Here is a 56,572-nt window from a genome sequence, read left to right as displayed (position 1 = left end):
CAACGACTTCCCCCTGACGGTCACCAACAACCTCACCGAGACGGTCAAGGTGAAGGTGACCTTCACCTCGGCCAACCCGCAGCGCATCGGGATCCCCGACACCTCGGTGGTGACGATCCGGCCCAAGGAGTCCCAGACCATCAGATTCGCCCCGAGGGCCAGCTCGAACGGGATCGTCGAGATGACCGCCCAGCTGACCACCCCGTCGGGCCGCGAACTCGGCCCGTCGACCACCTTCGTGATCCGGGCCACCCGGATGGACGACATCGGGTGGATCATCATCATCGTCTCGGGTGCGGTGGTCCTGGGGGCGACCCTGCTGAGGGTCCGCCAGGTGCGCCGTCGCAATGGCGGTACGGGCGACGGGATCACCGGGAAGGCCGGTGCGGCCACCGGGGAGGCCGGGGTCACCGGGGAGGCCGACGACGGCGCCGACCGCGACCCGAGCTGAGCCCGTCCTCCTGCCTTTCGGTGAGCCTGATTCCGTTGTCGGCCGGGTCACGGCAGACTTGGAACAGGCATGGCCGCGAACCGTTCACGGTCGGATCTCGCGGGTGGAGCTCGGATCGGGAGGTGATGGTGGACAGCGCGTTCGACGACTGGCAGCATCCGGGCGCACCGTCCATCGAGTCCGAGTACCCCGACGACGAGGCTGAGGAGACCCGGTCGAACCTGTGGTCGGAGCGCCCGTCCCCGGCCGATGAGGACGTCCTGCCCCCGATCCCGGCCGGCACCGAGCTGGGCGGACGCTTCCGGTTGGAGCAGAAGCTCGGCCAGCCGTTGGGCACCCTCACCTGGCGGGCCTTCGACCTCGTCCTCCACCGTCCCGTGCTGGTGCACATCATGGCTGCCGACGGACGTCACACCCTCGAGGTGCTGTCGGCGGCCAGACGGGCCGCGATCGCCACCGATTCCCGGTTCCTGCGGGTTCTGGACGCCGTGGAGGCGGGGCCGGAGGACCCGGGCAGCTTCGTGGTGTGCGAGTACGCTCCCGGCCGCTCCATCGAGGAGCTGCTCGCCTCAGGGCCGCTGTCGGCTCTGGAGGCCGCCTGGATCGTCCGGGAACTGGCCGACGCCCTGGCCCCTCTGCACGCCCAGGGCATTTTCCACGAGCGGCTCAATCCCGACAACATCATCGTCACCTCGACCGGCAATGTGAAGATCGTCGGCCTGCTCATCGAGGGGGCGCTGCATCCGTGGACCTCCGACCGGGCCCTCACATGGTCGGAGCGCGAGGCCCGCGACGTCACCGATATGGGACGGCTGCTGTACGCCTGCCTGGTGTCCCGCTGGCCTGCCGGGACCCTGCACCGGCCCGCGCCGACCGCCACCCGCACCCGTTGGGGCCTGGACCCCGCGCCGCTGGACCGACACGGATGGTTGACGCCACGGCAGGTGCGCTCCGGCGTGTCCCCCGCTCTGGACACGCTGTGCGATCAGATCCTCTCGGAGGTGCCCCGACACGACGAGGTGCCGGTCCGCACGGCCAACGAGGTGGCCCAGGCCCTGAGCCGGGTACTGGGCAGCGCCGACGCGGCCGCCGATCTCGAACGGCGGCTGCGCTACCCGGTGGGCACCGGCGGCGAGGGCTCCGGCCCGGACCCGGCCGCACGGCAGTTCCGGAGCGACGACGAGACCCCGACGGTCCTGGGAGCCGACGATCCCACCCGGCAGTTGTCCGCGGACGACTACGACACCGTCCAGTTCGACACGACCGATGCGACCCTCGACGACTCCGCCCTGGACGACGGCACCGGCACCCCGGGCCGCCCCCTCGGCGTCGACGAGGAAGGCTACTGGAGCCCCGAGGCGGCAGCCGGGGAGTGGGCCCATGTGGCGGCCCCCGACCCGCAGCGGTCGCGACGTCGCCGCAACCCCTCGCGCATCGATCTCAGCTCCTGGGCGGCCCGTCGAGGAGCGACCGGGCGCGCGTCCGCGGCTCCCGGCCCGGAGCCCGCCGCCCGCGGGTCGCAGGCCGTGTCGTCTGTGCCCCACAATCTCAGTCAGCCCCGGCCGGCGCCGCGGCGCTGGCTGTTCGGGCTGGCGGCCCTGGTCGTCCTCACCCTGCTGGTGAGCCTCATCGTGGTGGGCGTGAGAAGGAATTCCGACCAGGGGTCCTCCGGTTCGCGGGAACCCGCCACCACTCGTACCGTCGCCATCTCGAGCGTCGACGATTTCGATCCGGAGGGTGACGGCGGCAATGACGAGGAGAACCCGAACCAGGTCGCGCTGGCCTGGGACGGCAAGGAGGGCACCGCGTGGAAGACGCTGGTGTACCTGGGCTCACCGCAACTCGGACAGCTCAAGCCGGGGGTGGGGCTGGTAGTCGATCTGGGCGAGCGACACAGATTCACGAGCGTGCAGGTGACTGTCGACGGCGGGGCCACGGATGTGGGTCTGTGGGTGCCGGCGTCGGCCTCGGCCAGGCAGGCGCCGATGAACGCGATCAAGAGCTGGAGCCGGATCGCAGGGCGCACGGGGGCGACGGCGACGGTGACCCTCAAGCCGTCCTCGGCGACGACGAGCCGCTATCTGCTGGTCTATCTCACGAAACTGCCGAAGGTCTCGCAGGGCCGGTACCAGGGTGGGATCGCCGAGATCCGGGTGACGTCGTGACCCTCTCCGTCCGGTGGCGCGAGGACGCGACCCTCCCTGTTCCACGCGCACCGATTCTGGTAGACACTGGGGAGACATGAATCCGCCGAATGATCCGCGTCCGGAGCTGTCCGACGCCGCCTTGCTGAAGTCCCACGTCGAGGGAGACCCGACGGCCTTCGGCGAGCTCTTCACGCGGCATCGGGACCGCCTGTGGGCGGTGGCTCTTCGCACCATGCGCAATCGGGAGGACGCCGCCGATGCCCTGCAGGACGCCATGGTGTCGGCCTTCCGCCGGGCCTCCTCCTTCCGCGGGGACTCGGCGGTGACGAGCTGGCTTCACCGCATCGTCGTCAACGCGTGCCTCGACCAGATCCGGCGCAGCAAGGTGCGCCGGGCCGAGGCCCTGCCGGAGAACATCGACCACGATCCGAAGATGGTGACCGACGAGGACCCGGCCAGGGACCTGGAGGCCGCTGATCTGGCCGGCGCCGTCGAGGAGGCGCTGGGCCGTATCAACGCCGACCAGCGGGCCGCCCTGGTGCTGGTGGACATGGAGGGGCTCAGCGTGGAGGAGGCGGCTGCGCAGCTGGGGGTGCCCAAGGGCACCGTCAAGAGCCGCTGCGCCCGGGGACGGACCCGTCTGGCCGTACTGCTGGAGCCTCTGCGGGGTGCGGCATGAGCTCCATGACGCCGTCACCCGGCAGCCGGACCCCTCTGGCCCGTCCCGCCCATGGAACCGTTCCGGCCCCGACCGCGTCCCATCAGAAGTGCCCGCCCGCACTCAACCCCGTCAGGAGGACCCCATGAGATTCGACCAGATCCCCTCCGACACCGGATGGGTGAGCGAACTGCTCGCCTCCCAACCCTCCCCCTCCGCCCCCGACGACGTCGTCGAATCGGTGCTGGGAGCCATCGCCGATGAGCAGGAGGTCCGCGAGGCGGCGACCCGGGCGAAGGGCCGAGATCCCCTGGGTGAGCTCCTCAACCGCACCAGCACCGGTACCTTCGGAGCCAACGTACCGAGCCATTACACCAGGAAGGGCCTGGGCATCAGCCGATCATCCGCCGCTCACAAATAACGGCCAGGACCCGGACGAAGGCCCCGCCTTCCGGAGCCTTTCCGTCACATTCCCCGCCACCGGTGTCCTGTGTGGATGCTATGCGCCTCTTCCTCCTGCGTTGGCCCTCCTGCACGGGGATGAACGTGGAGTTACTGGCGAAAAGTCAATACACAGCTTTGTGTGGGCACGGGGACCGCGACCCATGTCGAATCCGCACGCAGACCCCCGCCACGAGGCGGTACAGGGAAACACAGGCCAGGGCCCGCCGACCCCACCCGTTCGATGCTCCTATGGGTGTCAAGAGGTTTGTTGGGGGTTTTCAAGTTCTGTGAGCCAGTGCGTGTACTGGTGGTAGAGGTCGGGGGCGAAGGTCTTGCCACGTTCGAGCCGGGAGAGTGTCGCGTTCGACACTCGCATGTGGTCGGCGGCCTGGAGCTGGGTGATGTTCAGGGCCTTGCGCCGGGGACCCAGGTCTGTGACGTCGACCGGTGGTCGGGGGTGGACGATCAGGTGGTGCATCTCGCGGGCGACGGCTCGTTTGAGACACCGGTTGATCTCGGTCTTGGTCTTGCCCTCCCTGATGCGGCGGGTCTGGTAGCCGATGGTCCGGTGGTCGTTGGACAACCGGTTCTCCACGATCATCTGGAGGGCCCAGTTGGCCTGACGGTCCCCGGACTTGTTGAGTCGGTGACGGGTGGTCCTGCCTGAGGACGCCGGGACCGGGTTGGTGCCGCACAGGGCGGCGAACCCGGCCTCGGTGGTGATGCGTTCGGGGTTGTCCCCGGCGGTGATCAGCAGTTGCGCGGCGGTGACGGGACCCACTCCCCGGGCCTGGAGCAGCCCCGGGTTGATCTGGGTCACCAGGCGTTTCAGGTCGTCCTCGGCGGCCTGGCTCTGGTCGGCCAGGAACTGGGACCGGCGCGCCAGGCGGGTCAGGGTGGTCCGGGTGGCCCGGGCGACCTCGTCCTCGCCGGCACGCTGGCGTGCCGCCGCCAGGGCTCGCACCAGCGGCTCGCCGGACATGCCGCGGTAGCGGGCCCGCATCTCCTCGGGGGCGGTGACCAGCACGGAGCCGATCTGGGCGCCGGCGGCGGTGTGGGCCTTGACCGCCGAGCGGTAGGCCATCATGGTGACCCTCAGGGCCTCCACCGGCCCGTCGCCGGCCTTGGGGACGACCGGAGCGACCTGGGACAGGGCGGTGCGGGCGGCGGCATAGGCATCGATCTTGTCGGACTTGCCTTTCATCCGTCGCAGTCGCCTGGCGGGGCGCAGGACCTCCTGGACGGTGATCCCGTCCTTCTGGAGGTGGCGGGTCAGCCCGGCCCCGTAGGAGCCGGTGCCCTCGACCCCGACTCGTAGAAGGGGCCCGAGACTGGTGATCCAGGCCTCCAGGGCCCGGTAGCCGGACTCGGTGGTCTGGAACTCGACCGCGCCCAGTTCCTGACCCGTGACGCTGATGACTGCGGCGTAGTGGGTCTCGGAATGGGTGTCGACCCCGGCGACGACCGGTAGTGGTTGGACTGGAACGTCGGCGCTCATGGCTGGCAGCCTCCCTGTGAGATGTCACAATGGGAAGCGTCGGCCGGGCAGGCAGACAGCACACCGAGGAGACCTTGGTGTCGGTCATGCTCCTATCAAGTCATGCCCGGCCGGCCCACGCTTCATACCCGCCGCCGGGTGGACACATCGTTCGAAGGACAGGCCCCAAGGGGCCGTCAGGGGAGTCAAGAGTCACACCCGGCAACAGGCCACTTACATTCTCGGTGGGGAGGCAGCGAGCCCTGGCGAGCGTGGAGGGGTCGTGGCCCGCGGCACTGATCCGACCCGCACGGAGTTGCGAGACCGGGGTTCCGAAGGGGTCGACCCCTTAGCTCTGGTAACTCAGTCCTTCACGTCCTTGTCGACCCAGTCGAAGGTCTTGGTGACGGCCTTCTGCCAGTTGCGGTAGAGACGGTCGTTCTCCTCACGATCGCCCTTGGGCTCCCAGCGCTTGTCCTCGGCCCAGTTGTCGATGACGTCCTGCTCGCCCGACCAGAACCCGACGGCGATGCCGGCGGCGTAGGCGGCACCCAGGGCGGTGGTCTCGGCCACCACCGGACGGATGACCGGCACACCGACCTGGTCGGCCTGGAACTGCATCAGGGTGTTGTTGGCGGTCATGCCGCCGTCCACCTTGAGCTCGGTGATCGGGACGCCGGAGTCGGCGTTCATGGCGCCGACGACGTCGCGGGTCTGGAAGGCCGTGGCCTCGATGACCGCACGGGCCAGGTGGCCGCGGTTGACGTAGCGGGTCAGGCCGACGAGGGCGCCGCGGGCCTCGTTGCGCCAGTACGGCGCGAAGAGGCCGGAGAAGGCGGGGACGATGTACGCGCCGCCGTTGTCCTCGACGGTGTTGGCCAGCTCCTCGATCTCCGGGGCGGAGTCGATCATCCGCAGGTTGTCGCGCAGCCACTGGACCAGGGATCCGGCGACGGCCACAGAGCCCTCGAGGGCGTAGACGGTCTTCTGATCGCCGAGCTTGTAGCAGACGGTGGTGAGCAGGCCGTTCTTGGAGAAGACGGGCTCGGTGCCGGTGTTCATGAGCACGAAGCAGCCGGTGCCGTAGGTGTTCTTGACGTTGCCGGACTCGAAGCAGGCCTGGCCGAAGGTCGCGGCCTGCTGGTCACCGAGGATGCCGGCGATCGGGGTGTCGATCAGCAGACTGTTCTTCGCGCCGTAGCCGTAGATCTCGGAGGAGGACTTGATCTCGGGCAGCATCGACGTCGGGATGCCGAAGTCCTTGCAGATGTCCTCGCGCCAGGTGAGCTCGCGGACGTCCATCAGCAGGGTGCGGGAGGCATTCGTGACATCGGTGACGTGGACTCCGCCGTTGACGCCACCGGTGAGGTTCCACACGACCCAGGAGTCGGCGGTGCCGAAGAGCAGGTCGCCGGCCTCGGCGCGCTCGCGCGCTCCGTCGACGTTGTCGAGGATCCACTTGATCTTGGGGGCCGAGGGGTAGTTCGAGATGTTCTCGCCGGTGATCTGGCGGTAGCGCTCGGTGCCCAGAGTATCGCCGCCGGCGATCTCGTCGACGATCGCTCCGGTGCGGCCGTCCTGCCAGACGATGGCGTTGTAGACCGGCTCGCCGGTGTTCTTGTCCCACACCACGGTGGTCTCGCGCTGGTTGGTGACGCCGACCGCGGCGAGCTGGTGGCGGTTGATCCCGGCCTTCACCAAGGCCTGGCCGACGACCTCGTTGACTGCTGTCATGATCTCGACCGGGTTGTGCTCGACCCATCCGGCGCGGGGCAGGATCTGCTCGAACTCCTGCTGGCCGATGGCCACGACGTGGCCGGAGTGGTCGAAGACGATGGCCCTGGCGGAGGTGGTCCCCTCGTCAATGGCCAGGATGTACTGCTGCTCGCTCATGGGTGAAGCCTTTCTGTGTCGATTCTCGGGCGCCGCGACGCCCGGGGGTCGATCGGGCGCCGGAGTGGCTCCCGGGGGCGGTCCGGGTGCTTCATGCGCCCGGCGTGTGCGGCTTATGCGTGGTCCTGGGAGCCCTGCTCGGCTCCCGACCAGTTGTCCGGATCCGGTGGGTCGGCCCGCATCACCGCGTCCGACCCGTCGTACCCGTTCTTCAGTTGTCGACATATTCAGTTGTCGGCAGGGGTCGCCGTCACCGCAGCCCCCGCCCCATCATGCCCTACCGGTGCGAATCGCCGCCGAACTGCGACGGACGGCGTCACCGGTTGTCATCACCAGAAGATGATGTACGTGAGACCGGCGAGGACGCCGCCGATCATCGGGCCGACGATCGGCACCCAGGCGTAGCCCCAGTCGGATCCCCCCTTGCCCTTGATGGGCAGGACGGCGTGGGCGAGGCGGGGTGCGAGGTCTCGGGCGGGGTTGATGGCGTATCCGGTGGGTCCACCGAGGGAGGCGCCGATCGCGACGATCAGCAGGGCGACGCCGAGCGGACCGATCGTGGTGCCCTCCGTGTAGCCGGAGATGATGACCCAGATCACCAGCACCCAGGTGCCGATGACCTCGGTGAGGGTGTTCCAGAACGGGTTGCGGATCTCGGGGCCGGTGGCGAAGGTGCCCAGCTTGAGGGCGGGGTCGCAGTCCTCGTCGTAGTGCTGCTTGTAGGCCAGCCAGGCGATCACGGCACCGACGAAGGCGCCGGCGAACTGAGCGACGATGTAGGTGGCCATGTTCGCGGCGGTGGCCGGGATGCCGGGGGCCAGCTCCTTACCGGAGACCCACAGGCCGATGGTGACGGCGGGATTCAGATGCCCGCCGGTCTTGTAGGCTCCATACACACCGAACATGACGCCGAAACCCCAGCCCCAGTTGATCTGGAGGGATCCGGGAGCGTTGTCATGGCCCTTTGTCTTTGGAAGAAGGTTGTTGGCCACGACGCCCACACCAAGAATGATGAGGATCATCGTGCCGAGGAACTCCGACCCGAAGATTGTGGCGATGGGTACCGCTAACGGACTGATCATTGTCACTCCTGATTCTGTGGTGTCAGGCGTTGACACCACTCCTGTGAACTGCGAGGCTCCCACTTCGTGCATGCCCGCGAGGCACCCACGCCAGGACGCGGGAGGCAGTCCGCTCGGTCGAACCTCGGCCGAGCAGCCCCTAGTCAAACATCGAATGAACACGTCGAAGCTCGCTCTGCACTAACGTGCAGGCAGGAGGTAGAGAGAATGAACGAGTGGGCGGACGATGTCTGGACGGCCGCGTCCATGTACTACCTGCAGGGCGAGACGATGGACGTCATCGCCAAGCACCTGGGTACCTCGCGGTCGACCGTCTCGCGGCTGCTCAAGCAGGCCCGGGAGACCGGCCTGGTGAGGATCAGCCTCGCCCAGCCGACAGGTGCCCGCAACGGGGCCGGGACGTCGCTCTCGCGGATGTTCGGGGTGCGCACCACAGTGGTCCCGGTGCGCTCGGGCACCACGGCCGTGCACCGGCTCGACCAGGTGGCGCGGATCGCCGGGCAGCTGACCACCGATCTGGTGGAGGACCGCACCTCGATCGGGATCGCCTGGGGCACCACCCTGGACGCGGTGGCCCAGCACGTCATCCCGAAGGATGTCCGCGGGGTGAAGGTGGTCCAGATGAACGGGGCGGCGAATCCGGCGACCTCGGGGATCCCCTATGTGGGAAACCTGATGGCCCGGTTGGGGCAGGCCTTCCAGGCGGAGGTGGTCCACTTCCCGGTCCCGGCCTTCTTCGACAACCCGGAGACCAAGGCCGCGATGTGGCGCGAACGCGCCGTCCAGTCGGTCCTCAAGGAGCAGCGCACCCTGGACGTGGCGATCTTCGGCATCGGGGCCCTTCAGGGGCCGGTGCCCTCCCACGTGTACTCGTCGGGTTATCTGGATGACGCCGAGATGGCCGAGCTGGCGGCCAGCGGGGTGGCCGGCGACGTCAACACCGTCTTCCTCAAGGCCGACGGGTCATATGCCGACATCCCCTTCAACGAGAGGGCGACCGGAATGAGTCCCCACCAGCTGCGGAAGGTGCCGCGCCGGGTCTGCGTGGTGGCCGGGAAGGCCAAGGCGAGAGTGCTGCTGGCCGCGCTGCGGGCACGGGTGGCCACGGACCTGGTGGTCGATGACGAGACCGCCCGAGCTGTGCTCGACCTCATGTGAGCCCCGTCACCACCACCCCGCCCCGCAACGTCTTCCGCCCCGGCTCCGCCACCACCCTTCAACATCTTCCGCCCCGCCCCGCGACCTCCTCCGCCGCGTCACCACCACCCCGCCCCGACATTTTTTCGTCCCAGATCCCTTGAAGAGGCGCCGGTGCGCCGGTTTCAGCGGTTCTGGAACGAAAAAGTGTCACCGAAGTTATCCACAAGCGTCCGTCGACGTTTTCCACAGGGTCGAACTCAGCCGACAAATCAAGGGGCCGACAGCGATAACTGAGGTATGGAACTACTTGAGCTGCTGGAACGCGCCCCCGTCCTCCGGATCCCTCCCTCCGGGCCCCTGGCCCGCCAGGCGGCACGAGCCGCGGTGGACGGGCTCGTCCTGCGTCCATTGCCCCGCATCGTCATGTCACCGGGCGTCCAGGCGGACCCCAGCGCCTGGGTCCTGGCGAACTGGCTCTGGAGACCGTCCTCGGTCGTCACCGGCAGAGCGGCGCTGCGCCTCCAAGGGCTACCCGATCTTGCGGCTCCGGTCGTCGACGCGCTCCTCCCGTACGAGCTCCGGGACCGTGGCCGGCTCCGGTTCCACAACTGCCGGCTGCCCGGCGAGTTGAAGCTCGACACCGAGCACGGCTCGATGGCGAGCACAGCGGCATCGGCGTTGTTCCTCGGCAGCCGGGGGGACTGGGCGCCGATCTGTGATGCAATACGCGAGGACAAGGTGACCCCCGAGGCGATGACACGGGCCCGAGAGCTTCTGCGGCACCACCCCGACGCGCGGCTCATGGACAAGACGCTGCGATACATCTCCGAGAGTCCGTGGTCGGTAGCGGAACTCGAGCTCCACGAGCTGCTCCGGATCGCTGGCATCAAGGGATGGAAAGGTAATCTCCCGGTGTTCCTGCCGGTGCTCGAGGACGGCGTCCAGACAATCAGGAAGCGACATCCCGATGCCGCCTTCGAGGCCGAGAAGCTGGGAGTCGAAGTGGCCAGCGAGCAGTACCACAACAATGCCCGAGCATTCGCTGAGGACGCCCGCCGAACCCGCTGGTTCGCGGCGGCGGGGTGGACTCTCCTGCCTGTCACTCCCAAGCAGCTGCGCCGGAACCCGAACGACTTCCCGCACGACCTGTGCTGCCGCCTGTACCGTCCGCACCGCCCCAGCGCCCTGCCGTTGGTGGTGTATCAGGCGTATGCACCCTTCTGGAGGTGCACAAACTCCTTCCGGAACCTCTGATTCGGCATCGCCACCGTCGATTCAGGGGGTCCGGAACGAAAAAAATCGTCACGTCACTCCTGTGCGGCGGCCAGGGTGGCGCTCACCTTCTGCTCCGATCCGTCGCGCACCAGGGTGAGGGTCACCTTCTCCCCCACCTGGCGGGATCGCACCAGGCCCACGAGCCCCTCCCCGGAGGTGACGGTGGTCGAGTTCATCTTGATGACGACGTCGCCCTCCTTCATCCCTGCCTTGTCGGCGGGCGACCCGGACTGCAACGACCGGACGCCGGCCCCGCTCACCTGCACACCGTCGAGGGTGGCGGTCGCATCCTGGGTGGTGAGTCCCAGGAAGGCGTGCTTGGCCTTGCCGGTGGAGATGAGCTGGCCGGTGATGTTCTTGACCAGGTTGGCCGGGATCGCGAAGCCGATGCCGATGCTTCCCGACTGCGACGAGGAGGAGCCGGACGACAGGCTGGCGATGGACGAGTTGATGCCGATGAGCGCACCGCTGGCGTTCACCAGGGCACCGCCGGAGTTGCCAGGGTTGATCGGGGCGCTGGTCTGGATGGCATTGGTCACCACGACATCGGAGCCGGACTCGTCCTGCTGCTCGCTGGAGGAGGTGGAGACCGGGCGATTGAGGGCACTGATGATGCCCGTGGTGACCGATCCGGACAGCCCCAGCGGATTGCCGATCGCCATCACCGGGGCCCCCACCGACAGCTTGTCGCTGTCGGCGAAGCTGATCGGCTTGAGGTCTTTGGGAGGAGAGCTGAGCCTGATCACGGCCAGATCGCTGGAGGCGTCGGTGCCCACGACGGTGGCGGTGTAGGTCTTGTCGCCGAGGGAGACCTGGATGTCGCCCCCCGCGGCGGATGAGACCACGTGGTTGTTGGTGACGATGTTGCCCTTGGCGTCCAGCACGACCCCCGAGCCGGCGGCCTTTCCACTGCCCGAGGTGATGCTGATGGAGACCACGGAGTCGGAGACGGCCGAGGCGGTGGCCGTCCAGTCCGGGGCCGAGGAATTGCCCTGCACCACCTTGGTGACGGTCGCAGACGGCGACGCCGCAGCCGAGTCATGCCCGCTGCCGGCGTTGACCGCCCATCCCGACAGGCCGCCCGCTCCGGCGGCGAGCACCGCGACCAGCGCCACGGCACCGGCCTTGAGGCCCTTGGTCCTGCGTGGCGTGGCCTGTTGAACGGGAGCCTGTCCGGACGGCTGCCCCATTGTGCCCTGACCCATGGCGCCCTGACCCATGGCGCTCTGTCCCACCGTGCCCTGGCCCACTGGTCCCTGACCGGGCTGCGGCTGGGCCTGATAGCCCGGATAAGGGCCATAACTCTGCTGGGAGTAGGAAGCCGACCCCCAGCCCTGCGGGTTCGGCCGCCGGGGCTGCGAGGGGTACTGCGGAGGGACCGGCTGGGTCTGCTGGGATTGGGACGGCTGCTGGGGCCAGGAGTTGCCGGATGAGAACCCGGATCGGCTGTTCGAGGCCGCCCACGGGCTCCCCTGCGACGCCGACCCGTCAGCGGCCGGGTTCCCCGGCGAGGAGTGCCCCGGCTCCCCCTGCCGGCTGCCCTGCTGGCCGTACTGCGAGGCCGAGGGCTGCGGGGCCGAGGGCTGCGGGCCCGAGGATCGGGACTGCTCAGGGCCGAGGTTGTCCCACCAGCTCGACGACGACGTCGATCCGTTCGTCTCCCCGGACCCGGAATGTCCGCCGGGGAGGTTCGTGTTCTCATCCATGGGCGTGATCGTCTCTCCTCGGCATATCTGTGTCCTGTGGATCACTGGGAGCGCGACTGTGAATTCTCCGCGGCTCACCTACTGGTGCGAACGTCCTTGCCCGCCGGGGTCTTCCCATCCCGGCGTCTCCCATGGTGCCTTACGGTCCGAAAAGGCCTCAGTGCTCTGCACATCCTGCCAGTCCATCGGGCGGGTCGCCGGATCCTGGTCGGGGACACCCCACGGCTGCCCGCTCCCGCCCTGCTGATACCCGCCCGGAGGCCGGTTGTCCGAGGCGGGCGGCTGGAAGAACTGCTCCTGATCCTGCGCCGGGGGCTGCGGATAGTACTGCTGCGGCGACTCCAGGTATTGCGTCCCCTGCGGGCCCTGCTGCGGCTCCTGCCCGTACTGCTGAGGCGGATACTGCGGCTGTTCGCCGTACTGCTGAGGCGGCTGCTGCCCGTATGTGTACTGACCGTACTGGTCGGCTCCGGCCCATTGCTGCTGGCCGGCTGCGGCGGCCGCAGTCGCCCTGGCGCGACGGCGTCGGCCGATGACCACTCCGATCACCGCCCCGATGATCGCGGCGGCACTCACCCCGATGATCGCCCAGATCCACCAGGCCAGGCCGCCGAACCCCTCGGCCAGAGTGCCGGTGGCCGAGATGCCTCCGCTGGACGACAGGTCGCTCGGGTCGCTCCAGGTGACTGTGGAGTCTTTGACGACGCCGGTGCCGGTGTGGCTGAGCACCTTGCCGGGGAAGGTCACCGACAGCTTCATGGAGTCCAGTGAGTCCGTGGAGCCGGTCGGCGAGCTCACCGATGAGGTGGTGAATTTCACCGTCACCTTGTCCCCGTCGCGCACCACGATGCCCTCGTCATCCAGCTTCTGCAGGGTCGACGTCGCAGTGGCCCGGCAGCCGATCATCCCGTCGCGCTGATAGCTCTCGGTGGTCACCGCGGTGTAGTACTTCGCATCATCGAGGGAGTCGCACAGGTCGTCCTTGGTGATGAGGCCCGCCGTCTCCGAGCTCTTCATGGAGAAATCGGTGACGATCGTGACCTCGTCTGCCGATTTGATGGTGACGGCCATCTCCGCATTGCCGCAGGCCGAGAGCACCAGCAGGAGCGGCGCCAGGAGGACGGCCGCGGCGGCACGCCACCGCGGACGCCGGGTACGGGACGGTGCGCACAGGCTGTCGACGGTGGAGTCCATGACAGGAGGCTATCGAGTAGACGGGCCGTCGCGCCCGGTGATCCGCGAGAGCGCCGCAGGTCTCTCGACTCGATGGAGCCCGGCGAGGCCCCGGATCCACAGCGGGCGCATACGCTGGGAGCGGCGCCGAAGGCGCCCCGTCCCGTGCGCGGCCCCGACGGCGCCCGCGCATCGTCACCCCCGCCAGGAGTTCCGATGACGATTCCGACTCGACCCCTCGTCATGCCCGCCCCGGGACTGGGGCGGATAAGCCTGGCGCCGGGGGCGGTCTCGGCGGACCCGGGGCGCCAACCCGATGCGAAGCCGTCGCCTCACCCGGAGCCCGAGGACGGGATCTATGACGTCATCGTGATCGGTGCGGGCCCGGCGGGCTGCGCCGCCGCGACCTTCACCGCCCGGGCAGGGCTGTCCACCCTGGTGCTGGCCCGGGCGACCGACCCCGACGAGGTCCTGCTGGGAAGCCACGAGATCGATTACCTGCCGGCGATCGAGGAGCCGATCACGGCGTCACAGGCTTGGGAGCGGATGCGACGCCAGGCCGAACGCGTCGGTGCGCGGTTCCGTGACGCCGAGGCGGTCTCGACGATGCTGGAAGGGCGCGTCAAGGAGATCCGCGAAGAGAAGACGCATCGTTGCCGTGCCGTGATTCTCGCCATGGGGTGCGGCTACCGGGTGGTGGAGTCGGGTGGGCTGGTGCAGACGGTCGACCACGCCCCGCGCGCGGAACTGGTGGCGGGACAGGTCCGGCTCGATGAGTTGGGTTACGTCGTGTGCGAGCCGCCGAGCACCACGACCAGTCTGGCCGGCGTCTTCGCCTGCGGGGACCTGGCCGATCCCGACCATCAGCAGGCCGTGGTCGCGGCCGGCTCGGGCTACCGGGCGGGCCTGGACGCTCAGAGGTACCTGGCGGGCTGAGTTCCCCGGCTCCTGACGTTGCCCCGACAGACCGACTTCGGCCTGCGAACCCCTGCGGGTCCGGGGTTCAGCCCTCGCCCCAGCTCGCACGAGCGTCGAGCACCTGGCCCGCGTGGGCCTCGGCCCAGCCCCTCAGGGCCTGGATGGGCGCGATGAGAGACCGGCCCAGGTCGGTGAGCTCGTAGTCCACCCGGGCGGGCACCGAGGCCGTGACCGAACGGGTGACCAGGCCGTCGCGCTCCATCGATCGCAGGGTCTGGGTGAGCACCTTCGCGGTGACCCCGCCCACCTCGTCGCGCAGCTGCCCGAACCGCCGCGACCCGTCGGACAGCACGGTGACGATGAGCGGGGTCCACCGGTCGGTGAGATGGCGCAGCACGGTCCTGGACGGGCACGCCGGATCCATCACGTCGAAGGCCGGGGCGGGGTTCATGGGGCGACATCCAATCCGAGAAGAGCGATTCCAGAAATCTGCGCGGTTACCTTGAGGTACTTGGTTTCCAGAGTATACCATTGTTCCCAGTTGGTCATCATGCAGTCGTCACGGGGCGTCCTAGGGCGCACCGCACAGAGAGGAGAACCCATGAACATCACCGTCGTCGGAGCCACCGGCATGGTCGGTTCGAAGGTCGTCGCCGAGGCCGTGAAGCGCGGCCACCAGGTGACGGCGGTCACCCGCTCGGGCAAGGAGGTCGAGGGCGCGGTGAAGTCGGTCACCGCCGATCTCACCGACACCGACACCATCGTCGGCCTCATCAACTCCTCCGACGCCACCGTCATCGCGGTCCCGACCGACCGCACCGGGGGCTCCCCGCAGCCGGTCATCGACGCCCACAAGGCCATCATCGCGGCCGCCCCGACCAAGCGGATCTTCGTGGTCGGCGGCGCCGGATCTCTCATCGTCGGCGGCATCCAGCTCAAGGACACCCCGGACTTCCCGCCCGAGTTCAAGGCGGAGCCCACGGCCTTCGCCCAGGTGCTGGACGACTACCGCGCCTCGAAGGGCCTGGACTGGACGATGATCTCCCCGGCCCCCACCATCGCCCCCGGAGATGCGGCCGAGAGCTACCAGGTCGCCGACGACTCCCCCGCCGGGGAGTATGTGAGCAATGGCACCTTCGCCGTCGCCATCCTCGACGAGCTCGAGAAGCCGGCCCACCGCGAGGCCCGGTTCACCGTGGCCGAGCGCTGACGAGTTCGGCCATACGCCCCTGAGAACGGCCACAGGACGGCCGCCGCATGGAATATCCACACGGCGGCCGTCCTGTGGCCGTTTCCAGGAGCCACTGCCCAGCCCGGCTCAGCCCATCTCAGCGAGAACTCCCACTGGACAAGCACACCCTGGTATCAGGCGACCTGGCCCACCACCTTCGCAGCACTGGTGCGTCTGGCCCTGTTGACCGCCAGCAGGCTCGCCACCCCGCCGATCACCAGCCACAGGAGGATGGTGACGAAAGATCCGAAGGTGGGCGAGCTGCCGGACAGGATCGCGGTGACCCCCTCCATGGCGGGTTTCAACGGCGAGATGCTGTGCACCGTACTGATCGGCTTCGGTACGGCGCTCACCAGTCCGACGGCCGCTGCCACGATGAAGAAGAGCAGCGAGATGAACCGTCCCCCGGCGTGCAGCCAGGCCGCCAGGGCGTGGTTGACCAGCATGCACATGGCTCCGACCAGCAGCAGCATGCCGAACAGGCCGATGCCGCGGCCCACCGACAGGTCGGTGGCGAGAGCGGCGATCACGGTGAGTCCCAGGGCGCTGATACCGGTGACCAGGGCGCCGGTCGACATCGAGGTCCACAGCAGGGAGAGTGAGGACTTCGAGGAGGTCAGCACCCGCGACGGCACGGTGCGGGCCACCAGCCACATGGCCAGGGCGCCGAGCCACAGGCCGAGGATGACGATGAGCCCGACCACCCAGGCGGAGGTGCCCATCGGGTTGGTGTCCGCATTCACCGGGGTGGAGACGACGTCGGAGAGCTTCTCCCGGTCGGCCGCCGAGTAGGTCGGCACCTGCTTGGAGCCCTTCTGGAGCTCGGTGGAGAAGGTGTTGACGCCCTTCGCGTACTTCGAGGCGCCCTGGGACAGCTTCACCTGCCCGTCGTAGAACTTGTCGACGCCGGTGGCGCTCTGGTGGACGCCGTCGGCGAAGGTCCCGACCCCGGAGACGTACTGGGAGATCCCGGAGGTCAGGGTGGGCATCTGAGTGTTGAGGGTGTGGACGCCGGCGGTGTACTGCGACACCCCGTTGGTGTACTGGGAGACGCCGCTGCTCAGCTGCGGCACCTGTCTGGCCACCTGGGACACGCCGTTGGTGTACTGGGAGACTCCGTTGGTGTACTTGGACACCCCGCTCGACAGCTGCGATGACGCCCCGGCCACCTGATGAACCCCGCTCTGGAGCTGCTTCATCTGTTCGGGAAGCTGCTTCAGCTGCTTGGTGAGCGCATCGACGGCCTGGCCCACGGCTTTCGCATACGCCTGGGCACCCGTATTCGTCTGCTTCGCCGCATCCATCAACGACACACCCGAATCCGGGTCCTTCTGTTCGAGTCCCTGGGCCGCTGCGGCGGCACCAGCCTTCACGCCGACGCCGACGGCCCTCTGCTGCTCCGGCGTGGCGCATTCCGCGGGCGCCTGCTTGCAGGTCTGCTGGACGATCTGCTGCACCTGAGTATCCGGAAGAGCTGCCATGTTCTTCTGGTACGTCTGCAGACCGGCATACACGCCCTGGGTTCCCTGGGCCACGCCGTCTGCGCCCGTCTTCAGCTTCTGAAGTCCGCTGAGGTCCATGTCCGATCCGGAACCGGAGGATGAGCTCTGAAGCTGCTTGTCCAGCTTGTTCAGCCCGGTCGACAGCTGCGACACGCCGCTGTTCAACTGCTTACCGCTGGAGGCCAGCTTGTCGCCGCTGGTGCCGAGTTGCGTCATCCCGGTCGACAGCTGGGAGACCCCGCTGCTCAGCTGCTTGCCGCTCTTGCTCAGCTTCTGGCCATTGACGTCCAGCGCGTTGATCCCGGTGGCGAGCTGCTTCACCCCGACGACCATCTGGTTCCCGCTGGTGGCCAGCTGAGAACCTCCCTTGTCGAGCTGGCCCATGCCGGTGTTCAGCTGCTTGGCGCCGTTGGTGGACTGCTTGATCCCGCTGTTGAGGCTCGCCGCACCGTTGTCGAGCTGTTTGGCCCCCTTCGCCAGCGACACCATCGAGTTCGCCGACTTGTTGAAGCCGATGTAGATGTTGTCGAGATACTGGCTGTTGAGGGTCTTGTTGGTCTCCCGCTCCGCGGCCTGAGCGGTCATCGTGGCGATCGTGGTGTCGGTCACCGGGGCGGAATCCGACGTCCTCACATTGATCACCGCCGAATTCGCCTTGTCGGCCTTGTTCGCCGAGTACGACGTCGCGTCCTTGGAGAAGTCCTTCGGGATGGTGACCACGGCCGCGTACTCGCCGCTCTTCAATCCGTCGGAGGCCTTGTCGGAATCCGACAGCTCCCAGGAGATGGTGCGCCCGTCGGTGGTCTGCGTGTCGGACTTGATGAGCCCGCCCGACAGCTGGCGGCCCAGCGGCACCTGCTGCCCGTTGAGCTTGACCCCGGCGTCCTCGTTGACGATGGCGGCCTTCACCTGCCCGAGCCGGTCGGTCATCTTCCAGGTGGTTCCGATCAGCCCGGCGGCCACCAGCAGCGGCACCAGGATGAGAGCGATCACCGAGGGGATGCTCAGGGTGATGGTCGAGTGCGACCGCTCGGCGCGCGGCATTGTGAAGCGGGACATCAGCGCGTTCCTTCGGTGGAGGGGTCAACAGTTCTGGGGTGGGGGCCGACCGCCTCGTCCGAGGCCGTCGCAGCCGCGGAGTGCAGAGCAGCGGGTTGCGAAGGAGCAGGGGTCGACGCCGCGGGCTCGGTCTGCGGGGCGGCCTCCCCCATCGCGGGGACTCCCTGGTACGGCGCCTCGGAGGCGACGAGTTCGCCGAATCCGTCTGGGCGGGCCCAGTCCAGGCGCCGGGCCCGCTGGGCGCCCAGCAGCACACCGGTGGTGGCGCGATTGCGGGCGTTCTCGCACAGGCGGGTCAGGGCCGCCCGGTCGTCGGGTTCGACGATCCGGTCGGCGTGGTCGACGACCACCATCCGGCTCTCCGGACGCAGCGCCTGACGAAGCCGGTCGGCCAGCCCGTCGGCCTCGGCGGCGTCGACGAAGGAGACCAGCCGGCGCACCTTGGCGGCCCGGTCGGGCAGCAGCTCACCGGCGGACCGGCAGGTGCCGGAGTCCAGGGTGAGACGCCCCGACAGGGCCAGCAGCAGCCCGGTGACGGGCCCGGCGGGCCCGACCACGGCCTGTACCTCACCCGGCTCCACGTGGGCGTCGACGTCGCTGAACAGTCCGTGGACGGACAGCTTCTCGCCATGCACCGCCTCGGTGTGAGACGCCGTGGGCCACTCGGAGAGCTTCGCCTCGCGGGCGACGGCCTCGCCCTCGATGTCGAGGACCGGCATGTGCGCATCCAGCCATTTCGGCACCCACCAGGCCTTGTCCCCGAGCAGGGTGAGCACGGCGGGCACGAAGGTCATCCGCACCAGGAAGGCGTCCACGAGGATGCCGACGGCCAGCGCCAGGGCGATCTCGCGCAGCGCATTCATCCCCTCGGGGATGAAAAAGGCGAAGACCGAGAACATGATGACGGCGGCCGCCGTCACCACCTTGCCGGAATGGATGAAACCGTCGACGACGGCCCCCTTCGCGTCCATCCCGTGGGTGTAGGACTCGCGCATCCGCGAGACGAGGAAGACCTCGTAGTCCATCGCCAGGCCGAAGAGGATGCCCATCACGCAGATCGGCATGAAGGAGATGATCGGCACGGCGGAGTCCATGTTGATGATGCTCAGCCCGATGCCTCGGTTGAACACCAGCTGGGAGACGCCCAGCGCCGAACCGGCGCTCAGCAGGTAGCCGACGACGGCCTTGACGGGCACCGCGATGGAGCGGAACACCACGGTCAGCAGCACCAGGCACAGGCCGACGACGAAGATCCCGAAGGGCACCAGGGCGCTGCCGAGCTGGTCGGAGACGTCGATCTGGATGGCGGTCTGTCCCGTCACGCCGGTGTCGACGTCGTACTCGTCGGACCACTTCGACTGCTGGTCGCGCAGCCGGTTCACCAGCTCCGAGGTGGCCTCGTCGGAGGGTCCGGTGGTCGGGATCACCTGGATCATCGCGGTGTCGGCGTTCTGGTTGGGCAGGGCGGTGGGCACCTGCTTGACGCCGGGAAGGGCCTCGATGTCCTTCTTCAGCCCCTTGATGACGCCCATCGGATCGTCGGAGTTGACGATGTCGGCCGTGACGATGATCGGCCCGTTGAAGCCCTCGCCGAATTTCTTGGTGAGGGTGTCGTAGGTATCGCGCGAGGGGGTGCCCGCCGCGTCCTCGGCGGCGCTGGGCAGGGAGAGGTGGAGGTCCTTCATCGGAATGGCCAGCGACCCGACCCCCACCACCACGATGAGGACGGTGAGCAGCGGCACCTTGGTGACCACTCGCACCCACCAGCCGAAGACGCCGCCGCGGCTCTCGCGGGCGGGCTTCTTCCGCCTCTTCCCGGCACGGCGTCGCCGCGGGGCCATCCGGGCCCCCATCAGACCCATGAAGGCCGGCAGCATGGTGAGCGCGATGATCACGGCCAGGGCCACGCCGATGGCGGCGAAGATGCCCATCACGGTGAGGAAGGGGATGCCCGCGATCGACAGCCCCACCAGGGCGATGATGACGGTCGCGCCGGCGAAGATCACCGCGGACCCGGAAGTGGCCACGGATCTGGTGGCCGAGGTCTGCGGGTCGACGCCCTCGGCCAGCTGGTCGCGGTGCCGCGACAGGATGAACAGGGCGTAGTCGATGCCGACGGCCAGGCCCAGCATGACGGCCAGCATCGGGGTGGTGGAGTTGACGTCGGTGAAGTTGGCGAGCAGCAGGATGAGGCATGCCGAGATGCCGACGCCGATGAGGGCGGTGAGGATCGGCATTCCGGCGGCGATGAGGGAGCCGAGGGTGATGAACAGCACCACCAGGGCGACGATGACGCCGAAGGCCTCGGTGATGCCGAGGGTGGGCAGCGTCGCGCCGAAGGCCTGGCCTCCGACGTCCACCGTGGTGCCGGCCGGCATGGACTCCTGGATCTTCTTGCCGGCGTCCTGGAGGGCCTGCTTGTCGGAGCTGGGGAAGGACAGCGAGGTCATGTCGCCGACGTCGACCTGGATGACGGCGGCGGACTTGTCGGAGCTGACCATGCCGTCGACGTAGTCCCCCCACGGCGACGTGGCGGACTTCACGAAGTCGAGCTTCTCGAGGTTCTTGACGCCCTGCTCGATCTTCGGCCTGTTGACCGCCGATTCGACCGATGCCCCGTCGGGGACGGTGACGACGACGTTCGCCATGAGGTCGGCGGCCTCCGGGAAGGTGGCCTTCATGTGATCCATGGCGGTCTGGGAGGGCGCACCGGGGATGGTGAATGAGTCGTCGAAGGACCCCTTGAACCCCAGCGTCAACGCCCCCAGCGCCACCAGGACGGCCAGCCAGAGGCCGATCACCGTCTTGCCGCGGCGGAAGCACCATGCGCTCAGATCATGAAGGAAGGAGGACATGCATCACCTCAGAGTCATCGTCATCGGTCGCCGCGAACCACACTACGTACCGGTGTCGCCACCAACGAACCATCTCGATACATGACCGTATTCGATACGGTCTTGTATCCAGTACGGAAGCGTATCCGATACACTTCCGTATGCAAACTTATGTGAGGAGGGCCGATGTCCGATGTCGCCACGACCCGGGAACGAGGCCGGGAAGAGGCCCATCAGGTGAGCGCCCGGCGGGCCGCCACCAGGGAGAGGCTGTCTGACGCGGCCGTCCGAGTCTTCGCCCGCAAGGGGGTGGACGGCGCGACGGTGGAGGAGATCTGCGAGGAGGCGGACTTCACCCGCGGTGCCTTCTACTCGAACTTCGGCTCGAAGAACGAGCTGTGCATCGACGTCCTCCAGCGCAGCCTCGACCGTGCCTTCGAGGCCCTGACGGTCGAGCTGCCGAAGGCGAGCGCCACCGAGCTGCCGATGGACGAGAAGCTCAACCTGGCCATCGAGCTCACCAGCCGCACGATCAGCGGTGACCCGGACACCGTCCTGGCGATCAGCGAGATCCGCCTCCAGGCCGCCCGAGACCCCGCCCTGCGGCCCGCCTACCGGGCCCTCAACGAGTCCGCCACCCCCGCCCTCAGGGAACTGGTCGTCGAGGTGATGGAGGCCAACGATGTCCATATCGACATCCCGGTCGACGACCTGCTGGGCATCATGCGCACCCTCTACGACCAGCAGATGATCGAGGCTCTCATCTCCGGGGCGCCCGACAAGGCCGGTGCCGTCAGTTCCCAGATGGCCACCCTGCTGAAGGCCCTGATGCGCGGCTGAGGGAGCCCCGACCGGGGGTCCCCGCAGCCGGGGTTCGTCAGCGCACGGCTGCCAGGCTCCGGTCGATCATGGCGAACACCGCGGCCCGGTCGTCGGCGTCCCGCTCGAAGTCGTAGCGCTCGGCGTCGATGACGAGCAGGGGGCTCGCGTCGTAGGCGCGCGACCACTCGTCGTAGTAGCGGATCAGTTCGCGGTAGTAGCCCGCCAGGCTCGGATCCCGGTCCACCTGCTCGAATGGGCGGCCGCGTCGTGCGATCCGGCGGATCAGCGTGTCGTAGCCGGCGCGGATGAACACCATGAGGTCGGGGCTCTTCTTGTGGGCGGCGTAAGGCAGCTCCTCCATCATGTTGGCGAACAGCGCCTCGTAGGTCCGCCACTCGACCTCCCTGACATTGCCCCGGTCGTAGTTCATCCTCATGAAGATGCGGTCCTCGTAGATGCTGCGGTCCAGCACGTTGTCGTCGTCGCGCATCGCCTGCTTGATGGTGGCGAACCGTCTGTTGAGCAGGTACACCTGCATGAGGAAGGCGTACGGGTTGTGGGCGTCGGCCTCGCCGGCGGCCCTGCGCTGCGCTGCGATCCTGTTGCCCCGGTAGAAGTCGTCGATGATCGGATTGTCCTCGGCGGGCTCGTGGAAAGCCCGCGAGCCGAGGTGGTCGGCCAGCAGGGTGGTCAGCGTCGTCTTCCCGCTGCCGATGGATCCGGAAATGGTGATCAACGTGGCATCATCCCTCCTCGGCGGTCCACCTCGGGGTGGGGTCCGCCCCATCCTGCCCTTCCCGGGGCCACCAGTCGTGTCCGACGCCCCGCGCGGGGCGCATGCCGCGGTGGAGGCGCACAGTGCCGGTGGCCACCACCTGCCTTTCGCGGGTCGTCCCCACCAGATGGGAGCCAGGACCGTGCTCCCCGGTTCTCCACCAGGTGGCGCCACTTCTCCGACCTGGCGCCGGCTATTTCAGGCGTCGCGTCGGAGAAGTGGCGCCACGCCGACCTTGAACGGACCGGACAGCCTGAGGGGTTTTCCACAGGGCGGTTCCGCGAATCGAGTTGTCCACAGATTTCCCGGGAAAGTCTGGTCAGCCGGCGCGGGGTGTGGCTGTCTTGTGTGCCATGCAGCAATCAGGCCGGCTCGTGTTCAGAATCAGCGACCTCGTCCGTCAGGGCATGAGCCCCGACCAGATCCAGAAGCTCAAGAGGGAGGGAAGCTACTCGGCCGTCCGACACGGAGCGGTCGTCGAAGGACCCTTGGCCAAGGACCTCAGAAGCCGTCAGATCGAGCTCATCCAGGCCACCCTGCCGGCACTCTCAAAGGCACCGGGCGTGCTGACGCATACGTCTGCCGTCGCGCTGCTCGGCCTGCCGATGACGAACAGGGGTGCCGAGCAGGTGTGGCTGAACCGGCCGAGGGGAAGCAGTAAGCACCGGCGTCCACAGATCATCACACGAGCCTGCGCACTCGAACCCGACGAGATCATGCGCATCGGCTCCTACCTGGTGACCAGTCCCGAACGGACTGCCGTCGACATGGCTCGCGAATTCGACTTCCCGACAGGCGTCATGATCGCTGACGCCGTTCTGAGGGGCTCCGGCTCCGTAGAGCGGATGCAGGAGCTCCTGAGGCGGGCGCCGAGGAGGAGAGGCAATGTGATGGCTCAGGCAGTTGCGGCATTCGCCGACGGAAGGTCGGAGAGCCCCGGGGAGTCCCTGATGCGTGCCCAGCTGGAACTCCACCAGTGCCCCGCGCCGGATCTTCAGGTGGGCATATGCACACCGCTGGGGGAATTCGTCGCCCGCTGTGACTTCGGCTGGCCGAACCAGAGGGTCGTCGGCGAGTACGACGGCCCGCAGAAGTACGGCCGGCTGCTCAAACCCGGACAGACGGTCTCTGACGTCGTCGTCCACGAGAAGGAGCGCGAGGCGAACATCCGTGACCAGGGATGGGAGATCATCCGGTTCTGCCGCGCGGACCTCCGCAATCCGGTCGCCGCCGCGGCCAGACTCATCCGCCTTCTGGACAGCCGAAGCCCTCAGCGACGTGGCGCCTGAAGTCCGACGTGGCGCCAGCTGTTCCAGGCGCCGCGCCGCAGAAGTGGCGCCACGTGGCCGACGCAGCCTGTCGTGCGCCCAGTGTCAGTACCTGGGAGCGCCCGGCACGGCCAGCACCCCTCCGGCCAGGCTGCGCAGCCGAGTACCCGCGGGGGCGCCGGCGGTCAGCAGCCGCACCGCCTCGGCGGAGCGGACCCCGGCCTTGCAGTAGACGACCACCTCTGCGGGGGGGTTCCCCGAGCTGTCGGCCAGAACACCGGCCACCGCGTCCCAGCCGTCCTGTCGAATCCTCCCCAGCGGCACCCAGTGGTCGTCGGGGATGGAGACGATGCCGCGCTCCCAGTCCTCCCGGACGTCCAGCACCAGAGGCGCGGGGCGCTGTGAACCGGTGCGCTCGGCGGCCAGCTCCTCGGCGCTCACCTCGGTCACCGGCGTCTCCACCGCGCAGGAGAAGGCGTAGTCCGACGCCAGTGCGGTGACCTTCTCCCGGTCTGGATCCTCAGCCAGCGTCAGGAAGGTGTAGCCGGCTGCCAGGGCGTCGTAGATCATCAGACGGCCCACCATGGGCTCGCCGATGCCGCACAGCACCTTGACGGCCTCGGTGGCCATCGCGGAGCCGATGGTGCCGCACAGCACCCCGAGCACGCCTCCCTCGGCGCAGTTGGGCACCGAGTCGGCGTCGGGGATGTCGGGGAACAGGTCGCGCAGCATCGGCCCCTGGCCGGGCCAGAAGACCGACACCTGCCCCTCGAATCGGAAGATGGTGCCCCAGACCAGCGGCGTGCCGGTGATCTCGGCGGCGTCGTTGGACAGGTACCGGGTGGCGAAGTTGTCCGAACCGTCCACGACCAGGTCGTGGGAGGCGAACAGGTCGAGGGCGTTGTCGGCGTCCAGGCGGCCGACGATCGCGGTGACCCGGGAGGCGGAGTCGAGCCGCAGGGCGGCGTCGCAGGCCGATTCGGCCTTGGGCCGGCCGAGATCAGCCTCGCGGTGGAGCACCTGGCGCTGCAGATTCGACGCCTCGACGACATCGTCGTCGATCACCGTGATCCGCCCCACCCCGGCAGCGACCAGGTACTGCAGCACCGGGGCGCCCAGACCGCCGGCGCCCACCACGAGCACTCTGGCGGCCCGCAGCCGGCGCTGGCCGTCGTCGCCGAATCCGGGCAGGGACAGGTGCCGCGAGTAGCGCACCGCCTCGGCTCCACTGAGCGCCGGGCCCGGGTTCACCAGGGGATTCATGAGGCGGTGACCAGGCCCTCTGTCGGGGAGGAGGCCACGGCGAGGCTGCGCCTGGGGATACGCCCGGCAGCTCGCGCCAGATATCCGGCCTCGACGCCGAGCCTGAAGGCCTGCGCCATGGCGACCGGATCGGCGGCCATGTTGATGGCGGAGGCGGCGAGCACGGCGTCGCACCCCAGCTCCATAGCCAGACAGGCGTCCGAGGCGGTGCCCTGGCCGGCGTCCAGCACGATCGGGACATTCGCGCGAGAGGTGATGAGCTCGATGTTGTGGGGGTTGAGGATGCCCAGGCCGGTGCCGATCGGGGAGCCTCCGGGCATCACCGCGACGACGCCGAGATCCTCCAGGCGCTTGGCCAGGACCGGATCGTCGTTGGTATAGGCGAAGACCTTGAACCCCTTGCCGACAAGGGTCTTCGTGGCGTCGAGGAGTTCGGGGGCGTCGGGCAGGATGGTGCCGTCGCCGACCACCACCTCCAACTTGATCCAGTCCGTCTCCAGGGCCTCGCGGGCCAGTTCGGCGGTGAGCACCGCGTCGGCGGCGGTGCTGCAGCCGGCGGTGTTGGGCAGGAAGCGCTGCCCGAGTCGCTCCAGCATCGGGAACAACTCGTCTCCCTCGCCGGGCTTGAGTTTGCGCATGGCCACGGTGGCCAGGGTGGAGCCGGCGGCCTCGATGGTCCGGGCGAGGATGTCGTGATCGGCGGCGTGGCCGGTGCCCATGATGAGCCGGGAGCTCAGCGTGACGCCGTCGATGGTCAGTCCGGTGTCAGTCAGTGATGTGTCAGTCATGTGTGTCTCTTCGAGGTGAGGTCAGCCGCCCTGTACGGCGGTGACGATGTCGACGTTCTGTCCGGGAGCCAGTGCGGTGGCCTGCCATCGGCTGCGCGGTACGACGGCTTTGTCGATGGCCACCGCGACGCCGAGCCGGCCGCCGTCGGTGGGGCGGCCGTCGGGGCCGAGGTTTCTGCCGATGCGTGCGGCCACCAGGTCCAGGACGGTCTCTCCCGGGCGTGACTGGTAGCTCTCGCCGTTGACTGTCAGCATGATCGCGCATCGCTCCTTTCCTCCGGCGGCATGACCCGCATCAGGTGTGACGGTCGGCTTGCGCCCTCTCAGCCCCGCTGTGGGGCTCCCGTAGGTCTCGAACTATACGCACCCTCGGGCGCCGGGAACAGGTGGGGATGGTGCCGGTGGGCTGGGCGGGAACTGATAGCGGTTGGGATCGCCACCCATAATTGCCGCATGTCCCCGTCCGACATCCGCCCGTCCGGCAGCCCCTCCTCCGAGGATGAGTTCGCGCTCATCGACCAGGCAGCTGCCGAACTCGGCCTGATAGCACCGCCCGTCACCCGCGTGGGTGACGCCGTCTCGGCCCTGGTCTGGGGGGATCATCCGGCGCGGGTGGTGCTGCTGCACGGGATGGCGCTCAACGCCCACACCTGGGACATGACCCTGCTGCACTGGTCGGCACGGCGGGACGGCGTCGACGTGGTGGCGGTGGATCTGCCCGGCCACGGCGAGTCGGCCTGGCGACAGGACCGCGACTACTCCCCCGCCACGCTGGCGCACGCGCTGAACTCCTTCCTCGACGAATTGCTGGAGCACGGCGTGCTGGCCGGACCGCTGACTCTGGTGGGGCACTCCCTGGGCGGGCTGACGGCGATCGAGCTGGCCGCCGGGCGCCGCGACGTCGCCCATGTCATCGCTCTGGACTCGCTGCCCGGCCTGGTGGAGACCGGCCAGGGTGGGGCGTTCATGGAACGGCTGCGGGCCATGGTCGGCGGGCCGACGGTCTTCGCCTCCCGCGACGAGATCGTGGCGTCGGCGATGGCCCTGGGGTTCGGCGGGAGGTCCGAGGCCGCGGTGCGCCGCGGGGTGATCCACAACACGCGGGTGCTGGCCGACGGCACCGTTCAATGGAAGCATCACGTCGCCCAGTTGGGCATCGACGACCTGGTCTCGACACTGGGTGACGGCGCGGCCGGCTGGGAGCGCCTGACGTCACTGCCCGCCGGCTTCGACGTCATCGCCGCCAGCAACGGCGTCCTGGCCCCCGCGCAGCTCGAGCGGCTGAACGCCGTGCGGCCGGCGTCACGGATCGTCACCCTGGAGTCGGGCCACAATCTGCAGGAGGACGTGCCGCAGGAGTTGGCGGGGACGCTCGCCGGGCTGGTCTGACGCGGCGGACGCCTCGACTGTCGACCGTGGTTGCCGACGCCGTCGACCGCGTTATCCCTCCTGAGATTCTGACAGTAGCTTGAGAATTTCTCAGCATGCTCTTACTGTCGGGGGCAGCGGGTCGCGACGCGGCCCACCGTTCGGAAGGAAACCGCAGATGGCAAGCACCAACACCACGAACTCCGCGAAGTCGTTCCGACGTGTCGCCGCCCTCGGCGCCGCCGCCGGTATCGCCGTCATGGGCTCAGTAGCCCAGCAGGCACACGCCGCACCCGTCTCCCAGCCCAAGGCTCCGGCCCAGGTCTCCCACGCCGCCCAGGCCCCCAAGGCCCAGCACGCCGCGAGCCCCTCGAAGGTCTCGCAGACCCGTACGCACGTCTGGGCGACCACCGATGTCAACGTCCGCTCCGGTGCGGGCACCGATCACTCACGCATCGGGCTGCTGCGCACCGGCCACTACACCACCCAGCTCGAACCCTCGCAGAACGGCTGGACGAAGGTCCGCTACCACGGCCAGGTGGGCTACATCTACAGCCAGTACCTCAGCCACTCCGCCACCTCCGCGAGCGGCGGCCAGGCGGGCAGTGGCCATTCGAGCAGTGGTCAGTCGAGCAACAGCTACACCCCGCGTCACTCGGCCGGCTCCAGCTCGAGTTCCTCCAGCGAGAGCAAGAACTACACGCCCCGTCGTTCGGCGGAGTCCACCTACTCGTCGGGCTCCTCGAGCACCGGTGGCGGCGGCTCCTGCCAGGCCTCCTTCTACGGCGAGGGTTCCCAGACCGCGTCCGGCGAGTCCTTCGACTCCTCGGCCATGACCGCGGCCCACAAGACCTACAAGTTCGGCACCAAGCTCAAGGTGACCAATCAGGCCAACGGCAAGTCCGTCGTCGTGCGGATCAACGACCGCGGACCCTACGTGTCCGGCCGCTGCCTCGACCTGTCCACCGGCGCCTTCTCCCAGATCGCCAGCACTGGCGCCGGTGTGGCCAGTGTGAGCTACCAGGTGGTCAGCTGACCCTGGGGCCGCGGCCGCCATCTGGAGAGAAGAGGCTCAGCATGATGACAATCGCGAGATCCTGAGTGGAGCGTCCCACCGTTGACGACCACCAGGCTCATGGATCTACCGTGTTGGGGCCGAGCGAAGTAGCGATGTCCGTCTCAGAGGATCTCCAGCGGCACGGGCTCCGGGGGCACCGGGAAGGCGGCGTCCAGGGCGGCCAGGTCCTCGTCGGAGAGGGTGAGATCACCGGCCATGGCGTTCTCCTTGGCGTGGGCCGGTGAGCCGGTCCTCGGGATCGCCAGGACGTCGCCGGAACGGATGGTCCAGGCCAGCGCCACCTGCGCCGGGCTGGCGTCGTGACCGGCTGCGACCCGGACAAGGGCGTCGTGCCCCTCGCCCGGTGCCAGTAACCGGGCCTGCTCGATCGGGGAGTAGGCCATCACAGGAATCCCGTGCTCACCCAGCAGACCGAAAAGGTCGACCTCCGGCCCGCGTCGGGTGAGATTGTAGAGCACCTGGTCGGTGGCGCATCCCGGCCCGCCGGTCTCCGCGAGGAGGTCCGTCATGTCGTCGGGGTCGAGGTTGGAGACGCCCCAGGCGCCGATGGAGCCGTTGCGCATCAGATCGTCCATCCCCTCGATCATCTCGTCCAGGCGCACCTCGCTCTGGCGCCAGTGCAGCAGGTAGAGGTCGATGTGCTCGGTGCCCAGCCGCTCCAGGGACCGCTCGCAGGCCGTGGCGATGCCTTCGCGGGAGGCGTGGGTGGGCAGCACCTTGTCGACGATGAAGATCTCGTCGCGTACATCCCCCAGCGCCTCGCCGACGAGGGTCTCGGCAGCCCCGTCCCCGTACATCTCGGCAGTGTCCACCAAGGTCATGCCGGCGTCGAAACCGGCTCTCAGGGCCTTGATCTCCTCATCGCGGGGAGCCCTTCCCTCGCCCAGGTACCAGGTCCCCTGTCCCAGGGCGGGCAGTGACCTGTCGGCCATCGTCACGGTGCGCATCGAAACCTCCTGGCTCGTCGGGGTGACGTCGCCCTCCACGATATGCGGCCCTGCGACCAGGCCCACCCAGAGAGTGTGCAGGAAGCGAGGGAAATGACGCCCCCACTTTCTGCACAGTCTCCAGCAGTCGGCGCCGGGAAGCCTCCGAAGACGGTCCAACCAGGACCGCGCCCCGACGGTCCCGCATTGTTCAGCCCCACATCCCCAGGGCGAATTCGGCGACGACCACCGAGAAGATGTAGGACGAGGCGATCGCCACGATGCCCACCGGGATGATCTTCCAGCCGATGGCCTTGAGGGCCGGGATGTCCTTGCCCAGGCTCAGCCCGGCGATGGTGAGCACCAGCGTGCAGACCGCCAGGAAGGGCACGGTCTGGGTGGTGTCGACCACGAAGTCGGCGATCGGCGAGATGGGAGTGGTGATGAGCGCCCCGAGGGTCACCGTGAGCAGCATCGCGCTGACCCTGCCGTGGGTGAGCTTCGACACCAGGATCGAGAATCCGACCAGCACCGAGAGGATGACGTAGCACCACACGAAGTTCATCGAGAAGGACCTGGTGTTGATGACGGCCACGACGATGCCGATGACGCTGATGCTGGCGAGCGTGAGCCAGGTCGGCACCGCGACCTTGGGCACGTCGAGGGAGGTCATCCTGACTCCCGATGTGGTGTCCTTCTGCGCCTTGCGGCGGGTCAGCGCCTTGTAGAGCCTGTCGGCCAGCGGCAGCGCCACCCACATGCCGACGTAGACGCCCAGCACGGTGGTGATGAGGTTGGAGGTGGCCGCCATCGCGGTGACCTCCTTGGCGACCTCGGGGTGGGCGGCGGCCACGGCGCCGGTGGCCGCGGCCATCATCGAGCCGGATCCCACACCCGACCCCATGGCCAGGGCGAGCGGGTCGAAGATCTTGAGCGAGGAGCTCACAGAGGCGATGATGCCGACCGTCACGGCCCCGAAGAGGGTGCCGAAGGCGTACATCGACAGCACCCCGCGGTACTGGGGCGAGTCCGTGCCGTACTTCTCGGAGACCATCGCGAAGGAGCCCTCGCGGTCGATGGAGAAGGTGGCGCCCACCGTGGCGGGCCCCATCCTCAGCAGCACCGCCAGAGGCAGCGCGAGGACCAGCGTGCCGAGCAGATGGCCGATCTCCTGGAGCATCAGTGCCGGGCCGGCCTTGGCCAGCACCATGATGTTCGGGCCGATGGTGAACGACAGATGGGCCAGCAGCACCAGCACCATGACGGTCATCATCGTGTTGGCCACCGCCTGGATGTCCAGACCGAGGGGCTTCCACTTCTGGGAGGAGATGATGCCCGACATGATGAGGCCCCACACCATCGGGAGGATGACGATGTCGGCCACACCGGCGGGGATGACGACCTTGCCGATGAGTTCGGCGATCGAGGCCACCAGCACGGTGAAGCCGATGACGATCCAGAGCTGACGGGAGCGCAGCGTCATCCGCAGCACTTCGGGGGTCGACGCCGGGTTGGGCGTCTCGGCGCTCTCGGGCGCCTCGAGGATCTCAGCCATGGGGTGCTCCAGGGGTCGGGGCGAGAATGGGGAACGACTCGGATCGAGCAGTGCCGGATGCGATTCAGATCGAGCAGTGCCCGATGCGATTCAGATTGAGCAGTGCCCGATGCGATTCAGATTGAATCGACGGTGGTGGCGCCGGCCGGACGGGCGGCCTGCCGGGCCAGCAGATCGGCGCGAAGCTCCGGATCGTGGGCGACGTCCAGGACCGTCCAGGCCAGTGCGGCGGCGGCGTCGAGGACGGCGTCATCCCCGGCGGGGCTGGCCGCGGCCTGTTCGAAGGCGACCTGATGGGGGGCGGCCTCGCAACCGGTCAGGGCCACCGTGCCGTGCAGGCCGGGCAGCACCTGGGAGACGTTGCCCATGTCGGTGGAGCCGCCGCCCAGGTCGTAGGAGTCGTCGAGGGTGCGGCCGCGGGCGGTCAGGTTGGCGTCCCAGATCCGCGACAGGTCGGGGTCGTGCCTGACGGGGGCGTAACCGTTCTCGGTGGCGTGCTGCTCCCAGGTGCATCCGGTGGCGATGGCGGCCCCCTCGAAGCAGTTCATGACGCGCTGCTTGAGGTCACGGTGGACGTCGAGGTCGGCGGCGCGCACCTCCACCTGGAGTTCGGCGAGGTCGGGGATGATGTTGGTGGCGGCGCCGCCGTTTGAGATGAAGGCGTTGATGTTGGCGGTGTGCGGGATGTGCTGGCGCAGCAGGGCCATCGCCGTCAGGGACAGCGTGGCTGCGGCCCCGGCGTTGACGGCCAGCCAGGGGGCTCCGGCGGCGTGGGAGGCGACGCCGTGGAAGGCGACCTGGAAGCGCTCGACGGCGGTGAAGACGGTGCGCTCGACGGCGACGTCTCCGGTGGTCATGCCGTGGACCATCAGGGAGAAGGTGGAGTCCTCCCAGGCTCCGGCGCGCAGCATGTCGACCTTGCCGCCGCCGTGCTCCTCGGCGGGGGTGCCGAGCACCTTGACCCGGATCCCGGCCTCGGCGGCCAGCGGCGCCAGGGCGATCGCGGCTCCGAGCCCGGCGGTGGCGATGATGTTGTGTCCGCAGGCGTGGCCGATCTTCGGCAGGGCGTCGTACTCCAGGCACAGCGTGGCGGTGAGGTCGCCCTGGCCTATGACGGCCTCGATGGCGGTCTCCAGCCCGTAGCAGCCGAGGGTGACGTCGTAGCCCGCCTCGCGCAATTGGTCGGCCAGCAGGGCGGCCGAGCGGTGCTCGTCGTAGGACAGCTCGGGATCGTCGTGGATCTGGTGGCTGATGGCCAGTAGCTTCTCCCGCTGCCCGGCGATGGTCTCGGCGACGGCCTGACGGGCGGCGGCGAGAGTGGTCGGTGCGGTGAGAGTGACGTCGGCAGGAGCCATGCGGATCTCTTCCTCTGTTGTACGTACATGCGTGGTTTCGGGCCTATTCTCTCCATCCACTTGTTTCTGAACTGTAAATCCGCACGAAACCTGGCCATACTCGCGTCATGACGCATGATGACGAAGTCGATGAGATCGATCTGAGGCTTCTGCATGCGTTGCAGATCGAGCCCCGGGCCGCATGGTCGGACCTTGCACCGATCGTGGGCGCGGACGCCTCGGCGCTGTCGCGACGCTGGATCGCGATGCGCGATTCCGGCATCGCGTGGATCACCGGGCTCCCTCAGATCGGCAGACATGGAAGGCTGGCCTTCATCGAGGTGGAGTGCGTCGCAGGCCATCGGGAGCAGGTGGCGACCCGACTGGAGCACGACCCGGAGGTGCTCATCCTCGACTACACCGTGGGGGCGCGCGATCTCTTCGTGACGGTCTACTGCGACTCCATCGAGCAGATGACCGAGTATCTGCTGGGGCGGTTCGACCAGTTGCCGGGAGTGCGGGCATCGCGGACCCACATGGTGACCGAGCTCATCAGCGACGCCCGGTCCTGGCGGCTGCGCTCCCTCTCCCCGTCGGAGGTGGCCCGGATACCGCGGGCCCGGCCGCCCCGTCCCCGAGCGGCGTCGAACGTGCCCGAGGAGGTACGCGCTGCGGTCCTGAAGGAGCTGGCGATCGAAGGCCGGATGCCGGCCGCCACGATCGCGGCGCGCCACGGTCTGGCGGCGCAGCGGGTGGCCGACGCGATCTCGACGATGAGGGCGCGCGGCGAGATGTACCTGCGCACCGACATCTCCCGGGAGCACTCCCCCTGGCCGGTGTACACGTGGTACTTCATCCAGCTGCCCGCGGCTCACATCGACGCCGCCCGCTCGGTACTGCGGAAACTGCCCGAACTGCGGCTGGCGGCGCTGTGCTCCAGCCGCTTCAACCTCATCCTGGCGGTGTGGCTGCCCCGGCTGGAGGACGTCCACGGCTTCGAGGTCCGGCTCACCGGGATCCTGCCCTCGGCGGTGGTGGCCGACCGTTCGGCGGTGCTGCGGATCCGCAAGCACGTCGGCCATCTGCTGGACGAGCACGGCCGGGCGACCCGCACAGTGGTCCCGGTTCCCGGCTCGTGACGCCCCCGCTCGGAGAGCGTGTAGGAAATGGGTGAAATGACGACCACATTTCCTACACGGTCTCAACGGTCCCTCACCGTCCAACTTCCGGCCGAAAGGCTACCGCGTATCGCGACCTGGGAGTTCGAGGTCTACTCCGCCTGAAGCCTTCATCGACGACGCGCCGGACACTGCACGGCGCGCCAGGTATTTCAGGCGCGTCGTGCAGACTCTGGCGCGTCGTTGACAGGGGTCGGAGGTAGAACCCGGGGCGGGTCAGCGACGATCCGGATTTTCCCGAACCCACCGACGATCGAGTACTGTCGCCCCTCGATCTCGAATACGTCGTAGTTGCCGTAGTCAACGGTCCCGTCAGGATCCGCGTTTGGCCTGTCGGATCCTCTCGTCCAGGAGAAGTCCTCCCACCCTGAGAAAGTCAGCAGCCTGGTCTCGTAGCAGTAGTGCTCGCCGGACTTGGGAGGGTGATAGTCCGGATGCTCCTCAGTCAGCACGAACTCGGTGAGGAATTCCACGGAACCGGGGGTCGCCATCACCTTCAGGACCCAGCTGTCCTCGAGGTAGATATGTTCCAAGGACGGAACGATCTTCCAGTACTCAGTCATCAAGGACCTCCACCTTGGTACGGGGACAATACGTCATGGCACAGCGCCCGGTAGATCGAAGCCGGACAACGCGTCGTCAGAAGAGGTGGTCGGGATCCTCGGACCCTCCTCGTCAGGACCGAACGCACCACGACCCCGTACAGCTCGCCCTGTCACAGTATGATCTGAATTCGTCCGCATCGCCGCGGCGGTCCCGATGAGGAGGGGAGATGGATGACCTCGACATCCACGACCTGACGGAGTTCCGTTCCTGGAGCACCGCCTTCGACCCGCCGATCGACGACCCGACGTTCTTCCTCTCGAACCACCTGAGCATCACCAGCGCCCTGCTGTTCAGCGACCTCATGTTCCCCGCATGTGTGCTCGTCCGTGACTGCGTGATCCGGAAGGAGATATACGACCCGGACACCTTCGAGCGGTGGTGGCGAGAGACCGGCGGCGCCACCGAGGCGATTGAGAATGTCCTGAACCACGTCCACCTGTGGGATGTCTTCGAGCCGAAGGAGGACGCCGAGTACCAGGCGCTCGAGATCCTGGCCCCGCGCATCGCACAGACCTGGAAGACCCACGCGCAGGGCCAGTTTCCCGGCCGGACGATCTGCACAGAGGTCAACGACGACTACGGGCCGACGATCACCATGTGGAGCGCCCGTGGCACGAGGACGACGGGCAGGGATGCGTCATGAGACCTCACGTACGCGAGGTGTACAGCTCCGACATCGATGTCGACCTCTACACACCGACAGACCCGCATCACGACGGACAGTGGATCCGGTTCATCATCGGCCCCGACGACGCGCCCGGTGAGGAGTCATTCGACGTTCTGATCTGTACCCCGGCCTGGCTCTCAGAAGTCATCTCGACCGACGGGCCCCAGATCGGACGGCACCACCTCATCGTCGATCCGATGGACCTGAACGAGGCGATCACGTTCCTGCGGCGGAGGATCGAGTCTCTGACCGCCGAGGACTGGGGTGGGCTGGCCGGGAGGCTCTCGCGCATCGGCCACTGGGAGTTCGAGGACTACTCCACGTGAGTCCCCGACCCTCCTGGACCGCATCACCGCGGAAACCGTGTAGGAAATGTGCGAGCTGACGCGCACATTTCCTACACGCTCTCGGCAGGCCAGCCCCGAGAAGGGCGGCCCGACACCCGGCTCCGGAGGATCAGTCTGCCAGCACCCCGGCCGTCGCCTCCTCCTTGACCTCGACGGGCTCGGGAGTCGCGCCACCGCGCCGGCGCCGGGCGATCACCACTGCGATGGCGGCGGCCCACACGACCCCGATGCCCAGCTGCACCGGAAGATTGGCCGAGGACTGCACTCCCACCGCCTTGAGCAGGTTCCCAGTATTGGTGAGCACGATGATGCCGCCCACCAGCGTGCCCATCAGCTGGGCCGGGATCCGGGTCACCAGCCAGGCGGCGATCGGCGCCGCGACCAGGCCGCCGGCCAGCAGAGCCAGGGCGTAGCCGAAGTTCACGCCGGCGGTGCCCAGCCCGAACAGGAAGCCGATCGAAGCGGCCACGGAGACCAGGAACTCCGAAGTGTCCACCGACCCGATGACGGTCCGCGGCGCAGTGCGACCCGCGCTCATCAGCGCAGTGGTGGAGACCGGCCCCCAGCCGCCGCCACCGGTGGCGTCCACGAATCCGCCGATCACTCCCAGCGGGGCCAGGAACTTCGCACCATGCGGGGACCTGCGCACCGTGGCGACCTTCGGCGGACGCAGGGTGAAGCGACCCAGAATGAACAGGCCGAGCACCACCAGGATCGCGGCCATCGCCGGGGCGGCGGCCTCGGTCGACAGCTTCGACAGCACCGTGGCCCCCAGGAAGGAACCGATGGCCCCTGGCAAGCCCAGGCGCAGCACCAGCCACCAGTCCACGTTCTTCAGTCTCCAGTGCGAGATGCCGGAGGCCAGGTTGGTGCCCACCTCGGCCAGATGGACCGAGGCGCTGGCCACCGCCGGCGTCAACCCTCCCGCGAGGAGCACCGTGGTGGAGGTCACCCCGTAGGCCATGCCCAGGGAGCCGTCGATCAGTTGAGCAAGTAGACCGCCGAAGGCGATCAGAATCAGTTTTCTCATGGGTCTCTTCCCGTCAGATCTGCCAGTCGATGTCGTTCTCGGGTGCGATGGCCTCGGCCTCGGGCGGGCGAATCATGCCGGCCGCCAGGGTGAGCCCGGCGGCGGCGTCGACCAGCAGGAATGCCCCACCGGTGCGCGATTCCGCGTAGTCCTCGGCCAGGATCGGGGAGGCCAGCCGGATGCTGACCCGCCCGATGTCGTTGAGCTCCAGACAGGACGCCGCCTCCAGCTCGGCGGTGTCCAGATCCAGGCGCCCGCGCACCCCCTCGACGCGCGCCTGGACGGTCCGGGTGGCGTGCTTGAGGAAGACCCGGTCGCCCGGGTGGAGGGGACGATCGCCCAGCCAGGCGACCATGGCGTCGATCTCGGTGACCGGCTCGGGAGCGCCGTCGACGGCGGCGATGAGATCTCCCCGGGTGATATCGATGTCATCGCCCAGCCTCAGGGCCACCGACTGAGGGGCGACGGCCCGCTCCAGCGATCCGTCGGCGGTGTCGACGCCGATGACAGTCGTGCGCCGTCCACTGGGCAGCACCACCACCTCGTCACCGGGAGCCACGACGCCCTGGCCGATCTGACCGGCGTAGCCCCGGTACTCCGTGTACTCGGTCGAGGCGGCGGCCTGCTGGGGCCGCAGCACGTACTGCACCGGGAACCGCAAGGGCCTGTCCTCGACGCCGCGACCGGGCTCGATGGACTCCAGGATCTCCAACAGGGAGCCGCCGGAGTACCACGGGGTGCGGGCCGACCGCTCGACGATGTTGTCGCCGACCAGGGCCGAGACCGGCACCGTGGTGAGGTCCGCGATCCCCAGACGCCGCGCCACCAGACGGGCGTCGGCAGCGACCCGGTGGTACTCGCCGGCGTCGTAGCTGACCAGGTCGAGCTTGTTGATCGCCACGATGACGTGGGGCACCCGCAGCAGGGCGCCGACGGCCAGATGGCGCCGGGTCTGCTCGAGGATCCCGTGGCGCGCATCCACCAGCACCACCAGCACGTCGGCGGTGGACGAGCCGGTGACGGTGTTGCGGGTGTACTGCACGTGTCCGGGGCAGTCGGCCAGGATGAAGGTACGCCGCGGGGTCGCGAAGTAGCGGTAGGCGACGTCGACGGTGATGCCCTGCTCCCGCTCGGCCCGCAGGCCGTCGGTGAGCAGCGCCAGATCGGCGCCGGTGAGTCCGCGCTCGCGGCTGACCCGCTCCACGGCGTCGAGCTGGTCGGCGAGGATCGACTTGGAGTCGTAGAGCAGGCGCCCCACCAGGGTGGACTTGCCGTCATCGACCGATCCGGCGGTGGCCAGCCGGAGCAGCCCGCCCTCGGCCAGCAGCTCGGAGCCGTCGAACGACTGATCCGCATGGACGGGATCGGGGACGACCGGATCGGCTGGAAGAATCGCCGGGGCCTCTGCTCGGGTGTCGGTGCTCATCAGAAATACCCTTCCTTCTTGCGGTCCTCCATGGCGGCCTCGGAGATGCGGTCGTCGGCCCGGGTGGCGCCCCGCTCGGTGAGCGTGGTGGCGGCCACCTCGACGACGACGTCGTGGACGTTGTCCGCGTCGGACTCGACGGCACCGGTGCATGACATGTCGCCGACGGTGCGGTAGCGCACGTGCCGGGTGACGACCTGCTCGCCGTCGCGCGGCTCGGTCACGGGGCCGACCGGCAGCCACATGCCGTCACGGCGGAACACCTGCCGGTCGTGGGCGTAGTAGATGCTCGGCAACTCGATCTGCTCGCGCTCGATGTAGCGCCAGACGTCGAGCTCGGTCCAGTTCGACAGCGGGAAGACCCGGACATGCTCGCCGGGGCGGTGCCGGGCGTTGTACAGGTTCCACAGCTCGGGGCGCTGATTGCGCGGATCCCACTGGCCGAAGCCGTCGCGCAGGCTCACGATGCGCTCCTTGGCGCGCGCCTTCTCCTCGTCGCGGCGTCCACCGCCGTAGACGGCGTCGAACCTCCCCTTGGCGATCCCCTCCAGCAGCGGCTGGGTCTGCAGCGGGTTGCGGGTGCCGTCGGCGCGCTCGGCGAGCCGGCCGTCGTCGATCCAGTCCTGGACCTTCTCGACGACCAGCCGCAGGCCGAGTCGCTCCACGGCGGCGTCGCGGAAGTCGAGCACCTCGGGGAAGTTGTGGCCGGTGTCCACGTGCATCACCGGGAAGGGCATCGGCGCGGGCCAGAAGGCCTTTGCGGCCAGGTGGAGCATCACCACCGAGTCCTTGCCGCCGCTGAACAGCAGGACGGGGCGCTCGCACTCGGCGGTGACCTCGCGGAAGATGTGGATGGCCTCGGACTCCAGCAGGTCGAGCTGGGTGAGTCGCGGCGTCGCAGGTCGGATGGTCTGTTCTGTGGTCACAGGTGGATCCCGCATTCTGTCTTGGCCAGCCCGGCCCATCGGCCGGCTCTGGGGTCTTCTCCGGGAGCGACGCGCCGCGTGCAGGGGGCGCAGCCGATGGACGGGTAGCCGTCGGTGAGCAGGGGGTTCACCGGGACGCCGTGCTCGGAGGCGAAGCTCAGGACGTCGTCGAAGGACCATGCCGCGATGGGGTTGAGTTTGATCATCTGGTGGGTCTGATCCCACTCGACGAGCTGGGCGTCGGCCCGCAGGGCGTTGTCCTCGCGGCGGATCCCGGTGACCCAGGCCTCGTAGCCGGCCAGCTGCTCGGCGAGAGGCTCCACCTTGCGCATCCGGCAGCACAGCCCGGGGTTGCGGGCGAAGAGGTCCTTGCCGTGGGCGGCGTCCTGCTCGGCGACGGTGTGGGCGGGAGTGACGTCGACGATGGTGACGTCGAAGGCCTGCTTGAGCGCGTCCCGGGTCCCGATGGTCTCGGGGAAGTGGTAGCCGGTGTCGAGGAAGAGGACGTCGACGCCGGGGCTGGTCCGGCTCACCAGGGCCGGCAGGATCGTGTCGGCGGCCATCGAGCAGGCCACGGCCAGGTAAGCGCCGAACTCCTCGGAGGCCCACTCGAGGACGTCGGAGGCGGTGGCGTCGGCGAATCTGGCCTGTGCCTGCTCAGCCAGAATCTGGAGTTCGACGGTGTTTCTCGCCGGCCGTAATTGTGTGGGGCTGGATTTCACGGATGTCCCCCTGTGGGTGTGGGGCACGTGAGATCCGGGGCGTGTGCGGCTGGAGGCACACCAGGTGAGGTCCGGGCGTCACGCGCCCGGAAGGAAGTCGGACGCGGTTATCAGCAACACATCCGACACATGCAGGTGGTCAGGCGCGCCACAGCGCCACGGCCGTGGGCCGCGGTGTGTTCGCCGAACTCGATCTGCATGCCTGACACCCTCGCACGGGACAGCCCCGTCCGCCAAGAGAATTTTGTTATATGAGACATTGTCTCATATTTCAGGACCATGGACCCTCAGGTTTCCGCGCCCCGGGCCATGCCCCAGATCATCAACCCCGGCCCCTGCCACCCTCACCGCTGATCTCTCCAGACGTGCCCACGATCAGCGACGAGAGCCCATAGTGCCCCGTGAAAAACCTGATGGACTCCCCACGCCGCCTGTGAACAGTCTCGGCAATGATGACTGAAGGTAGTCCGTTAGGACACAGAAGAAGGAGACAGGAGGATCTACCACATTACATAATCAATACGCATACATAAAAGAGTGATTCACGTGAGATCAGAATCAGTCACAATCGCCATTTCAGTCGCGGCCGTTGCGAGTATAATAACACTGATTCTTACGCTGCTTGGTTCCAGCACTTCCCTCGCGAAGCTCGCAGTAGTAATCCTTACGGTTGTAATACTTGCGGCACTTTCCATAGCACTGACGAGCCCGACCAAACGCAAGGACGAGACCAAAACGTCTACCCTTTAAGGAGATATGGCCCACATTAAACAAGACCGGATTCCTCAAGATTCCTAGAAATAATTCATCGCAGTTTATGGACACGCTGGTCGAAATCAACATAGACTGACAATCATGATCGATGTCACCGACGAGGAAGTAGCCATCCTCAAACGATGGAAGAAACGATCCGATACGCTCGTCCTGATCCGATTGAAAGCCGAAGCGATTCTGTACATGTCACGGGGTGTTGATATCAGGATCGTCGCCGATCTCGTGGACCGGACCGGCAAGACCGTGAACGGCTGGCTGGCCGACTGGAAACGGGAACGCCTGGCCTCGGTGGTGACCGGCCACGCCGGCAACTAGAACGCGGCAAAGCTCACCCGTGATCAGAAGACCCAGCTGAAGGAGATCCTCGCAAAGAGACCCTCGCAGGCCGGGATCGATGCGGAATTCTGGGACGTGCCCGCCCTCGCCGACGTCGTATCGGCCAGGTTCGGCGTCACCTACGAATCAGACTCCTCCTACCAGCTGCTCATGCACTTCGCCGGGATGAGTTTCAAACTGCCCGACCCGTTCGACAAGCGCCGCGACGAGGCCGCGATCACCGTCCGGATGGCCGAGATCCGGGACCAGGTCGCCGATCTGCTGGCCCAAGGCCACGAGGTGTACACCATCGACGAGGTCCGGGTCGAGCACGAGGCCGAGACCCGCCGCATGTGGCTGCCCCGCGGTCAGCGCACGAAAATCTACGTGGACCGCACGAAGACGGCCCAATCCTTCTTCGGCGCGTTGAGCCTGACCACGGGGAAGATGCGGATATATCCGATCGAGGGCCAGCAGAACGCCGAGACCATCACCCTGGCGATGTCCCGTCTCCAGCGTGACACCGCCACCGAGAAGATCACCGTCGTCCTCGACAACGCGGGATTCCACCACGCCAAAGCTCTCACGACACTTTACGATCCCGGGGAATGCCTGGACCGGATCACACCGATCTACCTGCCTCCGTACGCTCCGGACCACAATCCCACCGAGCATGTGTGGAACGCCGCGAAAAGAGAAATATCCAACCTCCAGAGAGACACTCCGGAACAGACCTTCAACACATTCGCCCAGTATGTACAAGGACGCACCTTCAACTACGACTTCGAACACCTACCAATTTCCCGGTCAGACACCGATTTTGTTTAATGAGTGCCATACCTCAAGCCTTCGAGTCCACACGAAGGTGGGGCAGTTCTCCATAGTCGGCGTCTATCCAGAGAGTGCCACCACGTCGTCGCCCGCTCAATATCAAACCCGGGACAAGCCATGCTACGCCGCATATTTGGAACTCGTGGCGGCTGGCGCAATAAGCGTCCTGGCCCCTGAATCAATACGCGCATTCAATGCACTCCTGGCCGCTGGCGGGGTGGCTGGGATTCAGTGCAGTTGATGTTCGTCCGATAACGATATCGGTCATCACTCCACATCGGCGGATGAGATTTCTCCTTCGAGGAGATTTCCTCACCGTCGGCCGTGCATTTGCGCGGCCGACGGTGAGACGAGGGAGCGGCTCAGAACCACCTGGGCCGGGGATCCGCAGAGCGGACTCCCTCGGTGGCCACCGCCCACAGCTCGGCGCGCTGATGGCTGCGGTGGGCGCCGATGCGCCCGCCCACCATCGCGCCGAGGGTGATCGCGGCGAGTGCGGTGAGAAATTTGTGGCGTCTCAGAAGATCCATCGCTCCACCGTCCTGGACTCAGTAGGGCTCAGTAGCCCAGCTTCTTCTTGCGCTCCGGCAGCCAGGCGATGGCGTCGCGGATGCCGTCGGCCGGGGTGAGCTCGGCTGTCCAGCCGAGCAGATCCTTGGCGCGGTGGGAGACGGTGTAGGCGCCGGCGACGTCGCCGGGGCGCGGCGGGCCGTAGACGACATCGAGCGGCTGGCCGGTGCCCTCCTGGAAGGCGTCGACGAGCTCCTTGACGGTGACGCCGTTGCCGGTACCGATGTTGAAGACCTGGTAGGGCTCCTCGGCGGTCACCTCGTCGAGATGCTCCAGGGCGGCCACGTGGGCCTTCGCCAGATCCCAGACGTGGATGAAGTCGCGGATGCCCGATCCGTCGCGGGTGGGCCATTCCACACCGGTGACGGTGAAGGTGGACTTCTCCAGCCAAGCGTCGATCATCTTGCCCAGCACATGGGTGGGGTGCTCGATCTGCTGCCCGGTGCGCAGCTTCGGGTCTGAACCGATGGGGTTGAAGTACCGCAGCGACAGGGCCTTGAGATCGGAGGCGTGGGCGGCGTCGCGCAGGATGTACTCCACCATGAACTTGGTGGTGGCGTAGGGCGAGCCCGGATCCAGCGCGGACTGCTCAGTCACCTTGAACTCGGCGTCGGTGGCGTAGATCGACGCGGAGGAGGAGAACAGCACCCGGTTCACACCGTTGCGCGCCATCCCCTCCAGCAGCTTCACCGTCTTGCCGACATTGTTGCCGTAGTACGCCAGCGGCTCGGTGACGGATTCCGGCACGATGATCTTGGCGGCGCAGTGCACCACGGCGTCGATCCGGTTCTCGGTGAAGACCCTGTCCAGAAGGGCCTGGTCGGCGATGTCCCCCTCGTAGAAGGTGCGATCTCCGACGAACTCGCGGCGCCCCGCCGACAGGTCGTCGAGGACCGCCACCTCGTGGCCGGCCTCCTCACAGGCCGAACCGACCGTCGACCCGATATATCCCGCTCCGCCCGTGATGAGGATCCTCATCTGTGACCCATGCCTTTCGTCGCTGGTCAGGTGTCCGTGGCTATCCTACGGACCCGCCCGGGGCCGGACGGGGCCGCCCGGGACCAGACGGGGCCGCCTCGCTCCGCCGGGACCTGGCTGGATCCGACGACGTCGGGCCCTTGACACTGGGGGATCTGCTCCCAACACGCCGTCGTGGCGCTCGCCGGAGCTGCGCGACGGCGTGTTGGGAGCGGATCCTCCGCCCGGATCTGACCCGCGAGCCCCATCGAGCGGGATTTTCGGAGAGCGCACCGGCCCTGACCGTTGAGACGGCTCCATAGACTGGCGATGATGAGTGGAAGCGGTCGTGCGGTCTCGGCTCCCGCGCCCCAGCAACGGTCCGGGAGCGGGGTTCGCGCGCGCCTGACCAGATTCACCGCCGGTCGCGGCGCCCCGGCCCAGGAGCAGCTCTCCATCCCCGGCATGGAAGAGGTGCTCAACCCGGAGATCGACGATGGCCGCCCCCAGGACTCCGAGCGGGCCCTGTGGTTCGACATCACGATCGTCATCTTCCTCACCGTGCTCACCGTCGTGCCCTACCTCACCGCGGTGACCATCTACCCCAGCCCGGAGTACATAGCGGCCCTGGTGAGTTCGGCGGTGATGGTGGGGTCGTTGACCGTCCGCCGGGAGAATCCCCTGGTGATGATGGCGATCCTCGTCGCAGGGGCCTTCACCCAGTTCGTGTTCGTGCCCTTCCCCGTGCTGTCGATCCTCACCATTCCGGTGGCCTCCTACACGGTCGCCCGCTGGGTGACCGGCCACGAGTCCCGGCTGGTGCTGTGGTTCGGCGCGGCCGGGGCGATCCTGGGGCCCACCCGCTGGAAGGGCGCGCTCACCGCCGACTACGACGCCTCGACGGGCGCCCCGTGGGTGCTCTGGTTCCTGGCGGTGACGGTGTGCGCCGGTCTGGTGCTCACCCCCTACGCCATCGGTCGGCGGATCCGCGAGGCGGCGCTCATCGAGTCCCAGCAGAGGTTCGCCAAGGCCCAGCGCTACCGGGCCATCCTCGCCGAGCGCGAGCAGTCCTCCCGGGTCGCCGAGGAGCGCACCCGCAACGAGATCGCCCGCGAGCTGCACGACATCGTCGCCCACTCCCTGTCGGTGATGATCGTCCAGGCGGAGGGGGGCAAGGCGCTGGCGGTCAAGAAGCCCGAGAAGGGCATCGAGGTGCTGGACACGATCGCCGACACCGGCAGGGACGCCCTGGTCGAGATGCGACGCATCGTGGGGGTGCTGCGCCAGGACCCGGAGGAGGGCGCGCAGTACTCCCCCTCGCCAGGCCTGGCCGAGATCCCCGGGCTGGTCGATCACTCCGGCGAGCGGATCACGCTGAGCGTCGCGGGCCGGCCCCCCGAGGTCTCCCAGGCGCTGGGCCTGACCGCCTACCGGGTGGTCCAGGAGGCCGTCACCAACGTCCTCAAGCACGCCGGCCCGACCGCCCGGGCGAGCGTCGACGTGCGCTACGGCGCGGCCACGATCGCCATCGAGGTGGTTGACGACGGCCATGGTGCCGCGGTCCAGGGGGACGGCCGGGGCCACGGTCTGCAGGGCATGCGCGAACGGGTGACGTCGATGGGCGGAACGCTGGAGGCCGGCCCCCTCGATGAGGGTTTCCGGGTTCGCGCGGTGCTGCCGCTGGGCCCGACCCGCTGACGTCGTCGCCCGGTGGAGGCGCAGTGGCCCCTCTCCCCCTTCCACCCCTGTCCCCACCTCTCCCTCCTGTTCCCACGCAACGCCAGAGTCTGCACGACGCGCCAGGTATTCCTGGCGCTGCGTTCAGACTCTGGCGCGCTGTCGTGTCATCGGCGACCACGGCCCGGCTCATCCGCTCACCACACTCGGATCACAGATTTCGCACAGTGCGTTTTTCCAGACTTCTGGATGACGACGGCCGCCTGGCACTCAGGCGCGTCTGCGGAAGGATGACCCATGACATACGCACCTGCGGTGAGCTCGCCCACCGCATCGACGGCGCCCCCCGTTCCCGCGGCGCCGCCCGGCCCCGGTTCGGCCGAGGGACCGCGGCGCGCGGCACCGGGCAGTAACCGGTTCACCCGGATATTCCTCGGCCGCACCGAGGACCCCCGCTGGGCCCGTCCGGGCCTGTGGGGGCTGATGGTGGCGACCGCCCTGCTCTACCTCGTCAACCTCACCAACTCCGGATACGCCAACGAGTTCTACGCGGCCAGTGTGAAGTCGGCCACCCAGAGCTGGCGCGCCTGGCTGTGGGCCAGCCTCGACTCCCAGCTGTCCATCACCGTGGACAAGCCGCCTGCGGCCATCTGGGTGATGGGCGCCTCGGCCCGCATCTTCGGCTTCTCCAGCTTCAGTCTGCTGCTGCCCCAGGCCCTGATGGGCATCGCCACGGTCGCGCTCACCTATGGCACGGTGCGACGGCTGTCCGGGCACGGGGCCGGTCTGCTGGCCGGTGCCGTCGTCACGGTGACGCCGGTGGCGGCGATGATGTTCCGCTTCGACAACCCCGACGCCATGCTGGTGCTGTGCACCACGGCGGCCGGCTACATGATCGTCCGGGCGCTGCAGTCCGACCGGGGACGTCGCGCCCTGTGGTGGATGCTGGGGGCCGGGTGGCTGATCGGCCTGGCCTTCCTCACCAAGATGCTGCAGGGCCTGCTGGTCCTGCCGGCCCTGGCCCTGGTGTACCTGCTGTGCGCCAGGCGCTCCTGGTGGACGCGGATCTGGCATCTGCTGGCGGCGATGGTCTCGATGATCGTCTCGGCCGGCTGGCTGATCGCCCTGTGCGCGGTGTGGCCGGCGTCGTCGCGTCCCTACATCGGCGGCTCGACGAACAACTCGCTGTGGGAACTGGCGATGGGCTACAACGGCCTCGGCCGGATCTTCAGCGGCGCCGGGAACGGCGGGGGCGGCGGCGGAAGCTTCGGCGGCTCCACCGGCCTGCTGAGGATGTTCAACTCCTCCTTCGCCGCCGAGATCAGCTGGCTGCTGCCCGCGACCGCGCTGCTCCTGGTGGCCGGGCTCATCAGCTGCGGACGCCGTCCGCTCGCGGACCGCTCGCGCGCCGGTCTGATCCTGTGGGGCGGCTCGCTGCTCACCACCACGGCGGTGTTCAGCTTCATGGAGGGCACCATCCACCCCTACTACACCGTGGCCCTCGCCCCGCTGATCGGCGGGACGATCGCCTCCGGTGCGGCCGAGATCTGGCCCCGTGGGTCGGACGGCCGGACCGCGGCCCTGCTCAAGCGGATCACCCTGGCGGTGGCCTTCGCCTTCACCGGCTTCTGGGGATTCCACCTGATGGCGACCTACGCTCCCTCCTGGAACGCGTGGATCCGCTGGACCGCCCTGGTGGTGTCGATCGCCGGCGCCGTCGGCCACCTCGTCCTCGGGGGCCTGCGCTCCGGCGGTCAGGGGCTGCGCAAGGTCGCCGTGGCGGCCCTGCTGGCAGGCACGATCGCCGCCGCGGCCCCCAGTGCCTCGTGGACGGTGGCGACCGCCGCCGTCGGGCACTCCGGCTCCACCCCCTTCTCGGGACCCGCCAGCGCGACCAGCGGCGGCATGGGTGGTGGCGGAATGGGCGGCGGCCAAGGCGGTGGTGGTCAGACAGGCCCCGGCGGCCAGACCGGCACGGCGAACAGCAGGACCGGCGGGAAGGCCCAGACAGGCCCCGGCGGTCAGGCCGGCGGTGCATCGGGCGGCCAAGGCAGCACGACCAGCCGGAGGGGGCAGCGTCCCTCCGGCACCTCCCAGCCGGGCCAGTCCCAGAGCGGTCAGACTCCGGGCAGCGGGGTAATGAGCGGCGAGTCCAACGCCCAGCTCGTCAAGCTGCTCAATGCGACGTCGTCCAAGTGGTCGGCGGCCGCGGTGAGCGACCAGGCCGCAGCCGGCTACATCCTGTCCACCGACACGGCGGTCTTCTCGATCGGCGGCTGGTCGGGCAGCGATGAGAATGTCACCCTCGCGCAGTTCAAGAAGCTGGTGGCCTCGGGCCAGATCCGCTACTTCATCGTCTCCGGAATGGGAGGCGGCGGTGGCACGGGCGGCCCCGGCGGTTCATCCGGCTCGGCCTCCCAGATCACCAGCTGGGTCACCTCCACCTTCAAGAAGATGACCGTGGGCTCCACCACCGTCTACGACCTGAGCACGACCGCATCGTGACCGCTCGCGGTTCGTGGCTCGACCACCCGACAGGAGCCGGCACCCTCGGGCGCCGGCTCCTGGCCCGGGTGGTGGCCATCGTCATCGTCGTGGCCATCGCCCTGGCGGGAGCGACGACACTGGGCACCCGCCACATCCTCTCGGGTCAGCTGGATCGCCAGCTGGACACCGCCAGTGCCCGGCAGGCCACGCACCCGGGCACCAGCATCTGCGCCGTCACCCCGGGCCGCGGCCCGGCTCCGGGCTCGGACGTGCTGGGCAACCTGCTCGGCACGGTCTTCGTCGCCGAATGCGCCAACGGCCAGGTGACCGCGTCGATGGTGGCCGAGGGTCAGGTGAACTCGACGGTCACCACCACCTCCCCCGAGGCCCTCCGGCAGCTGCTCGCCGTCCCCTCCGACGGTCGTAGACGAGACGTCGACCTCACCGGGCTCGGCGCCTACCGGGTGCTCTCCCAGGTCCGCAGCGGCACGGTGTACGTCGTCGCCCTGCCGATGGAGTCGGTCAACCACGCCGTCAACGCCCTGCTCCTGCTGGAGGCGGGCCTCACCGTGCTGGCGCTGACCGCGGCCGGAGTGATCTGCCGGTCGGTCGTCGTGGGCAGCCTCAAGCCCCTCAACCGGCTGGCCTCCACCGCCAACCAGGTCTCCGAACTCGACCTGGACTCCGGAGAGGTCAACCTCCCCGTCCGCGTCCCACCCACCCTCTCAGACCCCGCCACCGAGGTCGGCCAGGTCGGCTCCGCCTTCAACCACATGCTCAACAACGTCGAAGGCGCCCTGGAAGCCCGCCAACGCTCCGAGACCAAAATCCGCCAATTCGTCGCCGACGCCTCCCACGAACTGCGCAACCCCCTGGCCTCCATCCGCGGCTACGCCGAACTCACCCACCGCACCACCGGCACCCCCCAACCCGTCACCCACGCCATCAACCGCATCCAGGCCCAGGCCACCCGCATGAGCTGTCTGGTCGAAGACATGCTCCTACTCGCCCGCCTCGACAACGACCAACAACTCGACCTGACACCCACCGACCTCGTGGAGATCGTGCTCAACGCCGTCTCAGACTCCCAGGCCGCCGGCACCGACCACACCTGGATCCTCGACCTGCCCGACGACCCCGTCACCGTCGCCGCCGACCCCGACCGCCTGGTCCAGGTCATCATCAACGTCCTGTCCAACGCCCGCAAACACACCCCGCCCGGCACCACCGTCACCACCACCGTCACCACCGACCAGGGCCTGGCCACCCTCACCATCACCGACACCGGCCCGGGCATCCCCGCATCGGTACGCCAGACCGTCTTCGAACGCTTCGCCCGCGCCGACACCGCCCGCACCGCCTCCACCGAGGGCTCCACCGGCCTGGGACTGTCCATCGTCGCCGCCGTCATGGACGCCCACCACGGCACTGTGCACATCGACTCCAGGACCATCGACTCGCAGACCCAGCCCTCGCCCGACCAGTCCGGACAGCACGGCACCACCGTCACCCTCACACTTCCCCTGGCCTGAGGCGTCATTCCTAGCTCACAGGAAGTGAACACCCTCTGCACACACTCCATGACCACACTCGACGTCATGAACACCAACACGCAGCACACCAGTCCCACCCCAGACACCTCGCCCACTCCCTCCGCCCGCAGGCCCCGCCGCACCAAGACCTGGTGTCACCGGATCCGCAGCGGCACCGCCGCCATCGCGGCCGCCGCCATGGTCGGAATCGGCGGCGCCACCTTCATGACCGCCCAGGACGCCTCGGCCGCCGGCGTCTCCCAGCACAACTACGCGATCATCTCGCAGTCCCAGAGCCAGCCGTCGACCCCTCCGAGCGACAAGGACCCCGACGACGAGTGAGACACCGGCTCCGATGGCGCCTCAGGCTCGTCCGAAGTACCCAGACCCTCATACATTCATCGATATCTCCTCACAGGAGCGCCACATCTCCCAGCGTTGGGATGGGTCGCATGAGCACAACAGCACGACTGGCCCCCACCCTCCGGAATTCACCAGGAGCCATCACGGCCACCGCCCCGACAAGGGATGACCGCGCGGTCGGATCCTGGTGGACGGGGCGAGGGTTCCGCGGCGTCAGCCTCGCTGCCCTCCTGGCGGCAGTCGGCTGCCTCTACATCATCGGGCTGTCGGCCTCAGGATGGGCGAACTCCTTCTACTCCGCCGCTGCACAGGCCGGCTCGCTGTCCTGGAAGGCACTCTTCTTCGGATCCTCGGACGCCGCGAACTTCATCACCGTCGACAAGCCGCCGGCCTTCCTGTGGATCATCGGACTCTCCGTCCGCAGCTTCGGCGTCAACTCCTGGGCGATCCTGGTGCCCGAGGCCCTCGAGGGGGTCGCCGCCGTCGCCGTGCTCTACTTCACCATCCGCCGAGTCCTGGCCCGCAGCGGATTCCGCGACGTCACCCCGGCCACCAATGCGCTGCACAACCACGCCCACTGGGCCGCGATGGCCGGTGCTCTGGTCTTCGCGCTGACTCCGTCGGCCACCCTGATGTTCCGGTACAACAATCCGGACGCCCTGCTGGTGCTGCTGCTGGTGATCTCCGCCTACTGCACCCTTCGCGCCTCCGAGAAGGCCGAGGGCCAGAAGGGCGCCAGGAAGTGGCTGATCCTGGCCGGCGTCGCCGTCGGATTCGGGTTCCTCACCAAGATGATGCAGGCCCTGCTGGTGCTGCCGGCCCTGGTGGTCGCCTACGCCGTGGCCTCCCGGCGCAGCTGGGGGCGCAAGATCCTCGACCTGCTGGCGGCCCTGGTGGCGATGGTCGTGGCGGCCGGCTGGTACATCGCGATCTTCGAACTCGTCCCCGCCTCCTCGCGGCCCTACATGGGCGGCACCCAGACGAACTCCTTCCTGGAGCTGGTCTTCGGCTACAACGGCTTCGGCCGGATCACCGGCAATGAGACCGGCGCAGTCGTGCCCGGCGGCACCGGCGCCGGCTCCTGGGGATCCACCGGATTGACGCGCCTGTTCATCGGGACGTCGGTCGGCATGGTCACCTGGCTCATCCCCGCCGCCCTCATCCTCGCCGGCGTCGCCGTCGCGCTGCTGGGCCGGGGCGCCTGGCGCAATCTCACTGTTCCCTTCAGCACTGTTCCCTTCAGGAGTTCGGGACGCCGTGCCGGGCAGCCGAGCCGGGCCGATGCCCGGTCGGCCCAGACCCTGGCCGGGCTCATCGTGATGGCCGGCACCATGGTGGTCACCTACCTCACCTTCACCTACATGGCGGGTATCTACCACGACTACTACACGGTCGCGCTGACCCCCTGGATCGGCGGGACGGTGGCCCTGGGCGCCGCGGTCTGCTGGAGGCGGCGTCGTCGTCTCGTCGCACGCATCGGACTGGCCGTCGCGACGCTGGCCACCAGCGCCTGGGCGATCTACCTGCTGTCCCTGGCCGGCGGCGCGTGGATGTGGCTGGCCGGAATCGCGGGCGTCGCCGGACTGGCCGGGGCGACCCTGTTGCTGCTCGCCGACCGGGTGGGTCCGGCCCTGGCCCGCACCGGCGTCATCCTCGCCCTGGTGGCGGCCCTCACCGGCCCCACCGGATACTCGATCAACACCGCCTCCACCGCGCACACCGGGGCGATCATCACCGCCGGGCCGGTCTCCGGAGGCATGGGCGGAGGCCAGGGCCGTCCCGGCGGGGGCCAGGGTGGCGGTCCCGGCGGTCAGGGCAGCGGCCGTCGACCCGGCACCACCACAGGCACTCAGAACCAGCAGGCCGGCGCCCGGACCGGGGGCATGGGCGGCGGAGGCGGAATGGGCGGCCTCAACGGGGACACCCAGGTGTCGAGTGCGGCGAAGACCCTGCTGTCGGCCGACGCGAGCTCCTACACCTGGGTCGCGGCGACGATCGGCTCCAACACGGCGGCCGGCTACCAGTTGGCCACCGGATACCCGGTGATGGCGATCGGCGGGTACAACGGCACCGACAACGCCCCCACCCTGGCCCAGTTCAAACAGCTGGTGGCCCAGCACAAGATCCACTACTACATCGCCGGGGACTCCGGCGGCATGGGCGGCGGGCAGACGAGTTCGTCGAGCGGATCCAGCGCCGCCAGCGAGATCACCGCCTGGGTCAAGGCCACGTACAGCGCGAAGACAGTCGGGAGCACCACTGTGTACGACCTGACCAGCTCGGCTTCGTGACCGGCCCGGCGTCCTGAACCAGGAGAAGGAGACAGTTCCATGACTCTCACCCACGCTGCTCCGGCACCGCCCGCTCCGAACCATTCCGCACGGCAGGCCGGCCCCCGGCACGCCGCCGGAGGGCGCCCCCGGCGGGCCGCCGAGGAGGTACCCGGGTCGGGACGCACCAGCCCCGGAGGGCTCTTCGGCCAGCTCCTGAGCTTCGGGGTGGTCGGGGTCATCAGCACGATCGCCTACTACGTCATCTACGTGCTGCTGAGACTGGTGATGGGTGCCCAGCTCTCGAACCTGCTGGCCCTGCTCATCACCCAGGTGTGGAACACCGCGGCGAACCGCCGTCACACCTTCGGCCTGCAGACCAGAGAAGGGATGCTGAAGCACCAGGCGAGCGGCATGATCGCCTTCGTGGTCGGGCTGGGCCTGAGCAGCGGCATGCTGTGGCTCCTCCACCACTACAGCGACCCGGCCCGCCGGGCCGAGGTGCTGGTGCTGCTGGCCGCCAACGGGATCGCCACCCTGGTGCGCTTCGTCACCCTGCGACTGGTCATCGGCCACGACGAGAAGGCGGCCGCGCGGGCCTGAGGCTCCGGGTTCTCCCCGCCCCACCTCGGCCCCGGGCGATCCCCGGAATCGGCTCCTCGTCACCCATTCGCCCCCCGGAACCGTACGGTTCCGGGGGCGGAATCACGCACAGGGCAAACATATGGCGACCACACTGAATACTCGGTCCGATGGCGAATTGTTGAGGTCAGGAGGTCACAGAACCATGACTATTGACAACATCCCCACCGTGTCCGACGAGCGCCTCGAGCAGAAGATGCAATGGCAGTCCGGCCTGGTCATCAAGAGCGTCCCGACCGTCGAGCCGGGCCTGGAGATGGTGGCGGCCGGCACCACCGATCCGGGCGCCGACATCGACATCATCGTCCCGGTCTACAACGAAGCGCACGTCCTGGCGGCCTCCATCAACCGGCTCAACTCCTGGCTCAACCGCTGGGCGTCCGAGGGGTCCCCGACAACGCGGATCACCGTCGTCGACAACGCCTCGACCGACCGGACCTGGCGGCAGGCCCGGAAGCTGGCCGCCGATCTGAACCGGGTGCGGGCCGTCCACCTCGACCGCAAGGGGCGTGGACGGGCCCTGCGCGAGGTGTGGACGATGTCCGACGCCACTGTCCTGAGCTATATGGACGTGGATCTCTCGACCAATCTCAATGCCTTCCCCGGCCTCGTCGCTCCGCTTCTGACGGGACACTCCCAGGTGGCGATCGGGTCGCGTCTGGATCGTCGTTCCCGGGTGATCCGGGGCGGAAAGCGCGAATTCATCTCGCGGAGCTACAACCACATTCTCCGGCTCTCACTGGGCGCCCATTTCTCCGACGCCCAGTGCGGCTTCAAGGCGATCCGCTCCGACGCCGCGGCCGAGCTGCTGCCCCTGATCGAGGACAGCCAGTGGTTCTTCGACACCGAGATGCTGGTGCTGGCCGACCGGGCGAAGCTGCGGATCAGCGAGATCCCGGTGGACTGGGTGGATGATCCGGACTCCCGGGTCAACGTCACCAGGACCGCCCTGGACGATCTCAAGGGGGTCGCTCGGATGGAGAAGAACCTCATCCTCGGCCGCTACCCGCTGCGACGGATCCGCGGCTCCCTGGTGGCCCCGCTGGACGCCTCCAGCGTGGCGGCCCCGCCCCAGCAGTACATGGCGGCGACCGCCTGAGGGGGGCCGCCATGGCCGGGGCACACGGCGCGCCAGAGTCTGGACGAACCGCCTGAAATACCTGGCGGCCCGTGCAGATTCTGGCGCGCCGTGGCGTTGTCGGCAGCGGGTTCCCTGGAAGCGTGGGTTCCCCTGGAAGCGTGGGTCCGCTGGAAGCGTGCCATCAGATGCCGGGGGCGGATTCAATCGGTGAGTGCAACAGTGAACTGTTCGAAGAGTATCTCGCGGGGAGTGGCGTATCCCAGGACTTTGCGGGGTCGGTCGTTGAGGAGGTCCTGGACCTGGGCGATCTGCTCGTCGGTGATCTGGGAGAAGTCGGTGCCCTTGGGGAAGTACTGACGGATCAGACCGTTGGTGTTCTCATTGGTGGGTCGCTGCCAGGGCGAGTGCGGATCGCAGAAGAACACGTCGATATGGCTGGCCATGGCGAACCCGGGACTCTGGGCCATCTCGGTGCCCTGGTCCCAGGTCAGTGTCGTGATCTGGACCTGGTCGGGCAGCCCGGCGATCAGGCCGGCCAGCGCCTCGGCGACGGTCGCCGAGTCGTGGTCTGTCGGCAGCCGGGACATCAACAGGGTCCTGGACCGGCGTTCGACCAGGGTGATGACCGCGTTGGCCCCGCCGGCCCCGATGATCAGGTCCCCCTCCCAGTGGCCGGGCACCGCCCGGTCATCGGCTTCCGGGGGACGGGTGGTGATCTCGTGGCCGGTGACCCAGGGCCGGTTGCCGCGGGCGGGCAGCTTGGAACGGGGTTTACGGCCCTTCCGCCCACTGCGCAGGGCGGAGGCCACCTCCAGTTCGTGACGCAGTGACCCGGCGCCCTGGACGTAGAGGGCCTGATAGATCGTCTCGTGGCTCACCGCAGCCTCTTTACCCCACCAGCGTTCCAGGCGTCCGGAGACCTGCTCGGGTGACCAGCCGGCGTTCAGGCCCTCGATGACCCGGGCGCGCAGCAGCGGATCGGCATCCAGTTTCCGGGGCTTGGGCCGGGCCCGCATCCGGTCGGCCCGCTCCTGGGCGGTCGGGGCCCGGTAACCCACCGCCGTCGATCCCCGGGCGATCTCCCGACAGATCGTGGAGGGCGCGACCCCGAGCTCGGCGGCGATCTGGCGCATTGACCGTCCCTGGGACCAGTAGACATGGATCAGGGTCCGGTCGGCCAGGTCCAGCCGGGCCCCATGAGAGGGACGGACCTGGGGGAACTCGACAGCCTGGGCGACATAGGCACCTGTCATCCCGCCATTGTGGCCCCGAGCCAGACTGATACCGGCCTCACGGATCCATCGACCGCCCAGATCCTGGGACACCCCGGCACGCCGACAGGCGGCGATTGCCGACATGCCCTGGCCCACCAGGTCCAGGACCTGCAACCGCACCCACTCACCCAACTGTGGCCAACGACTCATCACAACACCTCTCACTCCCGGGTGTTGCACTGAACCCCTGAACCTGCCGGGCATTTCAGCGAGACACCGGGGGTCTTGGACAAGAACCGCACATGACACCGCTCTGTCGCGCTGGATCGCACGGCATGAGGGAAGTACAGGGCTGCGAGGGGACCGCCCCCCGAGGTCACGGGCTCGGAGGAGGTGGGATCCCTCGGTGCTGTGCTCGATCCGGGTACCTCAGGCCTGGCGATCGTCGCGCTCTTCCGGCCTCCAGGGCCATTGCCTCAGCCGGCGCTCGCAGCCCTCTCGCGGCGTCGATCCGCCACCGAGATGACGATCGCCAGAGCCGCGAACACCGCGATGACTCCCATCGCGACCACGAAGGCCAGGATCCAGGAGCCGGTCCGTTCCGAGAGCGTGAACAGGATGCCCGGGATGATCGCGGTGCCGACCGCCTGGCCGATCCGCTGGCCGGTCTGCAGGATGCCTCCCGCGACGCCGCCGTACCGCGGATCGACGGCGTTGAGGGTCAGCGTCTGGTTCGGCGAGACGGTGAAGCCCTGGCTGATGCCGATCACCGAGAGAGGGAAGACCAGCGTCCAGGCCGGCCAGCCGAGCCACTCCACCGCCATTCCGGTACCCATGATGAGCAGCACGCCCAGGCCGGCGATGGCCAGACCCGCAATGACCATACGGCGCCCGGCGTCCAGCACGTAGCGCCCGGAGATCTGCGATCCGATACCCGCGAAGATCGACGACGGCAGCCCCAGCAGGGCCGAGAACAGGGCCACATGTCCCAGGTGGTCCTGGACGAACAGCGGCATCACGATCCAGATCGACGTCGACCCCAGGAAGAACACCGAGACGATGAGGATTCCGTTGCTGAAGGCGCGATTGGCCAGGAGCCCGAGGTCGACCATCGGCTCCCTGCCGCGGTCGCGGTAGCGGGCCTCCCACCGGACCCACACCGCCCCCAGCATCAGGCCGACCGGCAGGGCGACCCACGCCACTGCGCCCAGTCCGCGCTCCAGAAAGGGGAACATGACGCACAGCAGGGAGACGGCCAGCAGCACGATGCCCACCGGGTCCAGGTCGAGCCTGGAACGCGCTCCCTTGGGCCGGGAGTCCCCCGGCACCCAGTAGGAGCCGGCCCAGATGGCGAAGACGCCGATGGGGACGTTCATCCCGAACATCCAGCGCCAGCCGGTATCGGGCCCCAGCGCGGCGATGAGCACGCCGCCGATCACCGGCCCGATCGCGGTCGCCAGGGCCACCGTGGTACCGAAGAGCGCGAAGGCGCGGGCGCGCTCCCGGCCGCGGAAGTGCTGTTGGATGATGCCGACGACCTGCGGGTTGAGCAGGCCCGAGCCGATCCCCTGGACGATCCGCGACAGGTTGAGCATCTGGATGGTCGGGGACAGGGCGCTGATCACCGAGCCGAGGGTGAAGAAGGCCAGACCGATCAGCAGCATGCGTTTGCGGCCGGTGGCGTCGCCGATCCGCCCGGCCGGCACCAGCAGGACGCCGAAGGCCAGCGCGTATCCCGACAGCACCCACTGCAGACCCGACGAGGAGGCGTGCAGGTCGTTGCCGATGGGCACCAGGGCGACGTTGATCACCGAGACGGCGACCAGGGCCATGAACAGCGGCGCCAACAGCACCAGGAGGAGACGACGACGCTTCACGGGTGGCACGTCCTCGGCGTTCGGCTTCTCGGCAGCCACGGACTCGCTCACGTCGCGTCCCTCCCTCTCATACTGTGTGTTTTCATACTGTGTGTTTCCCACGTGTGCAGCGTCACGGTACGCCCGCGCATTCCCTCCCGCACATGAACCGTGGCGAGCACCCACCGGTGGCTTTCAAGCCGCGGCCCGACAGCGATCGTACTTTTGTGTACAACGACGTACAATCGGTTCATGACGACCATCAGCGCCAGCGCAGCCCGTCAGACACTGCCCGCCCAGCTCGACCGCGTCGAGGCGGGTGAACAGATCGAGATCACACGCCACGGGAAGGTGGTCGCCGTTCTCATCAGTCCTGAGGAACTGCGTCACCGTCGGGCCTCGCACCTGTGGGCGGAGGCGGACCGTGTGGCCCAGGATCTCGAGGAGGCACGACGCCGACCGCTGTCCAAGGCGCGTATGACACCCGAGCGCGGCGCCGAACTCCTCAACTACATTTACGAGGGCCGGGCGTCACGGTGAAACCCGTCACCGCGTTCGACACCGATGTCATCATCTACGCAGCCATCGAGAACCACCCCCAAGGTGTGCGCGTAGCCGCCCTGTTCCGCGATACCCCGAAGGGTCAGTCTGTCGGTCTAGGTTCTGTCCTGCTGCTGCCGGAGGTCCTCACCAAACCCCTGCGTGCAGCAGCGACGTCGACCGAGGCCGGCGACCTCAACGAACTGCTGAGCCGCCTGGATCTGCACCCCGTTGACGAGCCGACCGCGCGGCTTGCCCTCGTTGTTGCCGTCGAGTACGGGCTGCGCGCCGCAGACGCCGCGCATCTGGCAACCGCCATCACGGCCGGAGCGGACAGGTTCCTCACGAATAACCGTCGCGACTTCCCCCGGAGCATCTCCGAGATCGACGTGAT

The 56,572-nt window shown here is 68.2% G+C and carries 49 protein-coding genes, 3 pseudogenes and 1 riboswitch (2 of these 53 only partly in view); of the genes and pseudogenes, 27 read left to right on the top strand and 25 right to left on the bottom strand.

All coding sequences use genetic code 11. The features are described from left to right. The 4 genes from JS278_RS00770 to JS278_RS00755 form a co-directional block, all read left to right on the top strand. A protein-coding gene (locus tag JS278_RS00770; protein ID WP_147243101.1) for a DUF6049 family protein crosses the window boundary here: on the top strand, positions 1–451 show its 3' portion. 1,631 nt of this gene lie to the left of the window's left edge; the window shows 451 of its 2,082 coding nt (coding positions 1,632–2,082); the start codon falls outside the window, past its left edge; it ends in the stop codon at positions 449–451. A gap of 125 nt (positions 452–576) precedes the next feature. Continuing rightward, positions 577–2,616: a protein kinase family protein gene (locus JS278_RS00765; protein WP_114043516.1), complete on the top strand. Its 2,040-nt coding sequence runs from the start codon at positions 577–579 to the stop codon at positions 2,614–2,616. A gap of 76 nt (positions 2,617–2,692) precedes the next feature. Continuing rightward, the gene (sigM, locus tag JS278_RS00760; protein WP_114043515.1) at positions 2,693–3,277 is read left to right on the top strand and encodes an RNA polymerase sigma factor SigM; all 585 of its coding nucleotides are present in this window, start codon (positions 2,693–2,695) and stop codon (positions 3,275–3,277) included. Between the two features lie 124 nt (positions 3,278–3,401). Next, positions 3,402–3,677 (top strand): hypothetical protein, encoded by a 276-nt coding sequence (locus JS278_RS00755; protein WP_114043514.1) that lies wholly within the window; start codon positions 3,402–3,404, stop codon positions 3,675–3,677. Between the two features lie 279 nt (positions 3,678–3,956). Here JS278_RS00755 and JS278_RS00750 read toward each other — a convergent pair whose 3' ends face one another. From JS278_RS00750 to JS278_RS00740, 3 genes are all read right to left on the bottom strand, one after another. After that, positions 3,957–5,198, bottom strand: a complete 1,242-nt coding sequence (locus JS278_RS00750) for an IS110 family RNA-guided transposase (RefSeq protein WP_114045165.1) — start codon at positions 5,196–5,198, stop codon at positions 3,957–3,959. A gap of 342 nt (positions 5,199–5,540) precedes the next feature. Continuing rightward, positions 5,541–7,070 carry a glycerol kinase GlpK gene (gene glpK, locus JS278_RS00745; protein ID WP_114043513.1) on the bottom strand — a complete coding sequence of 510 codons (1,530 nt, stop codon included), beginning with the start codon at positions 7,068–7,070 and terminating at the stop codon, positions 5,541–5,543. 329 nt (positions 7,071–7,399) lie between these two features. Next, a complete protein-coding gene (locus tag JS278_RS00740; protein ID WP_114043512.1) occupies positions 7,400–8,152 on the bottom strand; it encodes an MIP/aquaporin family protein in 753 nt (250 codons plus the stop codon). A gap of 207 nt (positions 8,153–8,359) precedes the next feature. Between JS278_RS00740 and JS278_RS00735 the strand changes: the two genes are divergently transcribed. Beyond that, a complete protein-coding gene (locus JS278_RS00735) occupies positions 8,360–9,310 on the top strand; it encodes a sugar-binding transcriptional regulator (protein ID WP_114043511.1) in 951 nt (316 codons plus the stop codon). 279 nt (positions 9,311–9,589) lie between these two features. Next, positions 9,590–10,546, top strand: coding sequence for a hypothetical protein (locus JS278_RS00730; RefSeq protein ID WP_114043510.1), 957 nt, complete (start codon positions 9,590–9,592; stop codon positions 10,544–10,546). A 53-nt stretch (positions 10,547–10,599) separates the two neighbouring features. Here the strand turns inward: JS278_RS00730 and JS278_RS00725 are convergent, their stop codons facing one another. Together JS278_RS00725 and JS278_RS00720 are read right to left on the bottom strand one after the other, a co-directional pair. After that, positions 10,600–12,273 (bottom strand): S1C family serine protease, encoded by a 1,674-nt coding sequence (locus tag JS278_RS00725; protein ID WP_245935154.1) that lies wholly within the window; start codon positions 12,271–12,273, stop codon positions 10,600–10,602. Positions 12,274–12,351: 78 nt separating this feature from the next. Next, entirely contained in the window at positions 12,352–13,467 is a 1,116-nt protein-coding gene (locus tag JS278_RS00720; RefSeq protein WP_114043509.1) for an LppM family (lipo)protein, read from the bottom strand. 72 nt (positions 13,468–13,539) lie between these two features. Here JS278_RS00720 and JS278_RS16715 point away from each other — a divergent pair. Together JS278_RS16715 and JS278_RS16710 are read left to right on the top strand one after the other, a co-directional pair. Continuing rightward, positions 13,540–14,100 (top strand): annotated as a pseudogene (locus tag JS278_RS16715) (FAD-dependent oxidoreductase); the annotation flags it as partial. Between the two features lie 75 nt (positions 14,101–14,175). Next, a pseudogene (locus JS278_RS16710) lies at positions 14,176–14,382 on the top strand (thioredoxin-disulfide reductase); the annotation flags it as partial. Between the two features lie 67 nt (positions 14,383–14,449). Here JS278_RS16710 and JS278_RS00710 read toward each other — a convergent pair. Continuing rightward, the gene (locus JS278_RS00710; protein WP_114043507.1) at positions 14,450–14,815 is read right to left on the bottom strand and encodes a winged helix-turn-helix transcriptional regulator; all 366 of its coding nucleotides are present in this window, start codon (positions 14,813–14,815) and stop codon (positions 14,450–14,452) included. A gap of 150 nt (positions 14,816–14,965) precedes the next feature. Between JS278_RS00710 and JS278_RS00705 the strand changes: the two genes are divergently transcribed. Next, the gene (locus JS278_RS00705; RefSeq protein WP_114043506.1) at positions 14,966–15,574 is read left to right on the top strand and encodes an NAD(P)-dependent oxidoreductase; all 609 of its coding nucleotides are present in this window, start codon (positions 14,966–14,968) and stop codon (positions 15,572–15,574) included. A 155-nt stretch (positions 15,575–15,729) separates the two neighbouring features. Here JS278_RS00705 and JS278_RS00700 read toward each other — a convergent pair whose 3' ends face one another. Together JS278_RS00700 and JS278_RS00695 are read right to left on the bottom strand one after the other, a co-directional pair. Beyond that, entirely contained in the window at positions 15,730–18,156 is a 2,427-nt protein-coding gene (locus JS278_RS00700) for a YhgE/Pip domain-containing protein (protein ID WP_114043505.1), read from the bottom strand. After that, positions 18,156–21,011 (bottom strand): MMPL family transporter, encoded by a 2,856-nt coding sequence (locus tag JS278_RS00695; protein WP_114043504.1) that lies wholly within the window; start codon positions 21,009–21,011, stop codon positions 18,156–18,158. The genes JS278_RS00700 and JS278_RS00695 overlap by 1 nt, the downstream gene beginning before the upstream one ends. A 165-nt stretch (positions 21,012–21,176) precedes the next feature. On the opposite strand from JS278_RS00695, the gene JS278_RS00690 reads away from it, so the two are divergent. Continuing rightward, positions 21,177–21,830: a TetR/AcrR family transcriptional regulator gene (locus tag JS278_RS00690; RefSeq protein ID WP_114043503.1), complete on the top strand. Its 654-nt coding sequence runs from the start codon at positions 21,177–21,179 to the stop codon at positions 21,828–21,830. Positions 21,831–21,867: 37 nt separating this feature from the next. Here the strand turns inward: JS278_RS00690 and JS278_RS00685 are convergent, their stop codons facing one another. Next, positions 21,868–22,548, bottom strand: coding sequence for a deoxynucleoside kinase (locus JS278_RS00685; protein ID WP_114043502.1), 681 nt, complete (start codon positions 22,546–22,548; stop codon positions 21,868–21,870). A 413-nt stretch (positions 22,549–22,961) separates the two neighbouring features. On the opposite strand from JS278_RS00685, the gene JS278_RS00680 reads away from it, so the two are divergent. Further along, positions 22,962–23,876 carry a hypothetical protein gene (locus JS278_RS00680; protein WP_114043501.1) on the top strand — a complete coding sequence of 305 codons (915 nt, stop codon included), beginning with the start codon at positions 22,962–22,964 and terminating at the stop codon, positions 23,874–23,876. A gap of 84 nt (positions 23,877–23,960) precedes the next feature. On the opposite strand, the gene JS278_RS16635 is transcribed toward JS278_RS00680, so the two are convergent. The 4 genes and pseudogenes from JS278_RS16635 to thiS all read right to left on the bottom strand — a co-directional run bounded on the left by JS278_RS16635 (position 23,961) and on the right by thiS (position 26,161). Next, positions 23,961–24,239 carry a rhodanese-like domain-containing protein gene (locus JS278_RS16635; RefSeq protein ID WP_342767034.1) on the bottom strand — a complete coding sequence of 93 codons (279 nt, stop codon included), beginning with the start codon at positions 24,237–24,239 and terminating at the stop codon, positions 23,961–23,963. Positions 24,240–24,344: 105 nt separating this feature from the next. Next, positions 24,345–25,118: pseudogene (locus tag JS278_RS00675) on the bottom strand (HesA/MoeB/ThiF family protein); the annotation flags it as partial. Further along, positions 25,115–25,906, bottom strand: a complete 792-nt coding sequence (locus JS278_RS00670) for a thiazole synthase (RefSeq protein ID WP_114043499.1) — start codon at positions 25,904–25,906, stop codon at positions 25,115–25,117. The gene JS278_RS00670 and the pseudogene JS278_RS00675, both read right to left, overlap by 4 nt. Before the next feature lie 21 nt (positions 25,907–25,927). Continuing rightward, positions 25,928–26,161 (bottom strand): sulfur carrier protein ThiS, encoded by a 234-nt coding sequence (gene thiS / locus JS278_RS00665; protein WP_114046033.1) that lies wholly within the window; start codon positions 26,159–26,161, stop codon positions 25,928–25,930. Beyond that, a riboswitch (TPP riboswitch) is annotated at positions 26,162–26,263 on the bottom strand. Positions 26,264–26,359: 96 nt separating this feature from the next. Here thiS and JS278_RS00660 point away from each other — a divergent pair. Next, positions 26,360–27,295 (top strand): alpha/beta hydrolase, encoded by a 936-nt coding sequence (locus JS278_RS00660; RefSeq protein ID WP_114043498.1) that lies wholly within the window; start codon positions 26,360–26,362, stop codon positions 27,293–27,295. A 157-nt stretch (positions 27,296–27,452) separates the two neighbouring features. Next, positions 27,453–28,310, top strand: a complete 858-nt coding sequence (locus JS278_RS00655) for a septal ring lytic transglycosylase RlpA family protein (protein ID WP_114043497.1) — start codon at positions 27,453–27,455, stop codon at positions 28,308–28,310. A 143-nt stretch (positions 28,311–28,453) separates the two neighbouring features. Here JS278_RS00655 and JS278_RS00650 read toward each other — a convergent pair whose 3' ends face one another. The 3 genes from JS278_RS00650 to JS278_RS00640 all read right to left on the bottom strand — a co-directional run bounded on the left by JS278_RS00650 (position 28,454) and on the right by JS278_RS00640 (position 32,188). Next, complete coding sequence (locus tag JS278_RS00650; RefSeq protein ID WP_114043496.1) at positions 28,454–29,299, bottom strand: aldo/keto reductase; 846 nt, start codon at positions 29,297–29,299, stop codon at positions 28,454–28,456. A 190-nt stretch (positions 29,300–29,489) separates the two neighbouring features. Next, positions 29,490–30,833, bottom strand: coding sequence for a DUF3100 domain-containing protein (locus JS278_RS00645; protein WP_114043495.1), 1,344 nt, complete (start codon positions 30,831–30,833; stop codon positions 29,490–29,492). Positions 30,834–30,949: 116 nt separating this feature from the next. Continuing rightward, complete coding sequence (locus tag JS278_RS00640) at positions 30,950–32,188, bottom strand: amidohydrolase (RefSeq protein WP_114043494.1); 1,239 nt, start codon at positions 32,186–32,188, stop codon at positions 30,950–30,952. Positions 32,189–32,295: 107 nt separating this feature from the next. Between JS278_RS00640 and JS278_RS00635 the strand changes: the two genes are divergently transcribed. Continuing rightward, positions 32,296–33,306, top strand: a complete 1,011-nt coding sequence (locus tag JS278_RS00635; RefSeq protein ID WP_114043493.1) for an Lrp/AsnC family transcriptional regulator — start codon at positions 32,296–32,298, stop codon at positions 33,304–33,306. A gap of 191 nt (positions 33,307–33,497) precedes the next feature. On the opposite strand, the gene JS278_RS00630 is transcribed toward JS278_RS00635, so the two are convergent. Next, positions 33,498–33,908 (bottom strand): hypothetical protein, encoded by a 411-nt coding sequence (locus JS278_RS00630; RefSeq protein WP_114043492.1) that lies wholly within the window; start codon positions 33,906–33,908, stop codon positions 33,498–33,500. Between the two features lie 209 nt (positions 33,909–34,117). Between JS278_RS00630 and JS278_RS00625 the strand changes: the two genes are divergently transcribed. Further along, a complete protein-coding gene (locus tag JS278_RS00625; RefSeq protein WP_114043491.1) occupies positions 34,118–34,594 on the top strand; it encodes a hypothetical protein in 477 nt (158 codons plus the stop codon). Continuing rightward, positions 34,591–34,944, top strand: a complete 354-nt coding sequence (locus tag JS278_RS00620) for an immunity 8 family protein (RefSeq protein ID WP_114043490.1) — start codon at positions 34,591–34,593, stop codon at positions 34,942–34,944. Before JS278_RS00625 ends, JS278_RS00620 begins: the two co-directional genes overlap by 4 nt. Before the next feature lie 130 nt (positions 34,945–35,074). On the opposite strand, the gene JS278_RS00615 is transcribed toward JS278_RS00620, so the two are convergent. From JS278_RS00615 to JS278_RS00600, 4 genes are read right to left on the bottom strand one after another with little or no spacing between them, the layout of a single operon-like run. Beyond that, positions 35,075–35,995, bottom strand: coding sequence for a sulfite exporter TauE/SafE family protein (locus tag JS278_RS00615; RefSeq protein WP_114043489.1), 921 nt, complete (start codon positions 35,993–35,995; stop codon positions 35,075–35,077). A 13-nt stretch (positions 35,996–36,008) separates the two neighbouring features. Beyond that, positions 36,009–37,421, bottom strand: a complete 1,413-nt coding sequence (locus tag JS278_RS00610) for a sulfate adenylyltransferase subunit 1 (protein ID WP_114043488.1) — start codon at positions 37,419–37,421, stop codon at positions 36,009–36,011. Continuing rightward, complete coding sequence (cysD, locus tag JS278_RS00605; RefSeq protein WP_114043487.1) at positions 37,421–38,362, bottom strand: sulfate adenylyltransferase subunit CysD; 942 nt, start codon at positions 38,360–38,362, stop codon at positions 37,421–37,423. Before cysD ends, JS278_RS00610 begins: the two co-directional genes overlap by 1 nt. Beyond that, on the bottom strand, positions 38,344–39,069 hold the full coding sequence (locus JS278_RS00600; RefSeq protein ID WP_114043486.1) for a phosphoadenylyl-sulfate reductase: 726 nt from the start codon (positions 39,067–39,069) through the stop codon (positions 38,344–38,346). The genes cysD and JS278_RS00600 overlap by 19 nt, the downstream gene beginning before the upstream one ends. 855 nt (positions 39,070–39,924) lie before the next feature. Between JS278_RS00600 and JS278_RS00595 the strand changes: the two genes are divergently transcribed. Both JS278_RS00595 and JS278_RS00590 read left to right on the top strand, forming a co-directional pair. Beyond that, complete coding sequence (locus tag JS278_RS00595) at positions 39,925–40,158, top strand: COG3415 family protein (protein ID WP_114043485.1); 234 nt, start codon at positions 39,925–39,927, stop codon at positions 40,156–40,158. Between the two features lie 36 nt (positions 40,159–40,194). After that, positions 40,195–40,986: an IS630 family transposase gene (locus JS278_RS00590; RefSeq protein WP_114043484.1), complete on the top strand. Its 792-nt coding sequence runs from the start codon at positions 40,195–40,197 to the stop codon at positions 40,984–40,986. Positions 40,987–41,351: 365 nt separating this feature from the next. Here JS278_RS00590 and JS278_RS15940 read toward each other — a convergent pair whose 3' ends face one another. Both JS278_RS15940 and galE read right to left on the bottom strand, forming a co-directional pair. Continuing rightward, positions 41,352–41,519: a hypothetical protein gene (locus JS278_RS15940; protein ID WP_181833781.1), complete on the bottom strand. Its 168-nt coding sequence runs from the start codon at positions 41,517–41,519 to the stop codon at positions 41,352–41,354. 28 nt (positions 41,520–41,547) lie between these two features. Further along, positions 41,548–42,537: a UDP-glucose 4-epimerase GalE gene (gene galE / locus JS278_RS00585; RefSeq protein WP_114043483.1), complete on the bottom strand. Its 990-nt coding sequence runs from the start codon at positions 42,535–42,537 to the stop codon at positions 41,548–41,550. 312 nt (positions 42,538–42,849) lie between these two features. On the opposite strand from galE, the gene JS278_RS00580 reads away from it, so the two are divergent. From JS278_RS00580 to JS278_RS00550, 7 genes are all read left to right on the top strand, one after another. Then, the gene (locus tag JS278_RS00580; protein WP_114046032.1) at positions 42,850–44,214 is read left to right on the top strand and encodes a sensor histidine kinase; all 1,365 of its coding nucleotides are present in this window, start codon (positions 42,850–42,852) and stop codon (positions 44,212–44,214) included. A 276-nt stretch (positions 44,215–44,490) separates the two neighbouring features. Further along, positions 44,491–46,698, top strand: coding sequence for an ArnT family glycosyltransferase (locus JS278_RS00575; protein WP_114043482.1), 2,208 nt, complete (start codon positions 44,491–44,493; stop codon positions 46,696–46,698). After that, on the top strand, positions 46,695–48,212 hold the full coding sequence (locus JS278_RS00570; protein ID WP_114043481.1) for a sensor histidine kinase: 1,518 nt from the start codon (positions 46,695–46,697) through the stop codon (positions 48,210–48,212). Before JS278_RS00575 ends, JS278_RS00570 begins: the two co-directional genes overlap by 4 nt. A gap of 66 nt (positions 48,213–48,278) precedes the next feature. Beyond that, positions 48,279–48,554, top strand: coding sequence for a hypothetical protein (locus JS278_RS00565; protein WP_147243100.1), 276 nt, complete (start codon positions 48,279–48,281; stop codon positions 48,552–48,554). Between the two features lie 110 nt (positions 48,555–48,664). Next, positions 48,665–50,866, top strand: coding sequence for a glycosyltransferase family 39 protein (locus tag JS278_RS00560; protein ID WP_181833780.1), 2,202 nt, complete (start codon positions 48,665–48,667; stop codon positions 50,864–50,866). Between the two features lie 39 nt (positions 50,867–50,905). Further along, positions 50,906–51,448, top strand: coding sequence for a GtrA family protein (locus tag JS278_RS00555; protein ID WP_114043478.1), 543 nt, complete (start codon positions 50,906–50,908; stop codon positions 51,446–51,448). A 184-nt stretch (positions 51,449–51,632) separates the two neighbouring features. Then, positions 51,633–52,586 (top strand): dolichyl-phosphate beta-glucosyltransferase, encoded by a 954-nt coding sequence (locus tag JS278_RS00550; protein WP_220150011.1) that lies wholly within the window; start codon positions 51,633–51,635, stop codon positions 52,584–52,586. A 182-nt stretch (positions 52,587–52,768) separates the two neighbouring features. Here the strand turns inward: JS278_RS00550 and JS278_RS00545 are convergent, their stop codons facing one another. Further along, positions 52,769–53,992, bottom strand: a complete 1,224-nt coding sequence (locus tag JS278_RS00545) for an IS30 family transposase (protein ID WP_181833779.1) — start codon at positions 53,990–53,992, stop codon at positions 52,769–52,771. A 266-nt stretch (positions 53,993–54,258) separates the two neighbouring features. Further along, positions 54,259–55,710, bottom strand: a complete 1,452-nt coding sequence (locus tag JS278_RS00540; RefSeq protein ID WP_114043476.1) for an MFS transporter — start codon at positions 55,708–55,710, stop codon at positions 54,259–54,261. 180 nt (positions 55,711–55,890) lie between these two features. On the opposite strand from JS278_RS00540, the gene JS278_RS00535 reads away from it, so the two are divergent. Next, positions 55,891–56,178, top strand: coding sequence for a type II toxin-antitoxin system Phd/YefM family antitoxin (locus tag JS278_RS00535; protein WP_114043475.1), 288 nt, complete (start codon positions 55,891–55,893; stop codon positions 56,176–56,178). Continuing rightward, a protein-coding gene (locus tag JS278_RS00530; protein WP_181833778.1) for a type II toxin-antitoxin system VapC family toxin crosses the window boundary here: on the top strand, positions 56,175–56,572 show its 5' portion. The gene runs 28 nt beyond the window's last position; 398 of the gene's 426 nt are visible here — the first part of the coding sequence; it begins with the start codon at positions 56,175–56,177; its stop codon lies beyond the right edge, outside the window. Before JS278_RS00535 ends, JS278_RS00530 begins: the two co-directional genes overlap by 4 nt.

It is taken from the genome of Acidipropionibacterium virtanenii (assembly GCF_003325455.1).
Lineage (GTDB): Bacteria > Actinomycetota > Actinomycetes > Propionibacteriales > Propionibacteriaceae > Acidipropionibacterium > Acidipropionibacterium virtanenii.
This window is presented reverse-complemented; position numbering and strand designations above follow the sequence as displayed.

What these genes read in the sequence shown, in the direction of transcription:
- JS278_RS00765 (WP_114043516.1), top strand. Translation starts at nt 577, where the DNA reads ATGGTGGACAGCGCGTTCGACGACTGGCAGCATCCGGGCGCACCGTCC.
- sigM (WP_114043515.1), top strand. Translation starts at nt 2,693, where the DNA reads ATGAATCCGCCGAATGATCCGCGTCCGGAGCTGTCCGACGCCGCCTTG.
- JS278_RS00755 (WP_114043514.1), top strand. Translation starts at nt 3,402, where the DNA reads ATGAGATTCGACCAGATCCCCTCCGACACCGGATGGGTGAGCGAACTG.
- JS278_RS00750 (WP_114045165.1), bottom strand. Translation starts at nt 5,198, where the DNA reads ATGAGCGCCGACGTTCCAGTCCAACCACTACCGGTCGTCGCCGGGGTC.
- glpK (WP_114043513.1), bottom strand. Translation starts at nt 7,070, where the DNA reads ATGAGCGAGCAGCAGTACATCCTGGCCATTGACGAGGGGACCACCTCC.
- JS278_RS00740 (WP_114043512.1), bottom strand. Translation starts at nt 8,152, where the DNA reads ATGATCAGTCCGTTAGCGGTACCCATCGCCACAATCTTCGGGTCGGAG.
- JS278_RS00735 (WP_114043511.1), top strand. Translation starts at nt 8,360, where the DNA reads ATGAACGAGTGGGCGGACGATGTCTGGACGGCCGCGTCCATGTACTAC.
- JS278_RS00730 (WP_114043510.1), top strand. Translation starts at nt 9,590, where the DNA reads ATGGAACTACTTGAGCTGCTGGAACGCGCCCCCGTCCTCCGGATCCCT.
- JS278_RS00725 (WP_245935154.1), bottom strand. Translation starts at nt 12,273, where the DNA reads ATGGATGAGAACACGAACCTCCCCGGCGGACATTCCGGGTCCGGGGAG.
- JS278_RS00720 (WP_114043509.1), bottom strand. Translation starts at nt 13,467, where the DNA reads ATGGACTCCACCGTCGACAGCCTGTGCGCACCGTCCCGTACCCGGCGT.
- JS278_RS00710 (WP_114043507.1), bottom strand. Translation starts at nt 14,815, where the DNA reads ATGAACCCCGCCCCGGCCTTCGACGTGATGGATCCGGCGTGCCCGTCC.
- JS278_RS00705 (WP_114043506.1), top strand. Translation starts at nt 14,966, where the DNA reads ATGAACATCACCGTCGTCGGAGCCACCGGCATGGTCGGTTCGAAGGTC.
- JS278_RS00700 (WP_114043505.1), bottom strand. Translation starts at nt 18,156, where the DNA reads ATGTCCCGCTTCACAATGCCGCGCGCCGAGCGGTCGCACTCGACCATC.
- JS278_RS00695 (WP_114043504.1), bottom strand. Translation starts at nt 21,011, where the DNA reads ATGTCCTCCTTCCTTCATGATCTGAGCGCATGGTGCTTCCGCCGCGGC.
- JS278_RS00690 (WP_114043503.1), top strand. Translation starts at nt 21,177, where the DNA reads ATGTCCGATGTCGCCACGACCCGGGAACGAGGCCGGGAAGAGGCCCAT.
- JS278_RS00670 (WP_114043499.1), bottom strand. Translation starts at nt 25,906, where the DNA reads ATGACTGACACATCACTGACTGACACCGGACTGACCATCGACGGCGTC.
- thiS (WP_114046033.1), bottom strand. Translation starts at nt 26,161, where the DNA reads ATGCTGACAGTCAACGGCGAGAGCTACCAGTCACGCCCGGGAGAGACC.
- JS278_RS00660 (WP_114043498.1), top strand. Translation starts at nt 26,360, where the DNA reads ATGTCCCCGTCCGACATCCGCCCGTCCGGCAGCCCCTCCTCCGAGGAT.
- JS278_RS00655 (WP_114043497.1), top strand. Translation starts at nt 27,453, where the DNA reads ATGGCAAGCACCAACACCACGAACTCCGCGAAGTCGTTCCGACGTGTC.
- JS278_RS00650 (WP_114043496.1), bottom strand. Translation starts at nt 29,299, where the DNA reads ATGCGCACCGTGACGATGGCCGACAGGTCACTGCCCGCCCTGGGACAG.
- JS278_RS00645 (WP_114043495.1), bottom strand. Translation starts at nt 30,833, where the DNA reads ATGGCTGAGATCCTCGAGGCGCCCGAGAGCGCCGAGACGCCCAACCCG.
- JS278_RS00640 (WP_114043494.1), bottom strand. Translation starts at nt 32,188, where the DNA reads ATGGCTCCTGCCGACGTCACTCTCACCGCACCGACCACTCTCGCCGCC.
- JS278_RS00635 (WP_114043493.1), top strand. Translation starts at nt 32,296, where the DNA reads ATGACGCATGATGACGAAGTCGATGAGATCGATCTGAGGCTTCTGCAT.
- JS278_RS00630 (WP_114043492.1), bottom strand. Translation starts at nt 33,908, where the DNA reads ATGACTGAGTACTGGAAGATCGTTCCGTCCTTGGAACATATCTACCTC.
- JS278_RS00625 (WP_114043491.1), top strand. Translation starts at nt 34,118, where the DNA reads ATGGATGACCTCGACATCCACGACCTGACGGAGTTCCGTTCCTGGAGC.
- JS278_RS00620 (WP_114043490.1), top strand. Translation starts at nt 34,591, where the DNA reads ATGAGACCTCACGTACGCGAGGTGTACAGCTCCGACATCGATGTCGAC.
- JS278_RS00615 (WP_114043489.1), bottom strand. Translation starts at nt 35,995, where the DNA reads ATGAGAAAACTGATTCTGATCGCCTTCGGCGGTCTACTTGCTCAACTG.
- JS278_RS00610 (WP_114043488.1), bottom strand. Translation starts at nt 37,421, where the DNA reads ATGAGCACCGACACCCGAGCAGAGGCCCCGGCGATTCTTCCAGCCGAT.
- cysD (WP_114043487.1), bottom strand. Translation starts at nt 38,362, where the DNA reads ATGCGGGATCCACCTGTGACCACAGAACAGACCATCCGACCTGCGACG.
- JS278_RS00595 (WP_114043485.1), top strand. Translation starts at nt 39,925, where the DNA reads ATGATCGATGTCACCGACGAGGAAGTAGCCATCCTCAAACGATGGAAG.
- JS278_RS15940 (WP_181833781.1), bottom strand. Translation starts at nt 41,519, where the DNA reads ATGGATCTTCTGAGACGCCACAAATTTCTCACCGCACTCGCCGCGATC.
- galE (WP_114043483.1), bottom strand. Translation starts at nt 42,537, where the DNA reads ATGAGGATCCTCATCACGGGCGGAGCGGGATATATCGGGTCGACGGTC.
- JS278_RS00580 (WP_114046032.1), top strand. Translation starts at nt 42,850, where the DNA reads ATGAGTGGAAGCGGTCGTGCGGTCTCGGCTCCCGCGCCCCAGCAACGG.
- JS278_RS00575 (WP_114043482.1), top strand. Translation starts at nt 44,491, where the DNA reads ATGACATACGCACCTGCGGTGAGCTCGCCCACCGCATCGACGGCGCCC.
- JS278_RS00565 (WP_147243100.1), top strand. Translation starts at nt 48,279, where the DNA reads ATGAACACCAACACGCAGCACACCAGTCCCACCCCAGACACCTCGCCC.
- JS278_RS00560 (WP_181833780.1), top strand. Translation starts at nt 48,665, where the DNA reads ATGAGCACAACAGCACGACTGGCCCCCACCCTCCGGAATTCACCAGGA.
- JS278_RS00555 (WP_114043478.1), top strand. Translation starts at nt 50,906, where the DNA reads ATGACTCTCACCCACGCTGCTCCGGCACCGCCCGCTCCGAACCATTCC.
- JS278_RS00550 (WP_220150011.1), top strand. Translation starts at nt 51,633, where the DNA reads ATGACTATTGACAACATCCCCACCGTGTCCGACGAGCGCCTCGAGCAG.
- JS278_RS00545 (WP_181833779.1), bottom strand. Translation starts at nt 53,992, where the DNA reads ATGAGTCGTTGGCCACAGTTGGGTGAGTGGGTGCGGTTGCAGGTCCTG.
- JS278_RS00535 (WP_114043475.1), top strand. Translation starts at nt 55,891, where the DNA reads ATGACGACCATCAGCGCCAGCGCAGCCCGTCAGACACTGCCCGCCCAG.